At 60.7% G+C, this 57,671-nt stretch carries 37 protein-coding genes and 7 pseudogenes (1 of these 44 running past the window's edge); 20 read left to right on the forward strand and 24 right to left on the reverse strand.

All coding sequences use genetic code 11. The annotated features are described in order from the left end of the window. Positions 1-239 precede the first annotated feature (239 nt). The 7 genes from AC3FNH_RS27205 to AC3FNH_RS27235 form a co-directional block, all read right to left on the reverse strand. Positions 240-422, reverse strand: coding sequence for a hypothetical protein (locus tag AC3FNH_RS27205; RefSeq protein ID WP_488722275.1), 183 nt, complete (start codon positions 420-422; stop codon positions 240-242). Between the two features lie 76 nt (positions 423-498). Further along, positions 499-1,155 (reverse strand): DUF4145 domain-containing protein, encoded by a 657-nt coding sequence (locus tag AC3FNH_RS27210; protein WP_488722276.1) that lies wholly within the window; start codon positions 1,153-1,155, stop codon positions 499-501. 38 nt (positions 1,156-1,193) lie between these two features. Beyond that, positions 1,194-1,478, reverse strand: coding sequence for a hypothetical protein (locus tag AC3FNH_RS27215; RefSeq protein WP_488722277.1), 285 nt, complete (start codon positions 1,476-1,478; stop codon positions 1,194-1,196). 36 nt (positions 1,479-1,514) lie between these two features. After that, positions 1,515-1,865 carry a type II toxin-antitoxin system ChpB family toxin gene (locus AC3FNH_RS27220; protein ID WP_488722278.1) on the reverse strand — a complete coding sequence of 117 codons (351 nt, stop codon included), beginning with the start codon at positions 1,863-1,865 and terminating at the stop codon, positions 1,515-1,517. After that, the gene (locus tag AC3FNH_RS27225; protein WP_488722279.1) at positions 1,859-2,110 is read right to left on the reverse strand and encodes an AbrB/MazE/SpoVT family DNA-binding domain-containing protein; all 252 of its coding nucleotides are present in this window, start codon (positions 2,108-2,110) and stop codon (positions 1,859-1,861) included. The genes AC3FNH_RS27220 and AC3FNH_RS27225 overlap by 7 nt, the downstream gene beginning before the upstream one ends. Before the next feature lie 78 nt (positions 2,111-2,188). Beyond that, entirely contained in the window at positions 2,189-2,878 is a 690-nt protein-coding gene (locus AC3FNH_RS27230) for a tyrosine-type recombinase/integrase (protein WP_488722280.1), read from the reverse strand. A 597-nt stretch (positions 2,879-3,475) separates the two neighbouring features. Further along, positions 3,476-3,643: a hypothetical protein gene (locus AC3FNH_RS27235; protein WP_488722281.1), complete on the reverse strand. Its 168-nt coding sequence runs from the start codon at positions 3,641-3,643 to the stop codon at positions 3,476-3,478. An 854-nt stretch (positions 3,644-4,497) separates the two neighbouring features. On the opposite strand from AC3FNH_RS27235, the gene AC3FNH_RS27240 reads away from it, so the two are divergent. Together AC3FNH_RS27240 and AC3FNH_RS27245 are read left to right on the forward strand one after the other, a co-directional pair. Next, the gene (locus tag AC3FNH_RS27240; RefSeq protein ID WP_488722282.1) at positions 4,498-4,746 is read left to right on the forward strand and encodes a hypothetical protein; all 249 of its coding nucleotides are present in this window, start codon (positions 4,498-4,500) and stop codon (positions 4,744-4,746) included. Between the two features lie 534 nt (positions 4,747-5,280). Next, complete coding sequence (locus tag AC3FNH_RS27245) at positions 5,281-5,880, forward strand: hypothetical protein (RefSeq protein ID WP_488722283.1); 600 nt, start codon at positions 5,281-5,283, stop codon at positions 5,878-5,880. Here the strand turns inward: AC3FNH_RS27245 and AC3FNH_RS27250 are convergent. After that, positions 5,861-6,466 (reverse strand): hypothetical protein, encoded by a 606-nt coding sequence (locus tag AC3FNH_RS27250; protein WP_488722284.1) that lies wholly within the window; start codon positions 6,464-6,466, stop codon positions 5,861-5,863. The two genes, AC3FNH_RS27245 and AC3FNH_RS27250, sit on opposite strands and share 20 nt — an antisense overlap. Positions 6,467-6,595: 129 nt before the next feature. On the opposite strand from AC3FNH_RS27250, the gene AC3FNH_RS27255 reads away from it, so the two are divergent. Continuing rightward, on the forward strand, positions 6,596-8,623 hold the full coding sequence (locus AC3FNH_RS27255) for a hypothetical protein (RefSeq protein ID WP_488722285.1): 2,028 nt from the start codon (positions 6,596-6,598) through the stop codon (positions 8,621-8,623). Positions 8,624-8,983: 360 nt separating this feature from the next. Here the strand turns inward: AC3FNH_RS27255 and AC3FNH_RS27260 are convergent. The 4 genes and pseudogenes from AC3FNH_RS27260 to AC3FNH_RS27275 all read right to left on the reverse strand — a co-directional run. Further along, positions 8,984-9,171, reverse strand: a pseudogene (locus AC3FNH_RS27260) (IS110 family transposase); the annotation flags it as partial. A gap of 315 nt (positions 9,172-9,486) precedes the next feature. Next, positions 9,487-10,548 carry a ComEC/Rec2 family competence protein gene (locus tag AC3FNH_RS27265; protein ID WP_488722286.1) on the reverse strand — a complete coding sequence of 354 codons (1,062 nt, stop codon included), beginning with the start codon at positions 10,546-10,548 and terminating at the stop codon, positions 9,487-9,489. 8 nt (positions 10,549-10,556) lie between these two features. Continuing rightward, complete coding sequence (locus AC3FNH_RS27270; RefSeq protein WP_488722287.1) at positions 10,557-12,359, reverse strand: S8 family serine peptidase; 1,803 nt, start codon at positions 12,357-12,359, stop codon at positions 10,557-10,559. A 227-nt stretch (positions 12,360-12,586) separates the two neighbouring features. Beyond that, positions 12,587-13,720 (reverse strand): patatin-like phospholipase family protein, encoded by a 1,134-nt coding sequence (locus AC3FNH_RS27275; protein WP_488722288.1) that lies wholly within the window; start codon positions 13,718-13,720, stop codon positions 12,587-12,589. A gap of 381 nt (positions 13,721-14,101) precedes the next feature. On the opposite strand from AC3FNH_RS27275, the pseudogene AC3FNH_RS27280 reads away from it, so the two are divergent. Further along, positions 14,102-14,224, forward strand: a pseudogene (locus AC3FNH_RS27280) (DNA-binding protein); the annotation flags it as partial. On the opposite strand, the pseudogene AC3FNH_RS27285 reads toward AC3FNH_RS27280, so the two are convergent. Continuing rightward, positions 14,221-14,403: pseudogene (locus tag AC3FNH_RS27285) on the reverse strand (H-NS family nucleoid-associated regulatory protein); the annotation flags it as partial. The pseudogenes AC3FNH_RS27280 and AC3FNH_RS27285 sit on opposite strands and share 4 nt — an antisense overlap. A 293-nt stretch (positions 14,404-14,696) precedes the next feature. On the opposite strand from AC3FNH_RS27285, the pseudogene AC3FNH_RS27290 reads away from it, so the two are divergent. Further along, a pseudogene (locus AC3FNH_RS27290) lies at positions 14,697-14,798 on the forward strand (IS110 family transposase); the annotation flags it as partial. 192 nt (positions 14,799-14,990) lie between these two features. Here the strand turns inward: AC3FNH_RS27290 and AC3FNH_RS27295 are convergent. The 4 genes and pseudogenes from AC3FNH_RS27295 to AC3FNH_RS27310 all read right to left on the reverse strand — a co-directional run bounded on the left by AC3FNH_RS27295 (position 14,991) and on the right by AC3FNH_RS27310 (position 17,177). Beyond that, positions 14,991-15,224 carry a DUF6429 family protein gene (locus AC3FNH_RS27295; RefSeq protein ID WP_488722289.1) on the reverse strand — a complete coding sequence of 78 codons (234 nt, stop codon included), beginning with the start codon at positions 15,222-15,224 and terminating at the stop codon, positions 14,991-14,993. Between the two features lie 25 nt (positions 15,225-15,249). Next, positions 15,250-15,705 (reverse strand): annotated as a pseudogene (locus tag AC3FNH_RS27300) (Tn3 family transposase); the annotation flags it as partial. A gap of 47 nt (positions 15,706-15,752) precedes the next feature. Further along, positions 15,753-16,199 (reverse strand): hypothetical protein, encoded by a 447-nt coding sequence (locus AC3FNH_RS27305; protein WP_488722290.1) that lies wholly within the window; start codon positions 16,197-16,199, stop codon positions 15,753-15,755. A 429-nt stretch (positions 16,200-16,628) separates the two neighbouring features. After that, positions 16,629-17,177: a hypothetical protein gene (locus tag AC3FNH_RS27310; protein ID WP_488722291.1), complete on the reverse strand. Its 549-nt coding sequence runs from the start codon at positions 17,175-17,177 to the stop codon at positions 16,629-16,631. A 1,134-nt stretch (positions 17,178-18,311) separates the two neighbouring features. On the opposite strand from AC3FNH_RS27310, the gene AC3FNH_RS27315 reads away from it, so the two are divergent. Both AC3FNH_RS27315 and AC3FNH_RS27320 read left to right on the forward strand, forming a co-directional pair. Further along, on the forward strand, positions 18,312-26,126 hold the full coding sequence (locus tag AC3FNH_RS27315; RefSeq protein WP_488722292.1) for a SpvB/TcaC N-terminal domain-containing protein: 7,815 nt from the start codon (positions 18,312-18,314) through the stop codon (positions 26,124-26,126). Between the two features lie 74 nt (positions 26,127-26,200). After that, positions 26,201-35,410: a Tc toxin subunit A-related protein gene (locus AC3FNH_RS27320; protein WP_488722293.1), complete on the forward strand. Its 9,210-nt coding sequence runs from the start codon at positions 26,201-26,203 to the stop codon at positions 35,408-35,410. A 597-nt stretch (positions 35,411-36,007) separates the two neighbouring features. Here the strand turns inward: AC3FNH_RS27320 and AC3FNH_RS27325 are convergent. Both AC3FNH_RS27325 and AC3FNH_RS27330 read right to left on the reverse strand, forming a co-directional pair. Further along, complete coding sequence (locus AC3FNH_RS27325) at positions 36,008-37,258, reverse strand: neprosin family prolyl endopeptidase (RefSeq protein WP_488722294.1); 1,251 nt, start codon at positions 37,256-37,258, stop codon at positions 36,008-36,010. A gap of 237 nt (positions 37,259-37,495) precedes the next feature. Next, a complete protein-coding gene (locus tag AC3FNH_RS27330) occupies positions 37,496-38,236 on the reverse strand; it encodes a hypothetical protein (protein ID WP_488722295.1) in 741 nt (246 codons plus the stop codon). On the opposite strand from AC3FNH_RS27330, the gene AC3FNH_RS27335 reads away from it, so the two are divergent. Next, on the forward strand, positions 38,235-38,489 hold the full coding sequence (locus tag AC3FNH_RS27335; protein ID WP_488722296.1) for a hypothetical protein: 255 nt from the start codon (positions 38,235-38,237) through the stop codon (positions 38,487-38,489). The two genes, AC3FNH_RS27330 and AC3FNH_RS27335, sit on opposite strands and share 2 nt — an antisense overlap. Before the next feature lie 868 nt (positions 38,490-39,357). Here the strand turns inward: AC3FNH_RS27335 and AC3FNH_RS27340 are convergent. Continuing rightward, positions 39,358-39,654, reverse strand: a pseudogene (locus AC3FNH_RS27340) (IS5/IS1182 family transposase); the annotation flags it as partial. A gap of 213 nt (positions 39,655-39,867) precedes the next feature. Here AC3FNH_RS27340 and AC3FNH_RS27345 point away from each other — a divergent pair. From AC3FNH_RS27345 to AC3FNH_RS27355, 3 genes are all read left to right on the forward strand, one after another. Next, on the forward strand, positions 39,868-41,514 hold the full coding sequence (locus AC3FNH_RS27345; RefSeq protein ID WP_488722297.1) for a hypothetical protein: 1,647 nt from the start codon (positions 39,868-39,870) through the stop codon (positions 41,512-41,514). Between the two features lie 146 nt (positions 41,515-41,660). After that, on the forward strand, positions 41,661-41,858 hold the full coding sequence (locus tag AC3FNH_RS27350) for a hypothetical protein (protein ID WP_488722298.1): 198 nt from the start codon (positions 41,661-41,663) through the stop codon (positions 41,856-41,858). Between the two features lie 1,056 nt (positions 41,859-42,914). Then, positions 42,915-45,848 carry a Tn3 family transposase gene (locus AC3FNH_RS27355; RefSeq protein WP_488722299.1) on the forward strand — a complete coding sequence of 978 codons (2,934 nt, stop codon included), beginning with the start codon at positions 42,915-42,917 and terminating at the stop codon, positions 45,846-45,848. Positions 45,849-45,955: 107 nt separating this feature from the next. Here the strand turns inward: AC3FNH_RS27355 and AC3FNH_RS27360 are convergent, their stop codons facing one another. After that, positions 45,956-47,044, reverse strand: coding sequence for a DNA-binding protein (locus AC3FNH_RS27360; protein WP_488722300.1), 1,089 nt, complete (start codon positions 47,042-47,044; stop codon positions 45,956-45,958). Positions 47,045-47,301: 257 nt separating this feature from the next. Between AC3FNH_RS27360 and AC3FNH_RS27365 the strand changes: the two genes are divergently transcribed. From AC3FNH_RS27365 to AC3FNH_RS27405, 9 genes and pseudogenes are all read left to right on the forward strand, one after another. Continuing rightward, the gene (locus AC3FNH_RS27365; protein WP_488722301.1) at positions 47,302-47,547 is read left to right on the forward strand and encodes a type II toxin-antitoxin system Phd/YefM family antitoxin; all 246 of its coding nucleotides are present in this window, start codon (positions 47,302-47,304) and stop codon (positions 47,545-47,547) included. Then, positions 47,537-47,821, forward strand: coding sequence for a type II toxin-antitoxin system RelE family toxin (locus AC3FNH_RS27370; RefSeq protein WP_435386589.1), 285 nt, complete (start codon positions 47,537-47,539; stop codon positions 47,819-47,821). The genes AC3FNH_RS27365 and AC3FNH_RS27370 overlap by 11 nt, the downstream gene beginning before the upstream one ends. A gap of 666 nt (positions 47,822-48,487) precedes the next feature. Then, on the forward strand, positions 48,488-48,598 hold the full coding sequence (locus AC3FNH_RS27375) for an SEC-C metal-binding domain-containing protein (protein ID WP_488722317.1): 111 nt from the start codon (positions 48,488-48,490) through the stop codon (positions 48,596-48,598). A gap of 169 nt (positions 48,599-48,767) precedes the next feature. Next, complete coding sequence (locus tag AC3FNH_RS27380; RefSeq protein ID WP_488722318.1) at positions 48,768-49,145, forward strand: type II toxin-antitoxin system VapC family toxin; 378 nt, start codon at positions 48,768-48,770, stop codon at positions 49,143-49,145. A 666-nt stretch (positions 49,146-49,811) separates the two neighbouring features. Further along, entirely contained in the window at positions 49,812-50,033 is a 222-nt protein-coding gene (locus AC3FNH_RS27385) for a DUF3330 domain-containing protein (RefSeq protein WP_084085821.1), read from the forward strand. A gap of 23 nt (positions 50,034-50,056) precedes the next feature. Beyond that, a pseudogene (locus AC3FNH_RS27390) lies at positions 50,057-50,285 on the forward strand (DNA-binding protein); the annotation flags it as partial. Between the two features lie 72 nt (positions 50,286-50,357). After that, entirely contained in the window at positions 50,358-50,594 is a 237-nt protein-coding gene (locus tag AC3FNH_RS27395) for a hypothetical protein (protein ID WP_488722321.1), read from the forward strand. A 345-nt stretch (positions 50,595-50,939) separates the two neighbouring features. After that, complete coding sequence (locus AC3FNH_RS27400) at positions 50,940-54,041, forward strand: transglycosylase domain-containing protein (RefSeq protein WP_488722302.1); 3,102 nt, start codon at positions 50,940-50,942, stop codon at positions 54,039-54,041. Between the two features lie 298 nt (positions 54,042-54,339). Continuing rightward, positions 54,340-54,747 carry an HIT family protein gene (locus AC3FNH_RS27405; RefSeq protein ID WP_488722303.1) on the forward strand — a complete coding sequence of 136 codons (408 nt, stop codon included), beginning with the start codon at positions 54,340-54,342 and terminating at the stop codon, positions 54,745-54,747. Positions 54,748-55,344: 597 nt separating this feature from the next. On the opposite strand, the gene AC3FNH_RS27410 is transcribed toward AC3FNH_RS27405, so the two are convergent. The 3 genes from AC3FNH_RS27410 to AC3FNH_RS27420 form a co-directional block, all read right to left on the reverse strand. Further along, on the reverse strand, positions 55,345-56,196 hold the full coding sequence (locus tag AC3FNH_RS27410; RefSeq protein ID WP_488722304.1) for a purine-nucleoside phosphorylase: 852 nt from the start codon (positions 56,194-56,196) through the stop codon (positions 55,345-55,347). A 348-nt stretch (positions 56,197-56,544) separates the two neighbouring features. Next, positions 56,545-57,030 carry a carboxypeptidase-like regulatory domain-containing protein gene (locus tag AC3FNH_RS27415; RefSeq protein WP_488722305.1) on the reverse strand — a complete coding sequence of 162 codons (486 nt, stop codon included), beginning with the start codon at positions 57,028-57,030 and terminating at the stop codon, positions 56,545-56,547. Between the two features lie 552 nt (positions 57,031-57,582). Then, positions 57,583-57,671, reverse strand: partial view of a hypothetical protein gene (locus AC3FNH_RS27420; RefSeq protein ID WP_488722306.1) — the final stretch only. 124 nt of this gene lie beyond the right edge of the window; the window shows 89 of its 213 coding nt (coding positions 125-213); its start codon lies beyond the right edge, outside the window — the gene reads right to left on this strand; its stop codon occupies positions 57,583-57,585.

A 57,671-nucleotide genomic window follows, 5' to 3' on the forward strand; every position in this document is an offset into this window, starting at 1 on the left:
AAAACCGAAATCATTGGCTTGTGCAACATCAAGCGCAAACCTCATTGATCAGCAGTTCCCTAGATATGCCTCGTAATCGCCCTTCACGATGACCAAGCGCATCCCAGCATTGCTATATCCCGCCAGCGGGCGGCCACCGCGAACATGAATCTTTGACACCTTGGTCCCCCAATGAAAGCTGTTTCTGATCCAGGCTGCCGACCTGCGCTGGGCGCATTTCGTGCCGGGTTCCTTTCCGATTAGCTGCCTGAAAGATTGTCTTCGGTCAGGGTGCGCTTACAGTGCGGGCATACAGGCCGAAGATGGGTGAAGACCTCGGGCCAGCCGGCCGCCGCCCCTTCGTTCCGGAACGTGCCCCCGTCGAAGCCTTCCAGGGAATAGCTTTCCCAGGACGCCGAATATGGCGAGTCGTTCTCGCTCATGTGCACAGCGCCTCGGTGCCCGCATGTACAAAACAGGCTGTATCTAGTTCGCATCGTCATGGCTTTTCCGATCTAGTTACTTGTCGCGTTGCGCTATCGCGTCCAGCTTCTTCTGAGGCAGTGAGCGATACAGATCCTCCTCCTCCCTTGGCTCAGTGATCATCTTCTCAACGATGAGGTTGACGAGTTTGAACAGCGAGCCGACGATGGCAGGATTATCGTGAACATTCATTTCGCCGGGATGCACCGATTCATTGCCTACAACCCGCACCGTGTCTAGGGCTTCCTGCAGACGCTTAGACAGACCCCTCCGAACCAATGACGCAATGTCCTTATTGATGTCCTTGCCGGGCTCGCCGAGATGCTCACATAGCTTCTGAATCACGAGGCGAAGCAAGGCTGCCGCGCCACGCGGGGAGCGCAGCATGATCTCGCGAGCCTCGAAGTAGTCAGCGCGGCAACAATCCGGAAGGTCTGGACTAGGCATTGGGGCCGTCGATTCTGCAGGGTATATCTGTTGCACTAGACCAGGGCCTTGGTAGGCTAGCCTTCGCTCAATCGTATCCTCGTTGATCCAGATGGAATCCGTCTTGCATCTGGCGCAGCGTGCTGTCCAGACAGTACTGTATTCATTACTGTTCACCAAGAGATTCCGCCAAAGCATATGAGCGAAAGCCCCACACTGCGGGCAGTTGAATGCTTCCTTCTGAAACTCCGGTGCGACATTCTCCATGCGCCCATCCCCTATCGACAGTTAGCTTTTCCTCGCCGTTACGAGAAGGACACGAACTCGCCAATGCAGCCCGAGCGTTCACGCGTCAAATAGACAAATCCAAATGCAATGGAATCCTTGACTTCGATGCAGTCGAAGGAAATGAACTTCTTGCTCTTCCCTTCTGTAAGCCCAATGGTCACAGGATGCGACTTCCCGGTGTCCGTTCCATCGTCGGGGAGAAGCACGTACAGAGCGCCCATCTCGGGAGGGGTTCCATGCATAAGCCTCGCCTTGTAGGAAACTGTCTGGCCAACACCATCTTTAATCGTCAAGGTTTTCATCTTCTATGTCTTTCCTTTGTTGACGTCTACTAACGGCTATTCGAGGATGGTTTGAAGACGGGCGAGCGCATCTTCCACAACCTCGGCGGGTGCCCGTTCGATCTTCCTCGCGCCGCGAGCCTCAAGATCCAGCGTGCGCACCATGTTCACCAGCGCGACACCTTGGGTCTCCGTGCCAGAACCAGACAGCGGAACTGCAAAACCAGCGAAGCGCGCAAAATCGCCTCCCTGCGTAATCGGTGCAACCAGGGCAACACCTAGAGCGTTGAATGCTGCCAGTGAAAGCACGAGCGCAGGACGGAAATCCCCCTGTTGCTCACGCCCCTCCGTTGGGTTCAAGCTCACTCGCACAATGTCGCCCCGATCAAACTTGGCGCGCCTCACCATACTTCGCGCCCCACCGGTTTGACCCCGTTCCAATCACCCAGCCCCTCAGGGGTCGGCGCCTTGGGGTCACACTGAGCAACCAATTCATCGAGTGAATACTTGTGCCGAGCGGGCTTAAGCATGACGCCGTCCGGACGCACATCGACAGACAGCTTGTCTCCCAATGCCACCTTGAGTTGTTCAAGCAAGGTTGTGGGCAAGCGCACGGCCGCGCTGTTGCCCCATTTCTGAATTGACAGTTCCATCTCAGTACTCCCATTGCGTAGATTCATTGTAGATACACAGGCGCAGCACGTCAAGATACTGTTTCTACATTGTAGCTACTAAAGGGCGTCACCAAGTGCTGCCACCGCCTCTCGAAGCTCCTTGGTTGAGACTTCCAGATACGGCGCAATGTGGTCCAGCTCGGCATGCCCCAACAACGTTTGGACGGTTTCGAGTGAGTGCCCCTGTGCGAGGAGTCGGCTGGCAAATGTTCGGCGGCCAGAGTGGCTGCTGTAGCCGGAGCCAAAGCCCGCCGCGCGGTACAGGCCTGTAACGTAGCTCTGCAGACTGTCGGCCGCCAAGTACTCGACCAGGTCGCCGGCGTCGTTGATGCGACGCTTGACACTCAGCTCGTACCGACCGCCCTTGTGCGTCAGGATCAGACACGTCTCTGGCATCAGGCCGCGCCACGTGCGGCGATCCATTGCCGTGCCCTTGTTTTTCAGCCATCGCCATTCGATGTAGCGCTCCAGGGCCGCCACTGTCTTCTGATGGCTGAGATAGACACAACGCTGCCGGCAACCTTTCGTGATTGCCGCTCGCAGGCTCACCTCTTCGCGAAGTCGACCACTGGGCAGCAATACGTCGGCGACTTCGATTCTGGCAACCTCCGACACCCGCATGCCGCAGGTGAATGCCAGTAACAGGATGAGCGTGTCGCGCTCCGGGTGCCGGCTGGTGGCCTCGGTCACGCGGAGCAAATGGCGGAATTGGGACGGCTTGAGGGTCTTGGCGCGCTTGATGTGCATGGTTTCTCCGATCTCGGAATACGCTCGATTTCGAGCTGCGTTACGAGAGAGAAACGGCAAGCGCTCCTTTCCATCATAAACCGGCTAGTTTCCTCGCGTCCTCGGAAAAATCCAAAGGCGGTCCGTAGAAATTCCGGCTGATGGTCTCAAGCTTGCCGAGCACTCGATCGCGCCTAGATGCCGACCGGCCAAGCGGAGGATCTCCTTGTGGAAATGCTCAAATTACTTTCGACCTGACGATCACGTTGACGACGCCGCTCTCGTCGCCGAACTGCGCCAACTCTGCACGGATCTCAGGACGCGTCAGACACGGCGGCGAACCTACCAGGCTCACTTCGCCGCGGCGCTGGCCGAAGAGACGGCGGCGGCCGGCCTGGTGCGTGCGGCCTGTGCGTCTGCGGGTGCCCTGCAATTGCCCCGTTGGGATCCGGAAATGATCTTTCGTTGGCCAGGCGAACCGGCGCCGGGCCGGTCGGAGAAACTCGCGATAAAAGCGGTTATCGCGAATTTCAACGTGCCCACTCACGCGGGCTGACTTCGCATCGTTTCGCAAAGCCAGCCCGCGACGAATTCAGTCAGCGGGACCGGGTGCGCGTGTCAGAGAAACGTGGCGAGCAGCTCGCCCAGCAGGAGGACCTTGGGAATCAGCCCGTTGATGGCGTCGATCAGCAGCGTGATCTTCGCAACCAAGCCGGTGACCGCCGCGATCAGCCCGCTGAGGGTACCAATGAAAACCATGGCGCCCCCGAGGAGGTTCTTTCGCATGGACTCGGAAGGAAAAATGCCCGCCAGGCGGCGGGCAACAAAAAACCCGCCGACGCGAACGCGCGGGCGGGTGCGGAAACAACCAAGGCCGCCCGAGGGCGGCCTGTGGCAGGGGGCGGGGCCGGTAGCGTCCTGGGTCGACGCAGTGAGCTCAGCCTGGTAGGAATGCTACGAAATTTCGCGCATCGGTGCGGGACAAAATCGTGCGGAGTTTTCCGCACGACCCGTGCCGCACCAGAAACGACAAAAGCCGCGTGAAAGCGGCCTTTTCTCTGGGCGTGCGACGCCCCTCTGGGAAGAATTCTACATGGCTGGCGATCCCCGTGCACGGCCTGCGTCTGTCCCGCACGCGCCAAGCCTCCAGCGTAGCGGAAATCTACCGAAACCCGGACAGGATTTCAACGGCTGGGCCCAGGGTGGTGGTCTAACGCGTTGATGGGTTGGGAAAAATCGCTGCCTGCGGGCGGGCCAACCCAACGCCGGCCGTCGCGACGGGAGCGCGTGTTGGAAACGACAAAGGCCGCCCGAAGGCAGCCTTTGTCGCGGGCGCACGAAGCCTCCAACGCCCGTGATTCTCGTTTCTGGGCGCAGCCCGTCCGCTAGCGCCACGCACCGATCCTCAGCGTAGCGAAAACGTAGCGTATCCGGCGCGCCCTGGCAATCACCGGCCCAGGACGGGCTCCGTGCGGTACCGCACGGAGCTCGGGAACGCCGGGGCGTCCCGCAACGCGCGACTGCCTACCATGGTGGACGCTGGCCAGAAACCTGGCTGCAGGGCGCGCGAGCGCCGACTGCCGTTCGCCAAGCGCCGAGGTCTTCCGTTGCGCTGCACCGAACAACAACAAGGGGCTGCCATGCACCATGCATTTGCGAACACCTGTGCCCGGACCCGTTGGGTGGCGCAACTGGCCGCCCTCCTCCTCGGCGCCCTGCTTGGCCTCGGGATCGTGCCGGCGAGCCGGGCGGCGACCACGACGCTGATCTTCGACGAGTTCGCCAACGGGACCGTCTTGACGACGCAGTACGAGCCTCTTGGGGTGACTATTTCCGGGGCGAACGTACTAGATACGCGTTTGAGTGGCATTTCTGCCCATTCGCCGTAGCAAGCCACCCCAAGGCGGCTTCGGCTTCCCCGAGTCAACGTCAGCGTTCGCGCGCACCTGCCGTGCAACGGCAGCGGTCGTCCGGTTCGTCTCGGCGCGCACTTTGGAGCACGAGTCCTCGACGGTGATTTTGATCCAGCGTGGGGCCCGGCTCGCGTGATATAGAAGTGCGCGCCAGGAAATGCGCGAAATGCGAGAAATACCAACTTAAATCGACCATTTTTCTCGCTTTGCGACAACTCCATTCAATGGCCTTCTCGCCATCAAGCGAAAACCTCATTGATCACTTCCCTAGTCCAGAAGAGTGTTTTCAGGTCACTAGCGCGACTATGTTCGAAGTCCAAAGGTATCGTTCTGTTTCCAAACTGTTTCATCATTGTGACGAAGTGAATTCCAGGCAGATCTGAGCTAAATCCAATCAAGTTGACATTAACACTTGGCCACATAGAGTAATTCCGTTTCGCGCCTCACACTCGTTTCTTCCCGCGCGCGATTTGTCTGTAGGCTTCCTAACCATCGGAAGGAGATGAGTCAATGAAAGACGTCCAATCCTTGACCCTCGATCCCGGCGAATGCTTGACGCTCACGCCGGATTCAGCGCGCTTCGGGAAAATCTATCAGCAGGTTCGCCCGCGCAGTGCCCAAGAAGTGCGTGATCTGCTTGGCCTCTCGACCGATGCTCTGGAAGCCATACGCAAGGCCGGTATGAGCACGTGTTGCGCCCCGTTGCCTGTCGCGACAGCGACCCCTGAGCAACTAGATTCGAGCGATCCGGCGACCCGTGCCGAAGCCCTGCGTCTTACCTATCAAGCCTTCGGCACCTATGTTCACGGCACGAACCCCGCAGCGTCGGCGTATCTCGAGCCGACATTCAACCGCTTCCTTGAGCTTACTAAAGCCGTAGTCAACATCGCCTTGCTGCTCGATATCGAAGTCGCGGACGGGGCCACCTTGACGATTTCAGCCTCCACACACCTTGTCCAAGCGAGAAAGATCATCATTCATGGCCACGGTCGTATCGTTGTACTCGGCTCGACCACATTTAAGGTTGTTTCGGTTGAAGGAGTTAGGCCGCGCATTTTGGGAGGCGTGGTGGCCACCGCCGCGGAAAACCTTAAGAACATAGGGCAATAGGAAGGAGATAGCCATGCCAGACATCATCGGCAAGGGCGCGGACGGCGCCAACGGAAATCCGGGATCGGCCGGTCAAGACGGCCAACCCGGACAGCGGGGAGTGGATGGCGTCGACCATTGGGACGGCGACGATCCACCAAAGCCCGGCATGCGCGGGGGTGACGGCCTGTCGGGATCGCGCGGGACCGACGGCGCGCAGGGCGAGTTCGGTGCGAACATAACGATTCAGGTCGACGATTTCGTCGTGGGCGTCAACGTCGACACGCGAGGTGGAAAAGGGGGTGACGGTGGCGCCGGTGGCGCCGGCGGCGCTGGCGGCATCGGCGGCCGCGGTGGCAAGAACGCGGATGACGATAGCCGGGCCCCCGGAGGCCAAGGCGGCAACGGCGTGCGTGGCGGGGATGGTGGCGGCGGTGGTCAGGGCGGCAATGGTGGCAATATCACCATCGTAGCCAAGAATATTGCGACAGGGACAGTTCACGGCACCGCCCAAGGAGGACGGGGCGGCCTCGGCGGCGCCGCGGGCATAGGTGGTAACTTCGGTCCTGGGGGTGATGGCGGCACCAACGGCGATCAGACGGGTCAAAATGGCGTCCCGGGTCCGAATGGCAACACCGGAGCGAACGGTACGAATGGACTTGACGGCTCCATCGCGATCATCCAGCAGCCGTAGAACTGCGTGAGGAACCGGCTGCTAACAAGCCATCATACTGCCATGCGAGACGACATCGATCAGGTCGAATCGTCCAGTGCGACCCGCTCGCTGCAGGCGGTCATTGGCGCACAGCTTACGTCTGTGATGCGTCTCCGCGGGATTTCCGAAGAACCTCGCGGACGCATCGAGCGCATCTTTGACCTCTTCACCGAGGAATCGCTAAACCGTCCTGCCGTACCGCCGTTCGACGGACTATCGTTTATCAATGCGAACGGGCTACCCTTTCAGTGGGTGTTGAACGTCGGCCCACGCGCAACCGCTTGGGGCTTTTTGTGCGAGGCCGGTCGACCAGGCTCTCCTGCGCCGGCGCGACTCGCGCTTACGCTGCGGCTTATCGACGAGGCGTGCGCGGTACTAGCTATTGGACGGCCACAGTTTCTCTGTGACAGCGTTAGACGACTTACACCCCAGGGGCACGAGCCGTGGCCGCTGCATTGGCGCAGCGCGGTGTGGGTGGGCGTGACGGTCAAGGACGATGTACTGTCGATCAAACCATACTTCAACCTGACCGCGGGATCGCTTAGAGAACGCTGGCTAAAGGCTGGGTGGGTCTTGCACGACCTGGGGCGCGGTGAGGCTCTTGCGCGCTTTTGCGCGCTTTCATCGCGTTGCCCGGCGAACGCTTGGCCGGCCGGGCTTGCTCTCGATATACGACCCGATGGCGGAGCCGGCCGGGTCAAAATCTATTTCCGCTCAGATGAAGCGACGCCTGCCTGGCTTGCACGTTGGTACGAAACCCTTGGCCTCGATGCCCATGCGCGGAGCGTGCGACGCTTTCTTGATTTGCTAGGGCTGACAGGCAATCGTCCCTACCCTAAGTCAGCGTTCGTCACCAGCGTGGAGATTCAGCCGGACCAGTCCTTCTCGCTAAAGACCGATTTGGCAGTCACCAAATGGATGGCTTCTGACGCGGCCATTGTCGAGGGTACACGGGCCCTGCTAGCATCGGAGGGGGGCGAGCCCGAAGAATTGACGGCGATGCTTGATGCGATCCGCGCGACGCCAACCGATCGCACGCGTTGCGCGGCGCTTCGCTTTGTCGGCCTCGGTTGCGAACCGGACGGATCACGCCATCTAAACATATATATTGAGCCGCCGCTAGACGCGACTGCCTCCCGTCCGCCCCGTCCCGCAACCAGCGACCATTCGGTCATCCGGCAATGCGTCGAGCGTAGTCTGGATGCGCTGCTCGCCGGTCGACACGAAAAGCATTGGCGGGACTTTTCTCTACCGGTCGGCGCTTCCGACGCCTGGGTGACCGCTTATGTGCTGGCGAGGCTCGCAATAATTCCGCGCCCGTGGTTCGGCGCGCGAGTGCAGCCAATCAATGATGCGATCGACTGGTTGCTCGCTTCGCGGCGCTGGGAGGGCGGGGGATGGGGTTACAATGGCAGCGTGCCGGATGACGCGGATTCCACCGCCTGGGCCATCATTGCGCTGCGTGCCTGGCGTCGTCCTATTCCCGCAGGCGCGCTCGATTTTCTACGATCCTGCATCAATCCGTCCGGGGCGACGACCTATCCAGTCGGCACGAGTCCCGCGCCCGGATGGGCGCAACCGGTGCCATGCGTGAGCGCCGTCGCGCTTCGCGCAATCTCACGTTGGCCCGGCACGTCAAGTGCGCCGTCTACACTAGCTGACGGGAAACTGTCCCCGGCCTATTGGTGGGCCTCGCCGATTTATACGACCAACATGCTGCTTGAAGGTTTTGATCTGACGCCGCGCACCAGATTGGCGTGGAGTGACGAGATCGCAAAGTTTCAACCCGCGGGCAGTTTTGAGCGAGCAATGCTTCTTGCATGCCGGCTGCGACTCGGCATGCCGGTCTTCGGCGTGGCGCTAGAGCTTATGGCAGAGCAAAATCCCGATGGAGGCTTTGCGCCGTCCGCGTTGTTGCGCTTATGCCGACCGGAAATCGCCGAGCCGTGGGCCACTATCGATGCCGGGCCGCTTTATATCGACAATAACGGTGTCTTCACTACTGCGACGGCTCTCGCTGCACTGGCGGATCTTGCAAAAAGGGGCTGACTGCTTTGGCGACTATCGCGCTACCTGGACCGCTAACGCTCCAGCTTGCACGTGCGGCGTTCCCTATTCCTCATGCGCCATGGTCTCGCCTGCATGCAGCCGCTACGGTAGGGGTATATGTTCGCCAACTGAGTTCACGTCTACTACGTGATCATCGTACTTTTTGTGCATGGATCCGACGCCTTTTGCAAGCTTCTTGTTCATGTCGAAACGGTCTGCATGCATGTATCCGGCTTGCCTGGTGGGCCCTTGCCGAAGCATGCCCGCAGCCCCGATGAGATCCGCACATCCTGTCCTTAGCAAAATCGCGGCGGGCCTGACAAGGGCCGACGGCACGAAAATCAGGTCTTCAGGATGGAAGCGCCGTGCCCAGTGATGGGCGGTGCCGCAGGCTTCCATGCGACCATCCCCGGCTTCAGTGTGCGCACGGCCTCTAGGAGCGAGCCACGCGAGACCTTTGCTCGATGCACAGGCCGTCCGCGGCGGTCGGAGCCATGGAGCTGGAACACATGTTTGGCGAGATCGATGCTGAGCATGTCGATTTCCATGATGAACCTCCACGTCTCAGGTTAGGCCGACAGTGTCCCCCCGAGGGAGGCGCCGGTTCCATCTCAGCAAAATCTGACGCTAGCAAGCCTGAATGCAGCTTGCGGCAAGACGCTTCAGGTTACTTGGCGCCGCGTACCCACCGATCTTACAAGTTAACTAATTCTAAATGGCTTTCAGGACCAATCTGCCAGATTTTGCATCAAAAGTACGATGACCCCATGACGCGCGTTCTTGTTGCATGGAACGTTCGGGACTTGGGCTGCGATTTGAAGTTCGTGTTTATGAGCGCTCCGAAAAGCGTGGCGGGGCTCTTATCAACAGCCTTCTAACGAAACCGCCGCGAGGGGCAACGCGGGGGCCACGCGGAACGCGCGGCCAATGCGGAGGGTTTCTAGCGTCTGCCGAGCAGGAGTATTTTCGTGCGTGAGGTAGACGGTATATCGATCCTCCGCAGGTCGCGAGGAAACCAACCACTGAAGCGTTGCAGTGCTCGGATGGGCGTGCTTGATGCCGTCGGAGCAGATGACGTAGTGGTCCGCCCGGACGCGTTCAAAAAGCGATGCGTCGGCGTTGTTCTCGCTTCCGTGATGTGGAAGCTTGAACACGTCAACATGTAAGACGCCACCGGGGGCAAGCAGTCCGGTGGACTCAAGTCCTGCAAGTAAATGGTCGCCGCGTGCGTCACCGGTCAGCAGCGCACTTCTGCCGTGGTGCCGAACATACATGGCTATGCTCGACAAATTGGGGACCGAGCGATCCGTAAATGCTGCTCCGATCGCGTCTGGCTTCTTCGTCTTCACGGAAGCGCGCCACTTTTTGACAAGTATGTTGAATGCCGCGGCACTTGGTCCAACAAACGTTATCTCCAACCCATGCAGTTCGCACCGCATACCGGCAGTGATGACGGTGCCGAGCGGGCTGTTTTCGCCTAAGTTGAGGATGGCGATACTGTCGCGCACATCGCGGCCCTGTGCATAGCTTGCCGCCACGACACCTCCAGCGCCGGCCGTGGTCATAACTTCCTGCCCAGCAGCTGCGAGACCGGGTTGAACGGAATCGATTAGTTCATCAACGCTGTTAAACCAGACACGACGGATGTCGAATGGGAGCGGCAGCTGGTCTGTCTTAGCACGCGCCATCTCCTTGAGCAGTTGCTGGATGCCCACGATGTGATCGTCATCGACATGGGTCACACAGACAATGTCGATCGTCGGCGCCCGGCCGGTCACATGCGGTAGAGCAAGGAGGTGGGGCTTAAGCACTTCCTCGTAGACTCCATCAGGTCCACCGTCGACGACCATAACACGCTCCGGCGTTCCCCAGCGTACCAAAAAACTGTCACCGTGCCGCGCGGGCAGGAACTCGAAATGGAGCATCGCGTATATTAGACAGACTGCATTGCGCGCAAGACGTCGATCAGGCCGTGGCCCTGGAAGGCCTTCTCGCGTCCGAGATCGGTAGCCGTTGCACACAGGATCTGCTTTACCCTTTCCGGCCTACCGAGAAGTTCGCGGTGCCGGGCGATAAGCATCGCCGCGGCGCCGCTCACGTGAGCCGCAGCTTGGCTTGTCCCGTGCATGGCGGAGATTCCCTCTCCCGGAATTGGACCGTCGATATCTTCGCCAGGAGCAAGCACGTCCGGCTTGAGTCGCCCGTCGGCGGTGGGGCCGCGGCTGGAGAAGTAGCTAACTCCGTGCCGGTGCGGGTTACTCCGATGAGTCGATCCAACAGTGATCACGCTATCAGTGTTTCCCGGGTCGGAAATGCTCACAGTCCGGTAGTCGGTTCCGGTCGTGCTGACACTTCCGACGAAGCCCGAATTGCCCGCCGCGGTAACGACAACGACACCCGACTTCACTAGACGATCGCACTCAACGCATACGGGAGTCCAACCGCATGAATGGGTCGACACGTCGTGGGGGACAGACAGGCTTAGGTTCACCCCGGCGATTGCTAGCCGGCCAGCCTGTTCGTTAATGTGCCGGATAGCCTGGAGAGCCATGACAATTGCAAATTCGTCCCCGTGGCCATCAGGCCCCAGAACTCGAAAATCGTACAAGCGAATTGTGGGACACATGCCCCGCAGGCCTCGTTCCGGCCAACAGCCACCGAGCACCCCTGCCACATGGGTGCCATGGGGGGTTCCGGGGACTTGATAAATTTGCTGGGGTGGTAGGCTACTGCCAGCGACCACCGGGTGTCCCGGAACGAGCATCTCCAGATACGGCAAGGCACGTGTCCAGTCGATAAGCCCATTGTCGGTACGGTCCTGGAATAGGGTTGTCCTTGCGTCGACAAAATTGAAAGCGCGGACAACTCGGCAAGGACCGACCCATTGCAGGGGCGGCGTCGCGGACATGTCCCATTCGGCGAACGCGAGATGACTGGCATCAATACCGCTGTCAACCACCGCCCATCCGATGGTGCGGCAATCAACTGAAAATACCGTTTCCGCTGCATCGGCCTTCACGGTCAAGCGCGAACGAGTGATTGCGGGAGCGGCTTCCCGATTCGTCGTCACGCTCTCCACCGGGTAGCGGCGGCGCCGATCGATTACCTGGTTGCCCGGCATGGGCGGCAATTGCGTTATCGGGCGCTCGGCATCTGCAGATTGGATCATATCGAGAACCCGTTCAATTGCTATGTCCTCGACCTCCGCGCGCGCTGGCGCCGTTGTACGCTTCGTGGCACGTGCGTGCGCTCCCGTCTCGACGGCCACGAGAAGCCTCACTAGCCAAAAGAGGTGTCGCTTGCGCTCGTCGATACGCTCCACACCATCCTCGGCAACAATGGGTGCAGGGGAAACGACATCGAATTTGGCGCTCTTTGCAAGCGCCTTCAGTTCGTTGCGGGGAAGCTGTTTGGCATAGCGCACGACACCGAAGAGGTTCGTTAACGGCAGCACCGCCTGCACTAATTCCGCAAGAGTTAGGGAGGCGACAACAAAGCTGCCTGCCGCGATTGGCTTGCCAACGCTGGCTATCTGGAGTTTTGTAAAGTGATCGAGAACGCGACGCACGCCATGCTCCTCGTTTACTGCAAGGATGATATCGGTGCGCGCTTCGCGCTTGCGGCTCCGCTGCGCGAAACTTAGCCATACATCAAAGCGTATTGGGCAGTCGGTTGCCCACGGCGGCGGGACGCGGTCTTGACCGTAGAAGACGGCGGCAAGCTCTTCGCGCTTCATGAGGGCCTCCGAGAAAGTCGCTTGATGCCGGGATCCCTGAGATGGTATGTCAGGGACTGCGTAAGTAGCGCTGCATCAGGTGCGCTACTTACGCACCTCTGACCCAAGGGCATCCGGCATCGGTTCCATACCGTAGATCGCCAATTCGATCGTCAATAACGGACGTTCCAAGTGCGCGAGGCTGTTGGATCAACTATGTCATGTTCGTTGTTATCGTGGGGAGCCGGTCATAGCGAAAACTCAGGATCGGGCTGTGCGGCGACCACGGACGGAGGTCCCGGTAAGACCCATCGGCGCATGGCCGCGTCGGCGAGCGCATAACCCCAGTTAATCAAATGCCCCTGTTCCTCGGCCGAAAACTGATTCAGCCGCGTGCGGATCAGTTCAAGCGAAGCGGTGAGCGAACTGTCGTTCGCCACAGTTTCAGGGAAGCCGTAGTCAGCGATACGGGTACCGATTCCCCAGAACGTCCCCCGACGGCGGCCGCTTGCGAATTCATTGACTACCGCATGCCGGCGCAGCGCACGCGCTTGCTCCATCATTACTGCATTAACGCGCGTCATTTGGCCTAATGGATCACTGATCACTTCGTGCACGATATCGAAGGGGGCACTCGCATCGCTGACCAGTACCGTTTCGCACCGGTCGTAGATGGCCTCGAGGCCAAGGTTGTCATAGACGCCACCATCAGTCAGTACCACGTGCTTGCGCAGTTCGACGTTGGGAAAGAGGTAGCTGCCGGGGAATGGCTGCCACTGGGCCGGATCGAAATCAAAGCAGACCGGCGACAGGATGGGCGGAAACGCGCTAGACGCGCCGACAACGCGGGCAATCGACAGATTTGGGGACGGGATCTCGCCGATCTTGTAGTCGGCGAACCGGCGACGTTCCATGCGCACGCTCGAACCTGTCTGCAAACTGGACGCGTAGAAAAGAAAGCGAGGTACCTGTCCGGGGGCTGGCGTCGCCAAAGATTGCAGCGTTGCGCCGTCGTAGAGATACTTGTCGTACGCCTGAGCGACTTTTTCCGTCATGCTGGAGAACGGTGACAGCCCTCCGATAATTACCGACGAGACGTCGATCGACTTCGCGCAGAACTCGCGAATCGGCTTGGCGATCTCGTCCGTGAAGTTCGAGGCGGTTTCACCTCCGCCTGTCAAGGGGCTCCAATCAAGACTTGGCCAGCGAGTGGCGAGAACCCCGTTGATGATCGAACCACCGGAGACGCTAGTGATGATGTCTAGCTGACGAAGCCAACCCAGTTCATTCAGCCGCCAGAGAGCGCCCAGGTGAAACAGGGTTGCGCGAAAGCCGCCTCCGGACAGGGCCAAGCCATTTGGAAGTGCAGCTGCGGACGGCATCCCTCGTCTCCGACAATCGCATGAATGAACCACGCTGCAAGAACGGCGCCACGGATAGATTCCCAGCGGTGCCGTTTGGGCGCTCCTTTGCTTAGGCACGACAGAATATGTCCCGCCTTGACAGGGCCTCAGTCGAACTGGCTCAAGTATCTGCCCGCTAGAGAGCCATAAGTGGAAGGCTAGGAGGTGCCGTAATCAGATTCAAGCGAGGATGTCGAGGATATTTTTCGGATCTGATATCAAGAAATTTTAATAACATATTTGAAACAGAATTCGCCGATGCCGAGTGCTCTTGGAAGAGAGAGCGGGTCGCCAAGAATTCGCGAATATCTGAAGCTTCAAACGTTTGCGAATCCCCGCCGGTACACTTATGCCCGCTGCCGACCTGGGCATACGCCGACCGCCAACAAGCTCTACAGCCGGTCCGCAAGGGCAGCATGGGGCACGCCCGGCGAGGTGCTGCAGGCGTTCTGGCAGGAGCTGTATGGGTGCACGCGCGTGACCGACTGACCCGCATTGACCGCCCGCTTGAGCCACGCCGGTAGCTCGCCCTGCCCGTCCCAGGTCAGCCCTTCCGCGTTGCGATGGCAGAGCATCGGCGCAGACGGTGGGGTGAAGGCGGCGGCGGATCGAAGCACCCCGCCGCGTCCAGGTCTTCCAAGGGTCAAGCTATAGTCTGCCAACCGTTCTGCTTTGAAAGGAGCATAGAGGGCTGTACAAAAGACCAGATACCTCTGGGTCCGCGATAGCCGCACCGGCGGCAAACGTCCCCCGACCGGCCAGCGCTTGGCGTCATCCGTTCGTCAGCCCCGACTCGGCTTTTCGGAGGCAAATTGCCCTTCCCTATCGCCACGCCCATGCCGCGATCAGCATCTGTGGATGCGGTGAACAGACCAGTCAGCAAGTGATTGATTTTGTGGGGATTTCTCGCGGACGTCGGCCGGAAACCCGCATGAATGCTTGGGGCAGTTACCCCGATGCGGAAGCCATTGTGGAAGCCGCGAGCAGGCCCACCATGCATTTCGTCAAGCTCAAGTCAGTCGAACAACAGGACATCCAAGCTACCCACCGAGTGCGATCCGGGGTAATCGTACTTTCCGTGCAAAATCTGGCGGTGAGCTAAGAATTACCCTTACAAATCAAAGTGTTAAGAGACGGCGAGTTCACTGCCTAGCCTCCTTTCGATGCAAAATCTGGCGCCAGCCTTGCCCACAAGCGCAGCCTTGTGCGGCCTGTGGGCAAGAGATCACATGTGCCCGGTATCCAATTGCTAGACGCCAGGGCGGACGAAGTATTTCGTGAACAACCGCTCGGTCTCGCATAAGCCCTCCTCCGTAAGCCAAACCGATTTCGAGCGATTCACCGGATCCCCGATGAGCCCTCTCTCGTGCAGACGGTTCAATGCGTCCCAGTCAAAGCTCCGCCAGGCCCGATTCTCCCCGCATAAATTCAGGTAGAGCAGCGCGAGGACAACCTCGTCGATCGCGCCGGTATTGATGTCCATCTTGCCTCCTCCTTGAAGGTGGCGCTCACGATTCTGCCGCACGCTGCCAGGGCGCCGCTTCGAGCAGCATGTCCTGGTACTGCTCGAGGGGAAATCGCAACGTGCCCCGAAAGTTCACATGCGCCGAATGCGCAGGTCCCATTCGGCGCAGCCAATCGTCGTCGACTCGCTGCCCCTTACCGCGCCACGCGTCGACTGTCGCCTGCATGCGCTGCGTGTTCCAGGCAATCACCAGATTCGTCAGCAGGGTCAACGAGCCAGAAATCGCGATGATTTCGTCACGACGACGGCCGCGCTCCGGCGCGACCTTACCCGTGTAAATCGTACGCTGGAGTTCGTGTACCGACTCACCGCGATTGAGCAGCGCGTGCAGTTCCCGGCGAAACTCGACGTTGCTGAAATAGTCGCACAGGAACAGGGTCCGCAGCAGTTTGCCAAGTTGTTCCGCCGCCCGATAAATCGGATCCCCTTGCGCTGCGCTGCTTCATCTACTCTTCCCGCTCGACGCAGATGGCCGGCTGACCCGGTTTACTCGCTGTCGACAGGAAGAGTATCAGGTCGTGCTGGAGCCAACACCACATGCCAAAAATAGCTGCACACAAGCACGCAGAACAACACACGTTCCTGCCAGGAAGGCGCTGCAAAGTGCTCCACAAGCTCAACAAAGGTGCCGTAGAGGGGGTAAATCCCGAGTGTCGCCAATATCAAAAGAAGGATAGGGCGAGCTGGCTCTATCCGCTCGATCCATTTGCGTTTGCCTAAATGTACGTTGCGCGACGGGCGCTTGACCGGACCGAGAAACCAAGCCGACATGTAATGCGCAATGACCCAGCTTGCAAGACGTGCAGCTTCGCGTAGGTGCCCATCCAGTTGTTCTCGAGGCACCGCTGCCAGAGTAATAAGAACCAACATGCCGGTCGCGGCTGTGCCGAGACAAAGACGCCAAATGGTGTCGACGGTCGAATCATTCACCATGTCAGTCTCCACGGCTCGGCTTCGCCGAATTATCGGTTACCGGCATCTTGCGGTCGGTCAGCGGCCTGTTAAGCCGCCTTCGAGCGCAGCCTTCGCAACGAGATTTCCCGCCTCACGTGTCGCTGCCGCTCATCGGAAACTGAAGGTCGGAAGGGTTTTTAACCGCCCTCACCACCACATTGGCCAACTCGTGCGCAATGGCAGCTATCGAACCGGCTCACGGTTTGAGAAATCTGTTTTGCCGCGGGAAAATGCAGCAGCGCCATTGCGACGTCGACGCGTATTCACCAGGGGTTGTCTGGCTCAACATGAGAAGGCGGGGCCGGATGTGGTTCGATAGAGTCGGGATCTCCTCCCGGCGGATCCCACGGCTCGCCAGGCTCTGGCATGGGCTCTTGCACTGGCTTCTTGTTCGGCGTCGGGACTGGATCATTTCGTTTGGGTTGATGCGACATTTGAATCCTCCGGTACGAAAAAATAAGAATCAGGCAGTTCGCGCCTTACCTCTGCCTCGCAAATTGCTTTAGTCTTTTTCCTCTCGCGGGTTTCAACTTGCCGCACGACAAGCGCCTTTTCCTTAGCTATTGCCCGCTTCAAATCTGCTTGCTGTGCGGAGTCGTATTTTCGCTTCTGTTCAATAAGCGAAACGATTTCCATAAGATCATATTCGAGGGATCGATAACCGACAATTACACTCTCTAGGTTCTTTATCTTTTTTGTCAGAGATAGCAAAGGTTTAAGAATCGCGGCAATCGCCGCTAGAACTCCGAAATATTTCCACGCCATTTGGCCGTATGGCTCTTTCCAAAACCAAAGGCCAGCGATTGCCGAAGTCGGGGCTGACGCAAGCAATATTAGCTCTAGTACAAAGTTTTGTCGTTCGACAGCCTCGAGCCGGCAGCAATAGTATTTGACATTGAGTCGCGCAGTTCTTAGCTTGTTATATACAGTCCAAACCGGCGAATTTTTACTCGGCATGGGGCTTCTCCCTTACGTCCCTTTATCCACCCAAAAGGTAAGGATAAATCAAGCAACAGAAAGATTGCTACGGCTTTGTGCGTTGGCGAACATACCTAGCTTGGCGGTTCAACGTAGTAATCTCGGTCTCCGTCGCATGAATAAATTACCCTTCTGAGTCAACGTCGAACATCTACTAGGGTCAAAATAGCCTCGTCCGATAGCTGATGCTCATCACTCCAGAGGTACGGGAGTTTCCAAGCAAGTCTGGTTCGGCGCCGGCGGCACAAAGCTAGCGGGTCTGGCGCAGTCGGCAACCTGTGCCCTTTCCTTAGTGAGAGTGCTCGCGAAAGCAAAGATACGACGAGAGCCCTATTTCCATAGGCTGATTTCGAAGCGCAACTGAGCGTCCAGATTGACTGGGTGGCCGCTCGATACCTGGATGGTTGCGTGGAACTGGGTGGCGTTTGCCGACGTGAGTATATCTTCCGGGCATCAGCCGGAAACCCGCATGAATGCTTGGGGTATGCATTTGATTTTCTGCGAATGGCATAGCAACGCAAGATGCAAAGCAGACAAGAAATAGCTTCATTTCTGAAACTGAAGGAGCGGGCGTTACGGTAATTATTCTCCAGTCTTGGCGCATAGCGTTTAAGGTGAGCCAGCACGACACGCGGCACTTTGGGGGCGCACAAACGTCATAGTGGCTTCCGAGACTTGTCCCCTTTCAAATGGATTCAATTCTGAAACACATCTCAAGCAATTGACCTATGCAATCATCACGTGGGCGCTTGACCTGCCGCGTGTCACGAAAAGCGTGTGGCTCTCCCGCCCCTTGCACGCAAGCATGCGATATCAGTCCATTTTTTTCATGAATGAAACACATTAAATACCGTTTAAATCTGATGAAAATGAAAATAACTTGAATATCGACAACCTAAATGTGCAAACTGATTTGGAGTACAAGTTGCCTTACGTGCCCACGGCAACGAGGGGCCGATGAAAGAAGGACCGAAATCCAAAAGCTGGTGTCCTTTCTGGTGTTTCTCCTGGCTCGGAATCGAAAAGTATCGGGAACGGCAGAGGTGTGAGCACGCAGTTTCAGCGAGCGCCGGCCAGTGATTCAGCGATCCTCCCGCGTTGAGGGGAATTTAAATGACCACTGGGGAGGAACCTCGACAAGAGGGGCAGCGCGACAGTGATGCGCCGAAAGGGCTCGCTGCCCTGATGCCCGAGCGCGCGACGCAAATCGACAAGGTCGAGATCCCTAAGGTTGAACTGCCGAAAGGCGGCGGCGCTCTGCGCGGCATCGATGAAAAGTTCACGGTCAACGCTTCGAATGGCACCGCCTCGCTGTCGATCGCCCTGCCACTGACGCCGAACCGCGACGATTTCACGCCGAAACTCAATCTCAGCTACTCCTCGGGCGCAGGCAACAGTTCATTCGGCCTCGGCTGGAGCCTCGGGCTCCCCTCAATCCAGCGGAGGACCGACAAGCGACTGCCGCGATACCTGGCAAAGCCCGACGAAGATATCTTCATGATTGCCGGCTTCGAGGATCTGGTGCCGGTGCTGATCGAGCCCAGTCCCGGCGACTGGCAAATCAGCGAGGTCGCCTCCAACGGCTACCGCATTCGTGCCTATCGTCCGCGCACCGGGGGCGATTTTTCCAGGATCGAGCGAATCGCACACCCCACGCACGGCGAATACTGGAAGGTCACCGACCGAGGCAACAGGGTCACCATCTTCGGGCGCAGTCCGACCGCCCGCATTGCCGATCCAACCAACGCATTGCGCATTTACAGCTGGTTGCCCGAGTTCAGCTTCGACGACCGGGGTAACTGGATCGAATACGAGTACAAGCCGGAAGATACCGCGAACATGCCTGCCACAGCGGCCGAGGCAAACCGCCTGGCCGGCATCGCGCCGTTTGCCAACACCTACTTGAAGCGCGTCCGCTACGGCAATCACGCCCCGTATCAGCGCGATCCAGCGCTGCCTTACGATCCGCCGGTGGCCGCCGACGCGACCTACCATTTTGAGCTGGTCCTCGACTATGGTGAGCACGATGCTCTACGGCCCGCACCGCAGGAGGAGCCGGGCCAGTCGTGGTCTTATCGCGCGGATGCGTTCTCCAACTATCGGCCCGGCTTCGAGGTCCGCACTGCCCGGCTTTGCCGCCGCATCCTGATGTTCCACAACTTTCCGCAGGAGGCATCGGGTCCTGACTTGTTGGTCGCCTCGCTCGATTTGATCTATGCGCCAGCAACGATAAACGGCATTGGCCAGGCCGACGTGGTCCACTTGGTGCAGGTTCAACGCGCCGGGTATGTCCGCCGGGAGGATGGGAGCTATTCGCGCCGGGCGATCCCGCCTCTCGAGTTTGAATATCAGCCGGTAGCGTGGGACGAGACGGTGCACGACGCGGCTCGGGAACCGCGCGTAGATGCGCCGATCGGAATCGCCCCGCCCTACCGCCTGGTCGACCTATACGGTGAAGGGATCGCCGGTATCCTGTGCGAAGTGGGCGGCGACTGGATCTACAAGCACAACCGCGGTGCCGACGCCTCTGGCCAGATCGCCTTTGAGCGCGGGCGTGTCGTTGCGCCGCGGCCGCGCGTCTCCGGCTTTGATAACGGCAGCATAACGCTGGAGGACCTCGCGGCGAGCGGAGAGAAACAGATCGTCGTCAACGGGATTCAACTCGGGGGATACTACGCGCTGCGCGGCGATGGCGTCTGGGACAGCTTCACGCCGTTCCGCACTGCGACCAATGTGGACCTGCGTGACCCCTCGGTCCGGCGCATCGATCTAACCGGCGACGGCGCGCTTGAGATCGTGGTGGCCGAGCACCAGGCATTCGTCTGGTTCGTCTCGACCGGTAAAGACGGTTTTGGGCCGGCGGAGCGCACGCTGCAAGCGCTCGATGAGGAACGAGGACCGTCGGTCGTCTTCGCCGAAGCCGAGCAGACAGTCTTCCTCGCCGACATGAACGGCGACGGACTCACCGACATCGTACGCATCCGCAACGGTGAAGTCGCGTACTGGCCCAACCTTGGGTATGGCCGCTTCGGCCCCAAGGTGGCAATGTCGGCGGCACCGCGGTTCGACGATCCCACCCGGTTCGATCCAACCCGGCTAAGGCTCGCCGACATTTCCGGCTCCGGGACATCCGATCTCATCTATCTGGGAAGCGACGGCGCGCGCGCCTGGCTCAATCAGTCCGGAAACGGCTGGAGTGCGGCGTTCGCCCTCGGCTCCGTGCCGACGCTAGCGCCAGGCACAAGCTTCGATGTCGCCGATCTGCTGGGACAGGGTACCCCCTGCCTCGTGTGGTCCTCGACCAACAGGGACACGACCCGGGCGCCGTTCCGCTACATCGACCTGATGGGCGGGCGGAAGCCGCACCTAATGACGCGCATCGTCAACAACATGGGCAAGGAGACGCGGCTCGAATACCGCAGTTCGACCCGATTCTACCTGGACGACCTGGCGGCGGGGACGCCGTGGGTTACGCGCCTGCCGTTTCCGGTTCAGGTCGTCAGCCGCCAGATCCTTGAAGAACAGGTCACCGGTGCACGGCTAACCTCTGACTACACCTTTCACCACGGGTTCTGGGACCCGGAAGAGCGCGAGTTCCGCGGCTTCGGACGCGTCGACCGCATCGACAGCGAGGACTACGATTCCTGGCAGCTCTCCGCCGATGGGCTGACGGCGACCGAGGCGCGACAGGTGTTCCAGGCGCCGATGCTCACCCGCACTTGGTATCATCTCGGCGCGTGGTTCAGCGATACGCGCGTCCTCAGCCAATTCGCATCGGAATACTGGCAGGCCGCCTATGAGCGCGCCTTCCCGGCTGCGCCTGCGCCAGCCACGGAGCCGCCGCTGCCGGATGCGCGACTGGTCGCCGCGCCGACCGTGCTCGATCCTTCGATAATGTCGCGGCTGCCCGCCGAGGAGCGGCGGGAGGCGTTACGGGCCTGCAAGGGACTCGTACTGCGCCAGGAAATCTTCGCGCTCGACGCGCCTGCGGCCGGCGCCGGACAGCCGGATGTGCAGCGGCAAATGACGCCCTACTCGGTGGACACGCATAGCTGCCAGATCCAGCTTTGTCAGCCACGCGGACCGAACCCATACGGCGTCTATCTCGTCGCCGAGGACGAGGCGCTACATATCGACTATGAGCGGCGCTCCGACGACCGCCGTGTGCGGCACGGCATCAACTTGGAAGTCGACGCGCTCGGCAACGTCCTGCAGAAGGCGAACATCAACTACGGGCGCGACCCGATGCTCGCCGCAGCGGCGGCCGACGCAATCGCGCGCAATGCAAGCGATTTCACGAGCCTGGACGACACGACTCAGGTGCGCGGGGCGCTCAGCGACGCGCTGACCCGAGCCGAGGCGACGCAGAGCCATACGCGCCTGACCGTAACACGCACCACGTTTACCAACGACATTGACACGCCGATCGCCTGGCGCACGCGCCAGCCAGCCGAGGTTGAGACGTTTGAGATCAATGGGCTGGTTCCGACCGGTCGCCTGTTCACTCGGGCTGCGCTGACGGGAATCCTCGACAATGCCAAGAGCACCGCCATCGCATTCGAGGCGGCGCCGGGCGCCGGCGTGACGCGGCGGCCGATCGAACGTCAGCGGACGCTGTATTACGACGAGGCAGCCGCTGCACCGCTGGCGCTGGGCACCATGGCGTCGCACGGACTGGTATGCCAGGGCCAAGTCTGCGCCTTCACCGACGCTTTGCTGACCGCGGTTTATGGCGGGCGCATCGCCGCGCCGGCCGGCGTTATGCCGAAGGGTGGCTATGTGCATAGCCTCGGCGATGCCGACTGGTGGATACCCACCGGTGGCACCCGTTACAGTAGCCCGGGAGAAACAATCGCCGACGTCCGCGCCCGGTTCTTCAAACCAGTGGCCTACACGGATCCATTCGGCGCGGAAACGCTGGTGCAATACCACAAGGACTACTTCCTTGTCTTGGAGTCGGCAACCGACGCGGTTGGCAACCGGACGAAAGTGGAACGATTCGACTTTCGTCTGCTGGGGCCAGTGCTTTTGCGCGACCCGAACGATGCGTTGACCGCCATCGTGTCCGACGAACTTGCGCTGGTGAAGGCGCAGGCCTATCTCGGCAAGGATCTCAACGGGGACGGCGCGCCGGAGGTTGAGCCGTCTGACAATCTATCGGGCCTGGTGTCCGACAGCACTGGCGATGCCGCTACCATGGCAGCCCTGTTCGCGACCATGGACTCGACGGTCGTGGAAACGCTTGGGCGGCAACTTCTGCAACATGCGACCGTGCGTTTCGCTTACGACTTATATGCGTGGATGAACCGTGGGGAACCGGCGGTATCAGTTTCCATCGCCCGCGAGCGCCACCAGAGTGTGGACGTCACATCGCCGCTGCATGTGATGTTCGAATACACGGATGGGTCGGGCGCGCTGGCGATGATGAAGGCACAGGCAGAACCCGGCGTTGCACGGTCTGCGACGGTGCACGCGGATGGCAGTGTCACGATAGCTGACATCGACACATCCATGCAGGTGCCGCCGCGGCTACGTTGGGTTGGCACGGGACGGCTGGTGCTTAACAACAAAGGCAAGCCCGTTCGCCGCTATGAGCCATATTTTTCCGTCTCGCCGCGCTACGAGGCGATTCCGGAACTTGTTGCCAATGGGGTCAGCGCGACTCTCACCTATGACCCAGCCGGGCGGTTGGTGCGCACAGATCTGCCCGACGGCACGATCCAGCGTACGGTCTTTGATGTTTGGCAGACAGTGACTTGGGATCCGGGCGACACCGTGCTGGAGTCGCGCTGGCATGACGAACGCAAGAACCGCCTGATCGACGCGGAACTCATCGCCCGCGGCTGCGATCCGGTGCGGGAGGCAGAGGCGGCAGTGCAGGCGGAGGTCTTTGCGAACACGCCGATAACGGCGCTGATAGACCCGCTGGGTAGGCCCGTCGTGGGACTGGAACACGCCGGCCTCGACGGCGGCGGAAAGGCGCTGCTGTTCGCGACGACACTCGTGCTGGATGTCGCTGGCAACGTCCTGCACGTTGGTGACGCTCGCGGCAACACACCCATCGCGTTCGGCTATGACATGGTCGGACGCCGGGTTACGCAGCGCAGCATGGATGCGGGCGGACGGTGGACGCTGCCGACGGTATCGGGCAACCCGCTTATGCGCTGGGACGAGCGCAGCCACGCGCTGACGTACCAATATGACGTCATGCAACGACCGATCGGCCTGCATGTGAGCGGCGGCGATAGTGCTATCCCGCTCAACAACCAGGTGATGCATGCGTTGTATGGCGAAGACCAGGTCGATGACCGAAGGCATGGCCTGCGCGGCCGACTTTACCGTCGCTGGGATACCGGTGGGATGCAGCAATGGTCGGACTACGACGGCAAGGGCAACCTGCTGAGCACGCTCCGCCGCTTCGCCGCCGACTATCGCGCGCTGGTCGACTGGTCGGGAGACCTGGAATCGCCGCTTGAAGCCGAAGCCCACGCCACGAACTATAGCTACGATGCGATCAACCGCTTAATTGCTGCGCAGTATCCGGATGGTAGCCGTATTACCCAGCGCTATACGCCGGCGAACCTGCTCGGCGGCGTGGACGCGCAGTCACCCTTCGGGCCATCGGAAACGATCCTCTCCAGCATCACCTACGATGCGCGAGGCCGTCGGAGCAGCGTCGATCATGGCAACGGCGCGCGAACGACCTATCGCTACGACCCTGACTCGCTCCGGCTGATAGGGCTGACGACGCGCAAAGGCGACAGTTCACTGGCGCAGGATCTCGCTTACACGCATGACTGCGGCGGTAACCTGACACATCTGCAAGACCGCGCCTTGCCTACCGTATTCTTCAACAACGCCAAGATCCAGGCATTGAGTTATTTTGAATACGATCCGCTCTACCGCCTGATATCCAGTAAGGGGCGGGAACATGCGGGCCAGCAGGGCGGTGTATTCGGTGCAGAGGATAACTGGTCGGACGCCGACTACATCGTCCGCCACCAGCCAGGCGATGTAATGGCTTGGCGGAACTATACGCAAACGTATCGTTATGACGCGGTCGGCAACATCCGTCGGCTTGGGCACTCCGCCGCCGGCGCGGGCTACGCACGCGAGTATCTCTACGACAGCGTGAGCAACCGGCTAGCATCAACGACCGTAGGCGCAAGTGTCTATGCCTACGACTACCATCCGGCACACGGCTTCATCCGCAGCATGCCGCATTTGTCGCTGATGCAGTTCGATTTTCTGGATCGGATGATCGCCACCTCCCGCCAGTCGGTGACAGCGGGGACGTCGGAAACGACGTGGTATATCTACGACCATGACGGCCGGCGCATCCGCAAGGTGACGGATCGCGCCGCCTCCGCCGGTGCGGCGCCGACGCGCAAGGAGGAACGGCGCTACCTCGGCGCATTGGAGATCTTCCGCAGTAAGGCGGGGCCTTCTGCCGGGCTGGAGCGCACAACGCTCAACATAATGGACGGCCGGCGTCGCTTCGCCATGATCGATCGGCGCAACGGTATCGACGACGGCACGCCACCGCGGGTCGTCCGTTACCAGTTCTCCAATCATATCGGCTCATCCGTGCTGGAACTGGATGCGACCGGGCGCGCGCTGGCGTATGAGGAATACCATCCCTTTGGCACCACCGCGTATCAGGCAACGGATTCGACGCTCCAGGTCGCGACCCGTCGCTACCGCTATTGCGGTATGGAACGCGACGAGGAAAGCGGCCTCGCTTTGCATGGGGCACGCCATTACTGCCCTTGGCTGGCACGCTGGACGCAGCCCGATCCGACCGGCCTTGCCGATGGCATCGACGATTACGCGTACTGCTCTGCCAATCCGGTCCGGCTAACCGATCCGGGCGGCTGCGATGGCTGGGACCGCTTCATGGGGGGCGTGAAGATGGTCGGCGGCGCGCTCGAGACGGTGTCGGGCGGGTCGATGTTCCTCGGTGGATTGGCGGCGTCCGAAATCGGCGTGGGCGTGCCGGTCGCGATCGGCGGCGCCGCCGTCACAGTGCATGGCGTCGACGTCACGGTCTCCGGCTTCCGCACCATGTGGAACGGCACACAGGTCGACACCGTGACTTCTCAACAGTTGCAGAAAAGCGCTGGGCTGTCCCGGTCCAAGGCCAACCTCATCGATGGCGGCATCAGCATTGTCGGCTCCTTTGGCGCGAGCGCGGTTACCCGCGCGCCGGCTGTTGCCTCCGGGCTGCGCGGCGCAGCTGCAGCCGATGACGCCGCAGCAAACTCGGTCTCGCTCGCCTTCAAGCCGGGCTTGCCGGGGCATAACATGGTCGGCGTCACTACCGAAGGGATAACGCGGTGGACAGATCTACGCGTGGATACTGTCGCGGTAGTCGGGGAGGAAGTCACCGGGGGCTTGCAATATGTTCCGGCGGGCACGGGGGCCACCGTGGCTGAACAGGCTGCCCCGTCAGCCAATTACCTCATTGTCACGGTGCCTCGGACGGCTGCCCAGGCGCAAGCGGCCCAAGAAGCCATCACACTTGGGGAAGCGGGAACCTACAGCTACTTGACCAACAATTGCACGACCTATGCGACCGGTGTCCTGCGCGCCGGCGGAGTCGTCGCGCCGCCGACGACTCCGCTTGTGTCCTTGGCGACCACCGCCCTGCAATCGCCGGCGGTGGTTCAGCCAGTCGTGACGGCGAGCGTGGTGACCAGCGCGGCGGTCGGAACCTACTCGGTCGCGCGATCCTACGCGCCCGCCAGTGCTGCGACTGATCCACAGGTGGGCCCTAGCCCAGTTATCGGGCCGCCTGCACCGGCCGCTGTCAATGCAGCACCCGTGGTCAGCGCGCCAGCCGATCCCGATCCCGCAGCGCCCGACCCACAGGTTTGCGCGGCCTCCGGCTATTACAACAATGAGGAGCAGGTTTGCTACTCACATTGATCCTTTAACACAACAGAGCGGTGGCCCGTCGCAGATTGCCCGCGATCGCACCGCCAATCTCCGAGGTGGATACCATGGACGTCGTACTTACGGGCACGGTCACGGCGCCGGGAGCGCCGCTGGGGCTGGTCAATGCACGGGTGGAGGCGTGGGACAGCGCGCCGGGCGCGCAGCGGCCGATTTCTACCGGACATGTGAAGCCCGGCGGTACGTTCTCGGTTGTCCTTCCCGAACGTGCCGTCTCTCCACTAGCCGACCGGAGCATCGATCTCCGCGTGGTCTACCAAGGCGCTATGGTGCGCCTGGCCCGAGCAGTGACGTGGCGCCCCGGCCAGAAAGCCGACGGCCTGCGCCTTGAAGCAGCGCTCGATAAGCTCGGGCGGGATATCTCCGGCGCACGATCCATCCACGGTCGCGTGACGCAAGGCGTGATGGGACGCCCTGCCTCCGGCGTCCTCGTGCGGGCCTTCGATCGTGACCTGCGGGCCGAACGGTTGCTCGGCGAAGCGCGTACCGGCACTGATGGGCAATACAGTATCGTGTACTCCAGCACCGCCCTGTTACGCCCCGACAGCACGGGGGCGACCATCGTCGTGCGGGTGTTCGACGGCAGCGGGGAGACGCTGCTCTACGAGCCGCCCGTCGAGCAGATCCTGGTCGCGGCGCCGGCGGCCGCGATCGTCAATGTGACCCTTACCGCCATCGCGCCACTCTCGGAGACCGAATTCACCACCCTGCGGCGCAAACTCGAGCCCCTGCTCGGCAATATAAAGCTTGCCGACATCACTGAGGACCCACAGCACCGCGATGTGACCTTTCTGTCGCGGGAGGCGGCGGTCGCGCCCGACCTCGTTGAGCACGCGGTCGTGGCGCAGCGGCTTGGCGCCGCCACAAATGCCGATCCGGCAGTCTTCTATGCGTTGCTCCGCATGAATACATTGCTCGGCCAGACAGCGACGCCACAACAGCCAAACCGCATCAGGATTGGCCTCAACGACGGCACTAACGACGTGCTGCTGTTGGCCGCGCGGGTACCCGCCGAAAAAATTCGCGCAGATGTTAAGGCGGCGGTCAAGCACCGCCTGATCGACGAGGCGGTCATCGACCACGTCCCTGCGATCTTGACTGCCTTGGCGCGGCTACTGCCCGAGGCCCAAGCGGCACAGAAGGCATCGTCATCGAAGACTCTGCTTGACCACATTGCGCCGCTGCTGTCGCAGCCGGAGCGTCTACGCGCGACGCTGGACCTCGCAAGTACCAAGGACAGCGCATTCATGGATCGCCTGAAGGCGCTAGTGACCAGTTGGCCAGTCGATGCCCAGCCGGCGCCCGCCGCAACTCCGACTGGCGGACCGACGGCAGCACCTCTTGGCGGGGCAGCCCTCGGGGGCTCCGCGACCAGCCTTGCGGCGCCCGCGCTGGTTGTACACATTGAGAGTGGGACGGTCCCGGTCCGTGATCGTGCTGCGGCGCTTAAGGTGCTGACCGATCATTCCGATATCGATCTCGCCACGGCCAATCTCGACACACTGTTCGCCCAGAAAGGCCTGACCGGCGACGGGCACAAGGTCGCCTTGTCGGATCTCAAGCGCGTCCAGCGCCTGGCCAAAGTGATGCCCGGCTTGAACAGCGCCGGCAAGCTGATCGCCCAGAAGATCCACAGCGCGGCAGACATCGTTGCAATCGGCCGGTCACGCTTTGTCTCGGATATTGCGCCAAAGATCGGTCTTTCCCCCGCGCAGGCCAACACAGCCTTCAGCAAGGCGCAAACGAAGCACGCTGCCGCGCTGGTTGTGGCCGGCGAGTTGCAGAGCCTGACGAGCGCCGCGGCTGCGGCGGCCGGTCCGGTGGCGATGCCAAACCTAGTCACGGCCAGCGACAAATTCCCAAATCTTGTCACGCTATTCGGCTCCCCCAGCATTTGCGCGTGCGCCCAGTGCCGTTCGATCTACTCGCCTGCCGCCTATCTGGTCGAACTACTGCAATTCCTTGACCGCAGATCGATGATCGACCTCACGCAGGTGCCGCCGGCGCACGTGAACCTGGCCAAGACAATCCTGTTGTCGCGCCGCAGCGAAATTGTCGATCTCGACCTCAACTGCGACAACGCGCTGACGCCGATGCCCTACATCGACTTGGTTTGCGAGCTGCTGGAAGAGCAGGTCGCGCCTGATCCCGGCATCGTGCACCACGGCGCCGTGGCGCCTGGTGTCGCTCCGGCGGCGTTGCTCGCGACGCTTCGGGGCGCAGGCTGGTCGCTGACCGCATCCACGATCGTCCAGGCGCCCGACCTTAACGGCGACCTCACCCTGCGCGACACCGGGGTCACGGCCAAGCTGCACAGTGAAGGCGTCGATACCTGGCGTATCCGGCGGCTCCGCCAAACGCACGGTACCGCCGCGGAACTCAGAGCGGCTCCGGAATATGTCAACGCCGCCGCATACAACATTCTCGCCGGCGCCAACTTTGCCTTCACTCTGCCTTTCGACCTCGCGCACGAGGAAGCCAGCGCCTTTTTCAACCGTTTCGGTGTCAGGCGCGCGAATCTGATGCGAGATTTTGCGTCCGCCGGCGTGCCGGCTGCTGCGACCATTGCGGCCGAGGGGCTGGGGCTGACTGACGCAGAGCGTACGCTAATCGTGACCCAGGCGCCGACGGCGGCGGCGCAAGGATCGATCTGGTCGTTGCCCGAGGCCAGCGTTGTCGCCACCATGGCCTCCGTCGAAACAATGCTCGACAAGACCGGACTCACCTACGACGGACTCAACCGGCTGCTGCAGCTTGGCTTCATCGATCCGGCAAAGGCGCTATTCATCCGCCACCTCAATATGTCCTGCGACCTGACCAAGAAGCAGGTCGCAGGACTAGATGCGCCGGCTCTCGACAGGATCCACCGCTTCCTGCGCGTGCAACGTGCGACGGGATGGGCCGCCACCGTATTGGACGCACTTATCCAGGATCCGGCCATCGGTGCCGGCAATCTGAACGATGCATCGCTGATTGCACTCGAGCAGATTGCGCGACTCGCGGATCGCACAGGGTTGCAACCGTGGGAGCTGACCGCCTGCTTCAGTTCGATCCCACATGTGGCAATGACCGGCACGACAGATCGTCCGGTCTACGAACATATCTTCCTGAACAAGGCAGTCCTTGGCACCGTCGATGACGGGCTTCGGCAGGAGGCGATAGGCGCTGGCAGTAAGATTAGCCCGGAAGCCGCACCGCTTTCCACGCTGCTCAAACTCTCGGCTGCCGATTTCGAGTTGTTACGTGCTGCACTGACCGACGATCAGCTAACTTACGCAAATCTGAGCCGGCTTTTTTGCGCCGCACGGCTGTGCGCGCTGCTGGGGTTGCGGGCGTGGGACTTCCTGATCGTGCGCGACCGCAGCGGGCTCGATCCCTCTGCTGGTCCCGCGCAGATGCTTGGCATGCTCGATCATCTCGATCGCATGCGCGCTGGACCGGTCAAGATCGCCGACCTGCCCTTTACGCTGGCGCATGCCGGCACCGATCTCGCGCAGCGGGAAGTTTCAGACAATCGGATCGTGGCGCTGCTGGCAGGCCTCCAGAACACCTACCAGGCAGCGTTCGCCCAGACCCGCTCGGCTTTTTCTGCCGAGATGACCGCCGACGAACTGCGTGGACCAATCCACGAAGCACTTTTACGCCTTCCCGGTATCACCGAGGACAACACTAAGACCATCCTGCGGATGTATGACGGAACGTGGACGTCCCCGCCTGATCCGGCGGCCGCGCCAACCTTGGGTGCGCTGCTGCGAACCGCTTTCACCGCACCGCTGGCGGCGGCGCAGGCCGCTGTGGCTGCGGCGCCGCCGGCTGGGCTCGAGGCGGCGAGGAAGGCCATGGCGAAGGTACTGCTGGACGCAATTTCCGCCTCGCTGTTCGCTGCGGCCAAGCGCTCTGCGTTGTCGGATGCTCTTGCCGCCTTCGCGCGCCAGACGCCCGACGTGGTACAGGCGGTGCTAAGCAATGCCGTGCTGGCACAACCGGGACCGGCCAAGCCGCTGCTGACCGACCTCCTGACGACAGATGCACTGATCGACACAGCCGGCATTCCGCCAGCCCCACCGACGATAAGTGAGGCCGCGTTTGGCGACCAGTTCAAAGCCGTTCGCCTACTCTTCAAGCTGCTGCCCTTGGCGGCCGCGATAGGACTCTCCCAAAACGACCTGGCATGGGTGCTTGGGAACGCTGGTGCGATGGACTGGGTCACGCTCGACGCGATCCCCTACCAGGCCGGCCAGGCCGTTATAACCCAGGAGGACTGGGAGCGGCTGACCGGCATGCTCGCGCTATTCACAACGTTCCCGCCAACCCCAAACCTGGCCGACGCGACGACGCCCATCACCCTGGCAGGAACCTTGACGCTGCTGTTGCCGGGCGCGGCGACTACGCGCGCTCAATGGCTCGACGCCTTGACTCCTCTAACTGGCTACGATCGGCAGATGCTGGACGACGTAGACGCCCATTTCGGTTGGTCTGCAGCCAACCTCAATGCGTGGCGCCTGCCCGAAACATGGCAGGCAATGACCACCTCCATCACCGATCTGAGAGCGATTGGGGCGACAGTCGCCATGGCGAACGGGTACATCAAGCCTGTCCTAAGCGCGGCCGACTCCGGAGCTCTGCGAACTGCGCTGAAGGCGCGCTATACGGACGACCTATGGATGACGACGCTGGCTGAGATTACCAATGCAATCCGGCCGAGAAAGCGCGATGCACTGGTGGCCTATCTCCTGGCGACTCATGCCGACTGGACAACACCGACCGACCTTTACGACTACTTCCTCATCGATGTTCAGATGGAGCCGGAGGTCGAATCCTCGCGCATCGTTCAGGCGCACGGCGCGATCCAACTATTCGTCGAGCGCAGCCGCATGGGGCTAGAGCCAAAGGCGGCGGCGGATACCAGCGATGTGGGGTGGCAGCAATGGACGTGGATGGCGAACTTCCAGGTCTGGGTGGCCAACCGGAAGATCTTCACAACGCCCGAGCACTGGATCAGGCCCGAGTTGCTGGACACCAAGTCGGCACTATTCAAGCAGCTCGAAAGCGATCTCTTGCAGAACGATGTCACCGACCAGACGACCGAGGACGCCTTCACTCGTTATCTGGAAGGTCTGGACGAGATCAGTTTCCTGGAGGTAATCACCGCCTGTTACCAAGACGATATCCGCACGATGCACATCTTTGCGCGGACGAAGGGCGGCGACCCGGCACAGTACTACCATCGGACGCTTGAAAAGGAACGCACCTGGTCGCCGTGGGAGCTGGTGCAGGCCGATATCACCAGCGACACACTGCTTGCCTTTATCCGAAACAACAGGCTGCATCTTGCATGGCCGGTCGTCAGCCAGGAAACCAACCCCGATCAGCAGGTCACCACGCCAGGCGTTTCGGAAACGCCCAGCACGGGGCCCGCGCAGCATCCCGAGGCAAGGCTCAAGGTACAACTGGCCGTCGCTGAGTACAGCAACGGTGCCTGGAAGCCCAAGAAAATCTCGCAGGACGCAATCATCAGCCCGCCCGGCTACTCGACCAACCCTAACGCGCTGGACAGTAGCCGGTTCAACCTGATCTACCATCCCTTCGCCGACCAGATCTGGCTATTCCGAACGAAACTGTCCGACGAGTATGAGAGCCAGTATCTCAGCGGCATTTTCGCAGTGACCGGCTGCAAGGGCTACCCCGAGGTGGTTTTCTCCGGCAGTAGCTATTTCCCGGATTTCTTCCCGGACTTCCGCGATGCCCTGCTGGAGCGCCAGCGTTACTTCGAACTCGGAGAAGATCCGCCCGACACGCTGGCGATCCGCAACATGATTACCTTTTGGAATTTCGTCGTGCGGTTGAATGTCACGCCGGCGCTGTTCCGCGCGACCTGTGCGCTGCAGTTCACGCTGATAGACCTGCTCTATGTACTGTTGCAACTCTGGGCCATCCAGGCCGGCGGCGGACGGGCGAGGAGCTTCGAGCGGGGATTCAAGTTGCCGTTTGGCACCTGGCTGCCCTACTTCTTCGAAGACAGCAAGCACGCCTACATCGTGGTTCCGGGGCTCTATCCGGCGGAACAGGCAAGTTCCGACCAAAGCCGGACGTTCTCGGATTTCCTCCAATTGATTGAGGATATCATCGCGCTTGCGGCGAAGTACTTGGCCAAACTGACCGCCACGCCGCCAACCCCGCCGACGGAGGTTAAAAAGGAACTTGCTGCGGATCCCGATTACCTACGCATCCGGGACGAGTTGCTGTTGTATGCCAAGCTGCGGTTCGGTGAGCAGTTCCGCAATCTGTATCACCCTCTTGTATGCCCGTTGCGGGCAACACTCTATAAGGACGGGGTTGGCACCATGATGGCGCGCGGCCAGCAGATGCAGACGACGGCGTTCGACTTCGCAGCTACCTACCAGCCGACCGCGATCGTTGCTCGTCCCTATCCAATCGAGGATGTCGATTTCACTGCAAATGGCGCCTATAGCCTCTACAACTGGGAACTGTTCTTCCATGCACCACTAATGATCGCCAACCGACTGGCGTCGGAGCAGCAGTTCGACCAGGCGATGGTGTGGTACCACCGCATCTTTGACCCGACCGGCACGCTGCCGGGAACGACGCCACAGAAGTACTGGGTCACAAAACCCTTCTTTTTGACGACTGATGCCGACTACGTCGCGCAGCGTATCGATACGCTGATGACAAACATTGCCGATCCGACCAGCCCAGACCGGCACGCCCTGGAGCAGGCGGTCGATGCCTGGCGAAACAAGCCATTCGACCCGCATGTCGTGGCCGCCTATCGCACCACTGCGTACCAGCGGACGGTGGTGATGAACTATGTCGGCACTTTGGTCGCCTGGGGCGACTATCTGTTCCGCCAGGATACGATGGAGGCTATCACCCGCGCGACACAAATCTACATCCTTGCGGACAGGTTGCTCGGCCCCAAGCCTCGCGTCGTTCCGCCAACGGTCGAAGTCTCCGCGCAGACCTATCTGCAGCTTGCCGGACAGCTTGACGCATTCGGCAACTCGCTAGTGGAACTCGAGAACTATTTGCCCGACCTCAGTGTGCTCCCTGAACATGGGGCCGAGTTGCCACCTCCGCCGGTCACGCTGGCGAGCCTGTATTTCTGCATTCCCCCAGACGATGCGATGCTGGCTGTATGGGATACGGTCTCCGACCGTCTGTTCAAGATACGTAACAGTCAGAACATTGACGGGGTCGAGCGCGTCCTGGCGCTGTTCGCTCCACCGATCGATCCGGACATGCTGGTACGCGCGGTCGCCGCGGGGCTGGATCTGTCCGCCGTCCTGGCGGGGCTCAACGCACCGCTTCCGGCCTATCGGTTCCAACCGGTGGTCCGCAAGGCGGCGGAAATCGCGCAGGAAGTGCGCACTCTCGGTTCGGCTCTGCTGGCCGCGCTGGAAAAGAAGGATGCCGAGGTCCTCACACTGTTGCGCAACGATCTGGAGGTTAAGCTATTGAAGGCGCAGCGTGACCTGAAGTCGATGGCGATCGATTCGGCCAACGCAGAGATCGACGTGCTCAAGCGGGCGCGCGAAATCAGCGACGAGCGACGCTCTTATTATGCAGCCTGGCAGAAGATCAATGCCAACGAGCAGCTCAACCTCGACAAGATGGGTGATGCGAACGACCAACAGCACGATGCGAGCATCGTGCGCGCAACAGGCGCCGTGCTCGGCATCATTCCCGATATCGCGGTGGGTGGTCACGGCGCGGGCGGGTCGCCGGCTGTACATGCAAGCTTCGGCGGGTCGACCCTAGCGCACGTGTCGGACGCCGCCGCCGCCGTGCTGACCATGTTAAGCGGAGTCGCGTCATATGAGGCGTCGCGGGCAGGTGCGTTGGGCGGGCTCGATAGGCGCGCCGACGACGCCGCCATGCAGGCCCGCGTCGGCCAGCGGGAACTGGCGCATTTCGATCAGCAGATCACGGCTGCCGAATTGCGGCGCGACATTGCGACGAAGGACCTTTCGGTGCATGACGTCCAGATCGACAACGCCGCCCAGGTCGGCAAGGCGCTCAGCAGCAAATATACCAACGCCGACCTGTATCAGTGGATGGTCGACGGGATTACCGCCGTCTACTACCAGGCGTATCAACTCGCTTACGGAATGGCAAAGAAGGCGGAACGCTGCTACCAGCACGAACTTGGTTCGACCGACACTTTCCTGTCCTTTGGCTATTGGGACAGCCGCAAGAAGGGACTACAGGCGGCGGACAAGCTGCTCTATGATATCCAGCGCATGGAAGCCCAGTACATGGAGGCCGACAAGCGCGAGTATGAGCTGACCAAGCATGTCTCGCTGCAGGAACTTGATTCTCTTGCGTTGCTGCGCCTGCGCGCCACCGGTGTGTGCGATTTCGAAATCCCCGAAGCGCTGTATGACCTTGACCATCCTGGCCATTACTTCCGCCGCATCCAGTCGATCGCGGTGACGATGCCCAGTGTCGCCGGGCCGTACTCGTCGGTTAGCGCGCGGCTGACCCAGATCAGTAACCGCTACCGCGCGAGCACGGCGCATGCCGCCGGCGCCGGCACACCCCAAGCAGCGTATGAGGAGGCGGCCGAAAACGATTCCCGCTTCGTGTATAACGTCGGGACGAGCCAATCGATCGCCACGTCCTCCGCCCAGAACGATACCGGTCTATTCCAACTGGAGTTCAAAGACGACCGCTACCTGCCGTTCGAGGGAACCGGCGCTGTGAGCGTGTGGCGTCTGGAACTACCAACGCCGGTGCGGCAGTTCGACTATGCCACCATCTCCAACGTCATCGTCCACGTCCGCTACAAGGCACGTGAGGGCGGAAGCAGCCTGAAGAGCCTCGCCACCGCGTCGCTAATGGCCAAGCTGCAGCAGATCAAGCAGGGCTTGGCGAAAACCGGTCTGCATACGCTGCTGGATCTGAAACGCGAAGCGTATGACGCCTGGCATGAACTCAAGAGCACGGGCTCAACGACCATCACCATCGGTAAGGACCGGCTGCCGTATTTTGTGCAGCCGCTCTCGCCAACGCTGGGAAAGGCAACCCTACTGGCGAAGGCGACGGCCGACCCGGCCAACTACTCGGTGAGCGTCCAAGGCGTCGACGTAGTGCTCGGCTTCCAGGCAAGCTGGGGCTTCAACCTCAACGACGTTGCGGGACTCGCCCTGGATACGCCAATTACGCTCAGCATCGCGGCGGGCCAGCTTGCCGCACTGCAGGAATTGAGCCTCGTGCTGAAAATTGATACCCTATGAATGCACCATGGCGCCGACCGGGCCCCGTTTGCCCCAACTGCGGAGTGGCGATCCGCGGGACGCTAAGTTGGTGGGGTCTCGTGCGGCGCCTACCCGGCCGGTGCCAGGCGTGCGGCGTGCGCCTCGGCTACGACTTGGCTGGAGGGATCTGCATGATCCCCGAGGATGAACGGAATCCGTCAAGAAGCGGCGAGGATTCGTAGGCCGCGGCCTTTCCGCGGACGATGGCAACGCACGGTCGGTTCTTCGTGATTCGGGTGCCGGAGCGCTGGCGTATGGCGCATCGTGCAATGCCCGGATTAGCGATGGCCTGCCAGACGGCACAGCGGTTTGCAAGGGGCCGCAATCCGACACCGTTCGAATCGAAATGTCGTTCAACCAGAACGCACTGGACAATTCATTGCGGCTCTACGGGGGCAACGCGACAGCTGGTTTCTGCTCATGGAGGTGACCTTTCTAAATGCGCGGCCTTGCTCTCTTCCGCTTACTTAGGCGCAGGGCAGCGCCTGTACGACTGGGTCCAATGCGGCGACATCCGCTTCGCAGCGATTCAGTCCTGTCAGGCGCGTACATGGAAGAAAATCCCCGGGCAGCGCGCTAGCCAGCGCCCGGGCCACCGAGATAGATGTAACTTCCCCAGTTACTCTCGCTCTTGAAGTGCGCGTCGATGTCGTACATGCTGGGATCGCTTCGGTAAATTTCCGCGGAGCCATCGTAATCGTCCATGGTGCCAGAACGATTCGTCTGCACTTTTAGGTTGTGCATGTACGCACTCCACGTCCAGCCAGAACTTGGCCAGTACCCGCTCCCCATGTCAGTCTTTGTAAGGCCATCCACATCATCCGAATCGAAAACCTCTCCCCAAAAGCCAATGTGGTCGGCGTGATCGCCCAACGTTGAAAAGACGCTCTGGTTACCCATGAAGAGTCCGGCTGGATAGTAGCCAATCCATCGACCCTGGCAAGCAAGCCACCAATTGTTTTCAAACAGTTGATATTTGATGGTTAATTTGTATTGATTACCACCTCGATCGCTGTAGGGAGTGAAAGTCGTTCCGGGGAATATGTTCTGGTCATATTGCACCCAGCCGTCCACATCTGTGTTGTATCCGCCCTTGTTGTCGCTATCGTCAGTGTAGCCGTTTGTCGTGTAATAGGTAAATAGATGTGGCACCCAGTCTCCAGAGATGTCCTGACATTCTTGCCATCCCGCCTCGACAGTCTGGTGGAATCCAAGATCACTATTTGAGAGTCCAATCTGAATCAGCGAAAAGTCATCCGAAGTCTCGGTGTACGGATCAAAGCAGCTCAAATTCCCTTCGCCACCAAAACAGATTATCCTTTGGCCAGACGATGCGTAGCGATGGTTTCCGCCTTCCTCGGGAGCGGGCCAGGTATGACCATTGCGCATCATGCGCTGACCATTTCTCCCCTTCGACAAGTAGCTTCGTAATGCTCTCGTGTACCCCAGGGCACCAAGCTTCTTCCGCAGAATGGGAACGGTTCCATCGGGGCCACGCTCAGCCTTTTCGTTCATCAGTTCCGGCAAAGGGAGCGTTTCTGATCGGGCATGGTTGCTCGAATTCTTCCGTTCGGTCTCGGGAGGCGGCATGGCAATCTCGCCGGATGGATGTTGGGATTCAATGGGAATCCAGTCGATGATCTGCCCGCGTGGCGTTGATGTCGTGTGGACCACCTTCAGTCGACTAAGGCGTCGCTCAAAGTATTCGCGAATTTCGCGCTGGTTTCGTTCGTAGTCAATTGGCCTTCGCTCTTTCGCATTTGCACGACCCGCAATATTTTCCTTGACTTCGTCATTTATGAAGGGGCCTTTCATGGTATTTTGCATGACGTCTCCTTTACTCCGCTACTTAGCTTTGCCATCATCGCAGCGACCAAGACAGGGCATCTGGACGCGGCGCTATGTTGCTCTGGGCATTTGGTATGTGTAGCCGCATTCGTTGTGGTGAAAAGTTGGTGGAGCCGGGTAGAGACATCGGAACCCCATATTTTGGCGACCATCCTTCTAGCTTCGAAATTGTTCCGCTTCTCACTTGGCTGCCCTGCCCCACCTGACAAAGCCGTATTAGCTAGCTACCGCCGCAAGATCTTCTTGCAACTGACTGAAATTAAAGCCGGGTGCAAAGTCGGCCTCATTCGCCTGAGGCGGAAGAATGGCATAGGCTTCATCGACGCATTCATCCCACCACGCCCAGGTCCCCTTTTGCGTGTTGCCCCAAGTCAGGACTGTTACACCATCGGCGTCATAACCAACGGCGTAGACAGCATGGCCATCCATGGTTAGCGGACCCGGTGTCCAGGGCTGCTTCTTGTCGAACTCTTGCAGACAATTCTGTTGGACCTGGAACCCCAGGTAGACTCCGCCAAAGAGCTGGATCGCCTGTTGTACATGAATATGGTTCTTCGGATCGATGGCGACATAAGCAAGAATCTTCTCTTGGGAAACCGCTGTCTGGCGCCAGTAGTTCAGGACATCAAGCTCGTTGAGCCCCGAGTCGACGCCGCCAGTCAGATGCATATACAGCTTCACCGCCGACTGCCTGGTCATGATATGACTCTTGCCGACAAGCGCGCAGTACACAGTGATTGCGTGCGCGACGGCCGCAATCGTGCAGTCCCCAAGTGCATCATTCCCGTCCATCGGAAACAAGGCGGCCGGGTTACTGTTGCGAAGGCTTTCGTAGACCCGAGGTAGGACGTCACAAGACGCCGGTGGCGCTGGCAGTTGGTCCGTCACATAGCTGCGTAGGCGCAGCGTGCGATAGTCGTGCTTTGGCGGATGCTTGCCGAATCGATAGGTTGCCATGGAACGTACTCCGATCCCAAAGGTAGCCCCGGTCATTGCGAAGGCAAACGCCAGCATCAAAGTACGCGCTCTCAAGGGAGAGTCCGCCGCTTACAAGATCCGCCAAGTTGGGAGCCCTGTGGCAGGAAGCGACTTGTTTTTTGGTAAAGGTATGTACTGCGGCACAGAAGTCAATTCAATAGTTATTCAAGCTGAGTTGCACAAGATTAAGAACGTCGCAGGCGCCACCGCCGTCGCGCCTGACATGCACTGAGGTGCTTTGCGTCGGATAGCCAAGGCCGGCGGGATCTTATTTACAGAATTTCAAGAAGCACTCAAAGCAATCCACGCGAGGGATGGCTCGGCGTTGAGATAGGACGGTAGATAAGAGTTGGAGAGTCGACCTGTGACCGGCGGGCGAATGCAGGCACGTCATGGCGTGTTGCCGTCAAGTGGCACCGTTCCAGCCGTGAAACAGTTTTGGCTCGAGATCACCTCCCCGCGACGAACGCGAATCCGGGAACGCTTGTCCGTTGGGCATCGGCGCGAATTTTGCATAGAGGCGTGGCACGGCCATCGTCAGTTCGTGGTGACGAGGCATAGAGAAGCGCCCCAGAGATGATCCTGAAGAGTGAGCTATGCCAATCGAGATACAATCACTTGATGCTAACAACCCTAACCACGTTGCGCACGGGAAGCACATTGAGGTCATCGTCAAAGGCCAAAATGATGTAAATCGGCTCCTCATTTTTACAGGGACGGCGATCGTCAGGTTCAAGGGACCTGAGGAGGATGACAAAGAGCAAGTCAGAAATCGGAGCCTGCCAATCACACTGCTCGACAGCCCTAACAATCCAAAGCAGTTCATTAGATCAGCAACCTTCGCTTCCTTGGCTGCGGAGAGCAGCGGCACCGATGAGACCCTTCAGCTAACGATGAATGGTCCTTCGAATTATCCAACGCTTCAACTGCAATGTCCCAGGACGGCTCGCTGGTCTTGACCGCCATGTTGGCAGTCGGGCTTGACTCTGTGCTTCTCAGAATCGCCTATCAGGCCAGTATTCTTGCGCGCAGACAGTTGCATTTCACGGTGTTGTTGCATAAATCAGATCTGAAAACAAAGGTTTCCCGTGCTGATGAATTCAGGCGATGCGGACGGACTGCGGGCGTGCGAGGGCCGCCATGCGGTTGAGCACGCCCACGCGGATCGCCACCTCGGCTGCCTGGGCGCGGACATCACGCGCCCACAAGCGATTACCCGTGAGTGTCTTGAGTCGGTACATCAAGTTCTCGGCCAGCGACCGCCGGTGATAGCCGCTGGACGTCTTCCATTCGCGCCTGCCATTTCGGGCAATGGCGTCAATGGCCGCGTTGCGCCAGATCGAACCGAGCGTGGTCTGCGGCCATGGCATCGCTCCCTCACGCGGCCTGAAGGGCGGATCTGGCAACGATTCAGAAAACGGTGGCAGTGCGCGTCCCCGCATCGTGGCTATTCCACAGAACGATGCTCTGTTTCGGATGTGATACGGTTTTGTCGCCGACTTGACCATGCCCGGCGCATATTTTGACGACCGTCAAGTGAATCCAATGGTTGTGCGCTATGGCATGGTATGTGCAACGCAAAAAAATCCGTTCTAGATTGGAGTACTCAAATGACTGCACGAGAGGCGTTACCTTATGGACTACTCTCAGCGCCCGCCGACAAATGGCTCGACTACGCACTGACCGCTATCCATCCACTTCCAATTGTTAGCGCGTCGCTTTCATTCGATAGAGCAGTAGTACCGGGAGAACCGATCCCTGCAACGATCGAACTTTGGACATTCAATAGGGGTGAGGTGGGAGATAGTTGCCACATCGACATTTACTTGGAAGACCAGGTTATCGGCGATCAGAAGATATTTCAAATGCCCGATGACGGGACATTACTCCCGTATGGCAGTAGTTCGCTTGACATCTTTTCACCCTTCACCGTCAATGTGCTGATTCAGCCGCCCGCTCCTGAGTCGCTGGTTGGGGAGCGGTTGTATAAATTCGGTCAGCACAGTTTGCGGCTGGAGCTTACTACCGACGGCGTGAATCGAGGCCCCTTCAAGAGCACCGATTTTCTGGACGTGGTTCCAGAGCGAGTGTCCTCGGACTGGTGGAAATGGCAGAGCGCTGAGTTGGAGGGAGCCAACTGGAAGGATGCGTACACACTAGCGGGTTGGTGCGAAAACTATACCCAATATAGTGAAATGGACTACGACGTTCGCCTTGAAGAGACCGACGAAAACAATGCGAATCGAGAATATGATCCTTTGTCTGTCCTGGTACAGCGAGAGGACCAGCCGGGGACTCCTCGCGAGTCTGAGCTTCAATCATTTCGAATCGTCCAAGACTGGCCATGGCTTATTGGAGGCGTGTGGGTTCCAAAGGGCCCGCTGGGCAAACAGTTTTCCTACCAGGTGAAATTCACCCTCCAAGACCAATGGGGAAATGAGTACGAACCTGTGTTGTCGTCTTCCATTAGCGTGGTCGTTAACGTCTCCGACACAAAGTTAGGGTTGGCCCAACTCGCCTTTTCGAGTAATGCGTCCGCAATTGCGCTCGGTGCCGCCGCGGGTGCATTAGGGTGGATACCTCCACTCGCCGCTGCCCTCGGCGCAGCGGCAGCGGTTGCTGCCATCATAGCGGCGGTTTCCGGCGACAAGGCTCTTGATCCGCCCGTGCCCTGCCCCCGATTTCTAGAGGAAGTTGAGCCTGCGAAGTTCGCTTTGGCTTCCGAAGAGTGGCGGGAGGCATCGAGTCTGGGGCTCTACGGTCTTCGGATATTTCTGGAATCTGTCGGCCAACTTCTCAATGACATGACCGCCCTGGGAGAGGTCCATTCCCGGCTGCTTGGTGCTCGCGTCCACGGTAGCCGCGAAGGCATTTTTATGCAGACCGCGAATTATGAGCGCATTGTCACAGAAATGACAAAAAGGACTGCGAACTTACCTGAAGCATCTGAGGATGCCATCCGCTCAATCGAGCGGACGGGCGCATTCGACTCGGAACAGTTCAAGCAATTTCTGGCTGTCGGTGAAGGAAGGCCACAAGAGCCTCTCGTGTCGTGGCTAAAAGCGCACGGCTTTTCCAAAGCAATGGTCCAGGTTACGGGCGATATGGTCCAACACGCCCAGATGCGGAGCAAACTCTTCTCACTAGAGGCCTTGCAAAGATCGTTCTCCACAATGACCTCCTCGCTGGTCGGGGTCGTCTTGAGCATTCGGCGAAATGCTAACGCTGTGACTAACGGTGTGGAGAAGCCAGATTGAACACTTGTGTGTGCCGAAGCGAGCCGAACTCTTTTCTGAAACACTGGCGCAGCCATTGACCGCTGTGAGTAGTCCGGGCACTCCGCAGATCGGCTTGTACCAAAAGTAAAGTTAGACCCGGGGCGGGTGGACATTGTCACGATCAGATGAACGTCGCACATTCGTCCACCCCGCCGCTGCAACTAGACGACGCGATTGCCGGCTTGGCGGTGCCGTTGGCCGATCCAGCAATCGCGGGGAAAGAACGGGCCGTGTTGACGCAAGTGGGTGCAACACTCTACCGATTGGGCCTGAACGAACGGGTGGCGGCGCTGCTCAAGAAGCGGGGCGACACAGCTCAGTGACCATGTCCACCCCGCGGCCGCCGTGGTTTTCCCCGGCGTTCAAGGACAGTGGTGGAAGGCAAGAGTACCGGCTTCAAGACTCCCTGCAACGAGCCCGTGGCGGCTCGTCAGCATCCGCCGTGTCCGCGGAACTGTGCCGGTTGTGAAGGCGGTTGTGCACCGTCTCGCAGCGGATCAACATCTTGGCCGCAGCAGGCTCCTCATCCTCGCTGGCTGTGCCGGCTTCCGCGGCGCTCCGCAGATAGACTTGCCGGGAAACGATGGCGACGATCACAATGATGGCACCGACGCAGCAGGCTCGGGCCAAAAATTGAAGGTATCGTGCCATGGAAATCGCACCGGATTGCAGGAGGTGATGGGTGGCGAGACTACATGAACTTGTCACAAGACGGTCCTACGCCGTTGCGGGATTGACACCGCCTTCGTTTCGTCATAGCGGGGTCGGAACTGCGCGGGGTGTAACCCCACACCGGGCCTGGTGAGCATGCCAAGGACGATCGCGCCCCTACCGAGCGGCCACTACTGGCGTCCGTTTGCAGAATCTTGTTCCTGAATTTTGCAGAATTTTGTTCCTGGCCCTCTGGGCCAGACCGGAGCGCCCGCGGAAGGTGGCTTGGCGCGCGGCGGCCGTCCTCGGCTTCGCAAGCTGCAGCGGGCTGGGCAGCGACTGACCGATCTCCCGGGAAAGGAACAAAATTACGCAAAACGTCGGCCGGAGGAACAATGTTCCGCAAAATTTCTTTGCATAAAATTGTTCCCGGCACCTCGGAAACGGCGAGCTGGTGGGCGACGGGCGGGAACAAAATTATGCAAACCGACGGCTCCGGCTAGGTCTCACTTTGTTTTCGCTGCAGCTTACCGGGGTAGCCGCCCCTCCCAGCCATGCGGGTTTCCGGGCCGCTACCTAAGAAAAATGCCAATAAATCAATAAGTTGCTGTCTGCCCCATTCTGTTCTTTTGAAGGTGCCGTAAGCGGCATATTTTCGTACTAAATGTTGCGACCACCTCTCTTTGCCGCTACCCTCCGCAGTCCATCTCACGCGTGGGAGAAGCGCGATGGATCACTGGCGGTTGGCCTACCTCGGGATGCGGCAGATCCCACAGGAACTCAGCGAGTTCGAGCTTGCCACGTTCTTCACCTACTCCGCCAAGGAACGGGCACTGATTGATGCTCGGCGCAGCCCTTTGTATCGCTTGGCCGTCGCCGTGCACATCGGCTTTATCCGCATGACGGGACGCACGCTTGATGCGTGCAAGCAAGTGCCCAGATTTCTCTGGGCGCATGTGGGTGCCCAGGTTGGTGTGACGCCGCCGGACATGGGCACGCTCAACGCACTCTACGATGGGCGCACCGATACACTGTCAACACACCAGATGCTGGCCTACCAAGTCCTCGCCTTCAGTCCGATGGCTGAGCACCAGCGCCGCTATGTCACGCGCTGGCTCAAGGAACGTTTGACGGGACAGCCGAGCCGCACCGCGCTGTTTCATGAGTTGAAGCGCTGGCTGTATGAACATCGGATACTGATACCCCATGATCGCGCACTAAAAAGACTGATCAGCCAGGCCGTCGCCACGGCCGAGGCGGCGCTTGCCGTCGCTCTGGTGCGCGCCTACGGGGCCTCCTTGGACACGTGGGGCATATCACTTGCGCGCCCGCATGGCGACCGCACGAACCTGCAGCAATGGCTTTGGGCCGTCCCGTTGCGAACCTCGACCCACCAGATCGGGGAATTGTTCGACAAGATCGAACTCCTTTATAAGATGGGCATTCACCGAAACTGGCCAGCGGCGTGCAATGAAGCGCTGATACGCTACTATGCCCGGCGCTGCGCCAATCGTCCGCCTTCAGTGAGCAAACGAGTCGCGCAGCAACCCCGCCGATTGGAAGCGGCATGCTTTCTGCGTTACGCTCTATGCGCCGCCACGGATCATCTGGCGACCATGTTGCGACACTGGATTCAGAAGTCCGTGAATGACGTTCGGCGCCTGATTGAGGCTGGCCGACCGGACCCTGGCACCCAGATGCGAGAGTTCGCGACCGCGGTCAAAGCGCTGGCCGCGGATGAGATGCTAACCCGTGAAGCACTCTGCCAGCAGTTGTCGGCGCTGGCCGACGCTGCACTCAATCGGCGTGCGCCCAGCCGTGCCAGCCTGATCCGCGCGCAACTCCTGTCGCGACACCGCCAGGCTCGAGCGTTGCTTGGCAGGTTGGTTCTCCTGCCATTCTCCGCCCTGTCAGCACACCCGGTGATTGAAGCGTTGGCAGTACTCCAGGAACTCTACGCGCGGAGGTCCGATCATCTTCCCGACCCAATCACGATTCGACTTGGCCGCGCCTGGCAACCCGCCCTGGACGGAGAGGACCGACAACGGGCCCTGGCCGCATTCGAGTGGGGCACGCTTTTCGCCCTGCGGGTGGGATTGCGCAATGGCTCAGTCTTCCTTGAGCACAGCTTTGCCTTCCGAAGCCAAGCGACCCTCTTGATCAGCGCCAGCGATTGGAAGGCCAAACGCAACCACTTCTATGGCCATCTTAAGCTGCCCCAGGATGCTCAGGCATTTCTAAAGCCTGTGGTCACACATCTGGATGAAAGCCTCGCCAGGCTCCGGGATGCTGTCGTGTGTGGGAAGCTCAAAATTGACGATGCAATTCACGTCGACCCCTTGGTGGCAAGCGCTACGCCCGCGAATGTGGAGGCTTTGCGAGGCGCACTGTTCGAGCGGCACCCAGGCGGTCAGTTGCCTGAGATCCTGCTCGAGATCGACAGCGCCACGCACTTTAGTTGGCTCTTGCTGGGAAGAGAGCCGCATTCCCGCAGCGAATTGCTATTGGTCTACGCAGCGATACTCGCGCACGGCACATCGATGTCGGCTGCGGATCTCGCCCGAATGGTGCCAGAGTTGTCACCTCCCGCGATCCGGCAGATGATGCATCGGGTTGCGGATGAACGGAAGCTGCGCCACGCGGCTGAAGCCGTGCTGACCTTCATGCATCAGCACCCGATTGCCCAGTATTGGGGGCGTTCCGATTTAGCCTCGTCGGACATGATGTCGTTGGAAACGACACGCTCTGTTTGGAAAGCGCGGGCGGACCCACGCCGGCGGACTGCCTCAATCGGGATGTACACTCACGTTCGCGATCGGTGGGGCATCTTCTATGACCAGCCAATTTTGCTCAACGAGCGCCAGGCCGGCGCAGCGATCGAGGGCGTGATCCGACAAAGCGGTTCGGAAGACGTCGCGCAACTTGCAGTGGATACGCACGGCTTTACAGATTTCGCGATGAGTCTGTCACGGCTGTTGGGCTTCGATCTCTGTCCGCGACTGTCCCACCTGCGCGACAGACGTCTGCATGTTCCCAGGCATCATGATGTGCCTGGCGAACTGGCTGCCGTCACCGATGCAGATGTTCGACTGAGCCTCATTGAGTCCGCCTGGGACGAACTGGCGCGGATTGCGGCGTCCGTGCAAAGCGGGCAATGCACCGCAGTCCAGGCACTCTCGCGCTTTGGGGTGGCGGCACGCGGACAGCCCGTCTATGAGGCCGGCATGCATCTCGGACGGTTGTTTCGTACGATCTTCCTGATCGACTATTTCACGAATACCGCATTTCGCCATGAGATGCAGCACGTGTTGAACCGCGGTGAAGCGGTGCACATTCTCCAGCGGGCGATCCATTCTGGCAAGATACCGATCGAGCTGGCGCGCAATGACGCGTCGCTGGCGGCTGTGTCATCGTCCTTGACCTTGCTATCCAATTCAGTAATGGCTTGGAATACGATGCACATGCAACGCAGCTGGGACGTCCTCGAGAGGATCAGCAGCGAGGCGACTCGATCTGAGGACCTTCGGCATATCGGTCCGACCCATCTCGAGGGGATCAATCTACGGGGCACTTTTGAGTTTCCCATCGCGCGCTATGCGCATCGGCTCATGCCCACCTCGGCGTTCCAGCCCGACTCACCTTCGCAGTGGCGTACGGCATAACCGTTTTGCTTTGATAGCGGCTCAGAGGACGGTGCCAAAGACCTTCGAATCACGACCTACATACCCGACTGGCGAGAGCATGGCGTCGGTCCGTCCGTCGCCCGCGATTAGGCTTCTTGGAGGCTTACCATTCCTCCCCCGCGCCGGCATGCCCATGTCGCAATCGGTACATCAGCGGATGCAGGGAATGACCCAGTCAGCAAGCTGTTGATTTTACGGGAATTTCTTGTGAGCGCCGGCCGGAAACCCGCGTGAATACTGGGGGCTGCTCCCCCGGTAAATTGCAGCAAAAACAAAGGGATACCGAGTTCCGCCTGGACGGCCTCCAGGTCGCCCGCCGCCTGGCGCTGCGCCTGCTCGGCGGCCGCGAGCCGCTCGGTAAGCCGCTCAGCCAGCGCCGCGGCCTGCGCTTCGAGCTTGGCGCGGCCCTCCGCCTGCGCCACCGCGGCATCGCGCGCCTCGCTGCGTGCCGCCGCCAGTTCCGACCGCCGATCGTCGGCCGTGCGCTCGCTCTTCTGGCGCGCGGTGCGCTCCTGGTCCAGTTCGCGCAAGCTGCGCCGCTCGCTGGCTTCGGCGCGTTCCTGCGCGAGCGTCACGGCCTCGCGCGCCCGCTCCAGCTCCGTCGAGAATTGGGTCCGCAAGGCGTCCAGCTGGCGCCGGCCCGCCTCCAGTTCCGTCCGGCCTGCCTCGAGCCGGGCCTGCGTGGCGGCGTGGACCTGGCGCTCCGCGGCCAGGTCCGCCTGCACGGTCTCGTGCGCCTGCCGCGCTTCCGCCAGTTGGGCGGCGATCGCCGCGGCGTCCTCGCGCGCGGCGGCCGTCTCCACGCGCGCCGCATCGCGCTCGGCTTGCGCTTCGCTCACGGCGTGCCGGGCTTCCGCGCGCAGCGTCGCCAGTTCGGCGGTGGCCGCTTCGTTGGCCGACTGCCAGATGGTCTGGACCGCCTCGGCGGCGATCTGCTTCAGCGACTCCGGCAGATCCGGATGGTCGATGGTGACGCGCGTACGCTCGCGCAACTCCTGCCAGAACGCCTGCAGCACCTCGGCGGGCGTGCCCATGCTGCCCTTGCGCACCAGGCTGTAGAGCTTGTTGGCCGTCGGCGTGACGCCGTAACGGAAGAACAGCAGGCCGCAGACCTCGCGGTACAGCGCGCGGGTTTCGGGAAAGCGCCCGCGCAGCTCGGCAATGTCGTTGGCCATGGCGGCCTGCAGGGTGGCGTCGGTCAGGTCCAGGGTCGGCGGCCGGCATCGGGGAAAAGTGAGTGATGTGACCATCTATATTACTACGTAATACGTTTAATATCTAACGATTGTTGCATTAGTTTAGACATAACTGCGCTTATGTCTAGTAAATACCCCATGCGCGCCCTTCGTGAACGGTCGCCGGCCCAACTTTGACAAGACCTACTAATAGGGCTATTGTTAGGTCACGTAACAAGTCTGTTAAGGGTGGCGATATGGAAACGATCCTTGCGAATCAGTCGGTCGGGATCTCGGAACTCAAGACGAACCCGAACCTGGTCATTGCACACGCCGAGGAAGGCGTCGTGGCAGTGCTTAACCGCAACAAGCCGGTCGCGTACTTGCTGACGGCCAGGCAATATGAAGTGCTGATGGAGCGTCTGGAAGACTACGAGCTCGCCGACCTGGCGCGAGAGCGCATGAACGAGCCTAGTGTGGAGGTGGATCCGGATGCGCTATAGGCTTGAGTTCAAGCTGTCCGCGAAGAGGGAGTGGGACAAGCTGGATGGCGACACACGCACGCAACTCGGGAAAAAGCTGAAGGAGCGTTTGGAGCACCCGCGCGTACCAGCTGCAGCACTTCACGGTTTGCCCGACTGCTACAAAATCAAATTACGGGCGCGTGGTTATCGGCTGGTCTACCAAGTACGGGACGATGTCGTCGTGGTAATGGTGCTCGCGATAGGTAGGCGAGACGATATCTACGACGACATCCAGAGGCATCTTGCCCAATAGCAATCCGTCGGAGCGTTATCGCTAGGGGGTTGATGGGTCGCGCAGTGTCGGCATAAATGGCATAAATGCGGGCCGGCAGACCGGTCCGCATTTATGCCCCGGCTCTATGCAGTTATCCGACGCCAGCGCACCACTCTTGGCAGCCAAGGGCAGCGCGATTCGAGCGCTCGCCCCTCTCCGCCGACTCTTGGAAGAACGGCGCGTACTTCGTGTGCCGCACGGCAAATTCGACACGTTTGTCGATGGCGCCAAGGCCGGCAAGTTCGACACCTATACGGACGGCGCCCGGTACCACATCGTGTCGGACCGCTCGGCCCTCTAAGCGCTGCGAGCCGTGGGCGGAGATCAAAGCCCGATCTGCCTCCGCAGTAGTCGTTTTCGAGGACACCTGAAAGAAGTCCGCTCCGTATTGCTCAGAAGTGACCCGCACCGGATGTGGGATGTGGTGCTTCTGACGGAGACCAACCCTACCCTTTTCGAAGCGTAGGGTTTTTTGCTTTTGGCGTCCGGCAGCCTGGTCGCTCGCGCGCAGCCATCCCGATACCGCCCCCCATTTGCCGCGACGCTGCCGCTTGGCAACGTGCGCCCACTGGGCACTTGAGCCGGAGGTTTAAGGTAATTTCATGAAAATGAAATTATCAGGCCGAGCAGCTCAATCTCCTCCACCTGCGCGCTTTTTCGCGAAGGCAATGGCCCGCCCTACGCGCCGAATCCGGCCCGTGCGGGAGCGCCAAGAAGTTCAAGAAGTGCTGCGGGGCAGCGGCGACGCTAAATTGAACGCTGCGCGCCAATCGCTCGCGGGCGCGCGCCCATACAGCGGGGTACCAGTCAATTGGCCGCTGAAAGCCGAGCTCGTTGCCCTGGCTGGCCAGGTGCGTGGGGTCCTAGTCCAGCCATTCGATGCCCCGCTCCCTGGCGACTTGCTCGCCGCATTCGAAGGACGGTAATACGCATCCTGCTCGATACCCCTGTTTTCCTCTGGGCGGTCACGCATGACCCGAAGTTGAGCCAGACCGCGGAGCAACTCATCCTGGAGGCCGAGGAGGTCTTCATCAGTGCGGCCAGCCTCTGGGAGATCGCCATCAAGGCGGGCCTCGACCAGATCGAAGTCGATGTCGACGAACTCATCGCCGAAATCACCGCCGCAGGCTTTCGCGAGCTTTCTGTGACGAACACGCATGCCGCCGCAGTGCGTCATCTGCCCAACTACCATCGCGATCCGTTTGATCGGCTGCTGATCGCCCAGGCGATCACCGAACCCTTGCGACTGCCCCCGGCCGACGAACACGTCTGGAAGTATTCCGACCTCGTCATTCGGGTTTAGGGTCCACAGAAGCTTGGCTCGAGCATCGGACGTTCCGAGGGCACGAACCTCAACAGAGCTCGGGCCCGGCTTGAAGCCCAGGCCGCGGCGCTCGCCGATCGGCTTACCACTGCCGAGCCGGCGCAGCGCAAAGCGGCGGGCGACCTGGACACCGTGCAGGGGGGCAGCGCAAAGGAGCAGCCGTGATTCCGGCCGGCCAGGGCCCCGGCGCCTCGACAGCCCTGGTCCGCGTCAATCGGACGCAATGGGCACCGTGGGGTGCCCTCGCCACCACTGGCCGCGGCTAGACGGCCATATACCGCAACCTAGTCGGTGCCCCAAGTGCTCACTCACGAAGCAAAAGCGGCGCCGATTTGTCGCTCCCGGGGCTTGCCAGCCCGCGGGGTTTGAAGCGACCAGGGCATGGGGGGCGGAACCTTGGCGGGCGTCCTCTAGGATCGGCCCCCCACTCCAGCACGACGCCCCGATTGCTCGCACAGGTCTCGCTTTGACGCAGATCAACCACGGCGCTCCGCAAAAGCGGATGCTTGATACTGAATGGAGTTCACTGATCGATAGCGACTCCATCTTCTCGCCCAACCTGGATCCGTTGGCTGGCCATCTGGCCGTCGACGTCAATGCGCCGTTGCCGTGAAGTCTCTCCGCCGCGGTGCCGGGAGTAGCGCCATGAGCAAGCCTGACCCACCGATAGAGCTCGTCCCCTGCGAGATCTGCATGAAGGAGGTACCGAAGTCCGAGGCGATCGTCCCTGAGGCATGCGACTACGTCGCCTACTTCTGCGGGCTGGAATGCTATGCGCAGTGGCGCCATCAGCTCCCAGAGAAAGTCGCGCAGCCTGAGAGTGCGTCATCGCCCGTTGAGCCGGCAGCGTCAAAAACGCCAGGGTGACTTCTGGACACGCCGCATGATCGATGCCGGCTGCCGACCTGGGATCTGACCGACGCCGCGCTGCAGGCCGATCTGGCCGAGTTGCGCGGGCGTTTCCCCGACACCCGCGCGCTGCACCGCGAGGTCTGCGGCCTCCTGTCCTGCCGTGACGGCGTCACGCCTACCGCCAACAAGCGCTACAGCCTGGTGCGCAAAGGCAGCATGGGCACGCCCGCGGAGGTGTTGCAGCCCTTCTGGCAGCGGCGGCGCGGTCATGCGTGCGAAATCTGCCGGTACGGTTGTGAAATATTTTCTGGATCATCGGTTGGACCAGCAAGACCTAGAATGAGCCAACATCGCCAAACCGCACAGGGCAAAGCCATCTATGATCACGGCACCATCGTGGCAAGCTACCTGCATTGCTACCTTCCCTCCAGCCACCACCACGCTATTCAAGCCATGAACCCATATCGCTACAGCGACAGTGAAATTGCCGCGAGGTTTGCTGCGATCGGGTCGGACACGACGGGTGCGTGTTGCAATCAACCCCAATGGGTAGCGCTGGCGCGCCATGCGGCTTGAGCCGAAAGCGCGGCGGCAGTACTGCCGTGGCTGTGGCGTCAGCGCCGTGCGTAACTGGGGCGAGCGGTGTGGGCGTGATCAGCCGATGTTCAAGGTGCCGATCGTGCTGATCATTCCGAGACTGCGCCTGACTTGCCGCTGATGCGGGCCGAAGCGTGAACGCCAGCCGGCCTTGAGTGCGCTAGCAACAGTGCTTGCACTTGCATGCTTAGCTTATAAGAGCGACCCCGTCCTGCTAATATATAAACAGAGCGGTGCGTGCCGGCCCTGGCCCGCCTCGCTTGCGCTTGGAGCCGGCGGCACGACCACCCCGGCGGCGGGGCTCGGCATGATGGGGTTGCCGACGTGTCACGACGTGGCTGGATTTTGGCTGGCTTGGCGGCCGCCCTCTGTGGGGGCGGGTATGTCGTTTACAGCCTCGCCATCAGTGAGGTGCGCAATTCGCAATGGCAGGCGTACTACTTCGGCCGCTTCACCAGGCAGCTGACGTTCGAGGTCCAGCCAGGCGCCAGCGACAGCATTCGCTTCCCGCATTCCGGCCCTTACGACGCACGCCTCGGCTACGGGCGCCTGCCCGCCTTCGCGCAACGGCTCGAGCGGCACGGCTACGTGCCGGCCGAACAAGCGCGCATGTCGCCCGAGTTGGTCCAGCTGATGGACCATGGCATTTTTCCCCCGTACCGCGAGAAGAACCAGGCCGGCCTCGCCCTGCGCGACTGCAATGGCCTGACACTGGTGCTGGAGCGCTACCCGCAGCGGCAATACGAGGACTTTGCCGCAGTGCCGCCGTTGCTGGTCAGCTCGCTGCTGTTCGTGGAGAACCAGGGGCTGCTCAACCCCGAGTACCCGAACCTGAACCCGGCGCTCGATTGGAAGCGCTTGTCGCGCGCGGTGATGGACCAGGCCGTCCGGCTGGTCGACAAGGGTTATGAATCCCCGGGCGGCAGCACGCTGGCTACCCAGATCGAAAAATACCGGCATTCGCCAGAGGGCCGAACGCAATCCATCTCCGAGAAATTCCGACAGATGGCGTCGGCCTCGCTTCGCGCCTATCTGGACGGGCCGGATACGCGGCGTGCGCGCGAACGCATCGTGGTCGACTACCTCAACACGGTGCCGCTGTCCGCGCGCGTGGGTTTCGGCGAGGTCAACGGCATCGGCGATGCACTGTGGGTATGGTACGGCGAAGACTTCGGCGAGGCCAACCGGCTGATGAAGGAGATGGACCTGCGCGCGCCTACCGGCCGCGAGGCCCAGGCCTTCAAGCGCGCGCTGTCGCTGATCATCTCGCAGCGCCGCCCCTCGTACCACCTGCGCCGCGACGACACCAACCTGGAGACGCTGACCGGCAGTTACCTGCGCCTGCTGGCAGCCAACGGCGTCATCACGCCCGAGCTGCGCGACGCCGCGCTGACGCAGTCGCTGGACAAGGCTGCGCCACCAGAGACGCCCGCGCAGGAGCCCTTCGTCACCCGCAAGGCGGTCAACCGCGTGCGCACCGACATTGGCGGGCTCACCGGGGTCGACAGCCGCTACGACATGGACCGCCTGGATCTGACCGTGGACAGCACCATCAACCGCGAAGCCCAGCGCCTTGCCACCGACGTGCTGATGCGCATCCACGACAAGACCGACGCGCACACCATGGAGCTGTATGGCCACAACCTGCTGCGCGAGCAGGACGACCCTTCGCACCTGATCGCCAGCTTCACGCTGTACGAGCGCGTGGGCAATGCAAGTGTCGTGCGGGTGCAGGCGGACAACATCGAACAGCCTTTCGACATCAACAGCGGTGGCCGGCTCAACCTGGGGTCCACCGCCAAGCTGCGCACGCTGGTGACCTACCTGGAGATCATCACCGAACTGCACGCGCGCTATGCCGGCATGAGCCGCGCCGAACTGGCCGGTGTGCAGCTGGCGAAGCAGGATGTGCTCAGCCATTGGGCCGTCGACTACCTTGTCAAGACCGGCACGCCGGCCGAGCGCGAGCTGACGCCCATGCTGGAGGCGGCGATGGAGCGCAAGTATTCCGGCAGCACCGGTGAAGGCTTCTTCACCGGGGGCGGGATGCAGAGCTTCTCCAATTTCGAGCGTTGGGAGGGCGAGCGCAACATGACCGTGCGCGAGGGCTTCCAGCACTCGGTCAACCTGGTCTTCATCCGGATCATGCGCGACATCGTGCGCTACGAGATCTTCCATGCCCGGCCGGACGTCAGAAACATCTTCGAGGACCGCGGCTCGCCCGAGCGCCGCGCCTACCTGGAGCGCTTTGCGGACCAGGAAGGCAGCGCCTACATGTTAGGCTTCTACCAGCGCTACCGCGGAAGGGATTCGGAACAGAGGCTGGCCACCCTGCTGGGCCGCGTGAAAATGAGCTCGCCTCACCTGAGCGCGGTGCGCATGTCGGTGACGCTGCTCAGCGCCCGCCCGGAGCTGGACGAGGAAAGCTTTATCCGGATCATGCGCTCGCGCCTGTCGGACAAGCAGCTCGCGGGAGAAGACCTGCCAGCGCTCTATCGCAAGTACGGCCACGACAAGTTCAACCTCAACGACCGCGGCTACCTTTCGCGCATCCACCCGTTGGAACTGTGGATGGTGGAATACCTGGGCAAGCACCCGGATGCCACCTTGTCGCAGATCCTGCACGACAGCACCGCCGAGCGGCAGTACGTATACCGCTGGCTGTTCCGCTCGCACAGCAAGTTCGGGCAGGACAACCGCATCCGCACGCTGCTCGAGCAGGACGCATTCCAGCACATCGCCAAGCGCTGGCAGCGGCTGGGCCATCCGTTCGATTCGTTGACGCCGTCTTACGCGACCGCCATCGGTGCCTCTGGCGACCGGCCTGCGGCGCTGGCGGAGCTGGCCGGCATCATCCTGAATGGCGGCGTCACCTCGCAATCGGCCAGCGTGCGCAGCCTCGATTTTGCCGCCAACACGCCGTATTCGACGCGGTACGTGCTGCAGCCTGGCCCGGGCAAGCGCCTCCTGCCGCCGGAGCTGACCACGGTGGTGCGGCGCTCGATGCTTGATGTGGTAGAGCGCGGCACCGCCAGGTCCATCCTGGGTGCCTTCGTGGTGCGGGGCAAGGGCGCGGCGCCGCTGCCGGTGGCCGGCAAGACCGGCACGGGTGACCAGCGCTTGCAGGTGTACGGGCCGGGCGGACGGTTGATCGCCTCGCGCTCGGTCACACGTTCAGCCACCTTCGTGTTCACGCTGGGCGAGCGTTACTTCGGCACCGTGACGGTTCATGCGCGCGAGCCTTATGCGGCGCGCTACAGTTTTACCAGCGCGCTGGCGGTCAGGGTGTTGCGCTACCTTGCGCCGCAGGTGGCGGCCATGGCCACGCCCGGCAGCGACCAGGCGCTGCTAAGCTGCCGCGACAGCCAGCCCGAGGCCAGCCTTCCGCGTGCAACCAGGGGGGATCGTCCCTTTGCCGTAGATTGACACGGTGACCGTCCGGAAAGCCGCTTGCTAGCTCCACAAGGGTGTTGGCTGGCAGTGCTGGCGATTAATTGCATTTAAACATTTGAGCCCATATGGCGCGATCGGGCTCAACCGGTTGACTCCGGATTATGAACGCAGGCCCTTCGGGTGCATTTCGATGCGACTGCTGTGCAGGCTGAGTGGGAGCCCTCTGGCGCTGTCGGCTGCCTGGCCTACCATGGGATCGATAGGGTTGCCGCCGCGAACTCCCGAGCCGCGTTGGCAACGAGTTCTCAACAGATGACAGGGAGACTTGCTCATGCCAAATGATCTCTCACAGGCCGACCTGCACATAGACCCCTGTCCGTTCTGCACGTCAGATGGGATCATAGCGAGCAACGCGTTGGCCCACGTCCGGTATGACCGGTACCCGGTCGCGCCTGGCCATGCGCTGATCATCCCGAACCGTCATTTCGCTGACTATTTCGATGCGACGGAAGCGGAGTTTGCCGCCTTGCATGCGCTGGTGCGGGAAATGAAGACACGCCTTGAGGCCGAATTCCATCCCGACGGATTCAATGTCGGGGTCAACATAGGCGTGCACGCCGGACAAACCGTCATGCACGTTCATATCCACCTGATTCCTCGCTATGCGGGCGATGTGGGCAACCCGCGCGGCGGCGTGCGAGGGGTGATCCCAGCTAGGCAAGACTACGGCGGAGATTGAGCGCTTGCGCGATTGCCTCGCTCGCCCCCATCAAGTGACTGCGGCACGCGGACGGGGGCCGATTGGCACCATCCCTGGTGGAAAAAGTCACGCCTGTACGCAGAGTCAAGACGAAAAGTACCCGGTAATACCCTCGGTGAGGCCCAGAAAGGCGGCTAACTGTCGGTCATTGCTGCATCGATAGATGCACCGCCCTTCAAGCCGACCGTCCAAGAAAAGCTTCGGTACGGATCGAGTGTCCCTTATATCAAAGAGATGCAGGTGTGCGGACTCATCATAACCGGAATGCTTTTGATAGCGGATTGGGTATCCTTGGCCGCTGGCCAGGTACGGTGTCACGACAGCGCCTCACTACCGGCGGAGTTCCAACAAGGGTTGCTACGCGTGTGCGAGCCGCTGGCATTGGCTGAACAGCGACTGCACCAGAGAAGGCGCGCCCGACGGGTCTGCCCGAGCCCGCGCGCGCGAAGATCGGTCACCTCAATCGCCTGAATGGCATCGGAGCCGTTGGCGGAGCCCGACTGGTATTGGAGTTGTTCTGGCGCGAGTTTGCCAACCGCCTGACAGGTTGAGTGAGTTGGCCTCGTGCCCCCAGCCCTACGACGCCTGTTGTTCGAGCCAGCCGAGTACCAGTCGCTGCAGGTCGGCCAAGGCCATCGACGCATACTGCAACGTCAGCTCGTGAGACAGAACTTCATTCCCAATTCCCTCGGCGAGGTTGGTAATGGAAGCAATGGCAAGCACCCGCAGGCCGCAATGCCTTGCGCTGATTACCTCCGGAACTGTCGACATACCCACGACGTCGCCACCAATGGCTTGCATCATTCGGATCTCTGCAGCGGTCTCGAATGTCGGGCCGCTGAACGCCACGTAGACGCCTTCGGCCCAGGGCAGTCCCAGCGCCTGGGCGACGGCCTGCAACTCTTGACGCAAGTCCGCATCGTACGCGTTCGCCATAGGGCAAAAACGGGGCCCGATCCTGTCATCGTTGGGGCCGATCAATGGATTGCCGGGTAGCAGATTGATGTGATCCGTGATCGCTACCAGACGGCCAGGTCCCACTTCGGGGCGCAGCGAGCCTGCTGCACATGTCACGATTAGCCGGTCGCATCCGATCCGTTTCATTGTTCGGACCGCCTGCGTCATACCCGTCGTGCCATGCCCTTCATAGAAATGCTGCCGGCCTCGCATGCACATCACATCCACTCCGCTCAACCGGCCGAGGATAAGTTCACCGGCGTGGCCTTCAACCAGCGATTGCGGGAATCCCGGCAGATCCGCATAGGGAATCACGATGGCATTTTCGATTGCTCGCGCCAAACCACCGAGCCCGGAACCAAGAATCATGCCAATCTGGGGAAGGAATTCACCGGCGCGCTGGCGAATTCGTTGAGCTGCCTGTTCGGTTTGATCAGGCGCACCCGCCGACGATGGCAACGTGTGAGTCATGGCGCCAGCTCCTGTATGGCGAGGCTTGTGTCGCCAGATGGCATCGCTCGCTTACCGAGAGAAGCCAGAGCGGCCGAGGCAGCAATGCCCCGGTATAGGTGATCGACAAGGCAAACCCTACCGGCGGACTGCTTGCGCAGGTACTGGTGGCCTAGTCCAACGATCACTTGCCCTACCCGCCTTTCGCCGCACGCGTGTTGGCAATCTGCGTCATGGCCGCTCGGGTGGGCTTTCAGGCTGGCTGAGGCGAAGACCGCCCTACTGCCGGGCAACACGCCCACGCCGACGCTGCTGCTGCTCGAACGCGACTTGCCGAGCGGCGCATGCGCGGCCGAGTGTCGGCTCAGTTCAGCGGCAAGGGCAGCTCGCACTTGTGCAAAGTAGCCAGCCGTCTTCCAGCTTATTCACCTGGAATCGGAACGTCATATCCAAGGCCTGGTTCGCAACAACGATGTCTCGCATCTGGTCGCGACCTTGGTACCCCACCGTGAGCCGGTACGCGCCTGGCTTAAGTCGCATGTATAACAGTGGACCACCGGCGACAATGCGCAGCACCGGTTTGCCATCGGCGCTGGCCACGACCACGGTGACCCCGCTCAGCGGCCTGGCGCCGCTCGCATCAACCATGCTGAGTCGGACATTAAAGCGCTCGGCGACGTCCTGCATGGCCCGCTTACTGGCTTCGTCGTCTCTGGCACAAGCGTAGGGAATGCCCCGCTGCTCCATGATTTGTACGCGGTCTTGCACCGATTCCGTCTGCGTTGCGCAACCCGCGGCCAACAGAGCAGCCAACAGCGACGGTATCCCGATGCTAAGGCCTCTTGAAATCGGCATTTGCCTGTCCCCCATTTGATTTCGATAGCGGCCCCGATTGCCGGTCGCAATAGGAGTCGACTCTTAGAGTGCGTCACCATCGGACGGATCGCGCACCAGCAGCGTGGACACCCCTTGGCAACGACCTGCTCTGAGATGAAACCCGGCATGGTGCCTCGAACGCCGTGGTGCCCGTACGCTTCCATCACAATGAGATCCAGGCTCGACTGATTGGCATCTGCAAGGCTCGCCTCGGCCATCAATGCCGGGCGGTGGACGCGCCCAGTTTCAAAGATGAATTCGCGGTCGTCGGCGGCAAGCACAGCGCACACCTCCGCGTGCGTGACCAGTGCCAGCGACACGGCTTCCTTCAGCGCGAGCCGGGACGAGCAGCTGCCACCAATGGCTAGAGGAACGGGGCGGTACATGGGCGACCTCGGTTCGATGACGGCTTGTTTTAAGGTAGCGAGCGCCGAGTGATCTGGGTTGATGCCTGTCAATAAAGCCACGTGTCTGCGTCGGATGCTCGAATTTGGCGCGGACGCCCGCCTTGATTCCAGAACACTGCGCAACTTATGACCTTGTTCGCGCTGTCCAACTTGTGGCCTGATCGAGGATTGCGCCAAGCGGTTTGCTTTGCTCAACTGGCTTCATCACCACGT

The organism is Cupriavidus sp. 22TCCZM01-5 (assembly GCF_057798915.1).

Bases quoted from the DNA above. Each gene is read 5' to 3' on its own strand.
- AC3FNH_RS27370 (WP_435386589.1), top strand. From the start codon at position 47,537: ATGCGCTATAGGCTTGAGTTCAAGCTGTCCGCGAAGAGGGAGTGGGAC.
- AC3FNH_RS27220 (WP_488722278.1), bottom strand. From the start codon at position 1,865: ATGGTGAGGCGCGCCAAGTTTGATCGGGGCGACATTGTGCGAGTGAGC.
- AC3FNH_RS27405 (WP_488722303.1), top strand. From the start codon at position 54,340: ATGCCAAATGATCTCTCACAGGCCGACCTGCACATAGACCCCTGTCCG.
- AC3FNH_RS27410 (WP_488722304.1), bottom strand. From the start codon at position 56,196: ATGACTCACACGTTGCCATCGTCGGCGGGTGCGCCTGATCAAACCGAA.
- AC3FNH_RS27415 (WP_488722305.1), bottom strand. From the start codon at position 57,030: ATGCCGATTTCAAGAGGCCTTAGCATCGGGATACCGTCGCTGTTGGCT.
- AC3FNH_RS27225 (WP_488722279.1), bottom strand. From the start codon at position 2,110: ATGGAACTGTCAATTCAGAAATGGGGCAACAGCGCGGCCGTGCGCTTG.
- AC3FNH_RS27365 (WP_488722301.1), top strand. From the start codon at position 47,302: ATGGAAACGATCCTTGCGAATCAGTCGGTCGGGATCTCGGAACTCAAG.
- AC3FNH_RS27335 (WP_488722296.1), top strand. From the start codon at position 38,235: ATGGAACGTACTCCGATCCCAAAGGTAGCCCCGGTCATTGCGAAGGCA.
- AC3FNH_RS27240 (WP_488722282.1), top strand. From the start codon at position 4,498: ATGCACCATGCATTTGCGAACACCTGTGCCCGGACCCGTTGGGTGGCG.
- AC3FNH_RS27210 (WP_488722276.1), bottom strand. From the start codon at position 1,155: ATGGAGAATGTCGCACCGGAGTTTCAGAAGGAAGCATTCAACTGCCCG.
- AC3FNH_RS27245 (WP_488722283.1), top strand. From the start codon at position 5,281: ATGAAAGACGTCCAATCCTTGACCCTCGATCCCGGCGAATGCTTGACG.
- AC3FNH_RS27345 (WP_488722297.1), top strand. From the start codon at position 39,868: ATGACTGCACGAGAGGCGTTACCTTATGGACTACTCTCAGCGCCCGCC.
- AC3FNH_RS27315 (WP_488722292.1), top strand. From the start codon at position 18,312: ATGACCACTGGGGAGGAACCTCGACAAGAGGGGCAGCGCGACAGTGAT.
- AC3FNH_RS27350 (WP_488722298.1), top strand. From the start codon at position 41,661: ATGAACGTCGCACATTCGTCCACCCCGCCGCTGCAACTAGACGACGCG.
- AC3FNH_RS27265 (WP_488722286.1), bottom strand. From the start codon at position 10,548: ATGCTCCATTTCGAGTTCCTGCCCGCGCGGCACGGTGACAGTTTTTTG.
- AC3FNH_RS27295 (WP_488722289.1), bottom strand. From the start codon at position 15,224: ATGGACATCAATACCGGCGCGATCGACGAGGTTGTCCTCGCGCTGCTC.
- AC3FNH_RS27310 (WP_488722291.1), bottom strand. From the start codon at position 17,177: ATGCCGAGTAAAAATTCGCCGGTTTGGACTGTATATAACAAGCTAAGA.
- AC3FNH_RS27330 (WP_488722295.1), bottom strand. From the start codon at position 38,236: ATGGCAACCTATCGATTCGGCAAGCATCCGCCAAAGCACGACTATCGC.
- AC3FNH_RS27215 (WP_488722277.1), bottom strand. From the start codon at position 1,478: ATGAAAACCTTGACGATTAAAGATGGTGTTGGCCAGACAGTTTCCTAC.
- AC3FNH_RS27230 (WP_488722280.1), bottom strand. From the start codon at position 2,878: ATGCACATCAAGCGCGCCAAGACCCTCAAGCCGTCCCAATTCCGCCAT.
- AC3FNH_RS27320 (WP_488722293.1), top strand. From the start codon at position 26,201: ATGGACGTCGTACTTACGGGCACGGTCACGGCGCCGGGAGCGCCGCTG.
- AC3FNH_RS27235 (WP_488722281.1), bottom strand. From the start codon at position 3,643: ATGCGAAAGAACCTCCTCGGGGGCGCCATGGTTTTCATTGGTACCCTC.
- AC3FNH_RS27255 (WP_488722285.1), top strand. From the start codon at position 6,596: ATGCGAGACGACATCGATCAGGTCGAATCGTCCAGTGCGACCCGCTCG.
- AC3FNH_RS27270 (WP_488722287.1), bottom strand. From the start codon at position 12,359: ATGAAGCGCGAAGAGCTTGCCGCCGTCTTCTACGGTCAAGACCGCGTC.
- AC3FNH_RS27395 (WP_488722321.1), top strand. From the start codon at position 50,358: ATGAGCCAACATCGCCAAACCGCACAGGGCAAAGCCATCTATGATCAC.
- AC3FNH_RS27355 (WP_488722299.1), top strand. From the start codon at position 42,915: ATGGATCACTGGCGGTTGGCCTACCTCGGGATGCGGCAGATCCCACAG.
- AC3FNH_RS27205 (WP_488722275.1), bottom strand. From the start codon at position 422: ATGAGCGAGAACGACTCGCCATATTCGGCGTCCTGGGAAAGCTATTCC.
- AC3FNH_RS27305 (WP_488722290.1), bottom strand. From the start codon at position 16,199: ATGGTGAATGATTCGACCGTCGACACCATTTGGCGTCTTTGTCTCGGC.
- AC3FNH_RS27325 (WP_488722294.1), bottom strand. From the start codon at position 37,258: ATGCAAAATACCATGAAAGGCCCCTTCATAAATGACGAAGTCAAGGAA.
- AC3FNH_RS27275 (WP_488722288.1), bottom strand. From the start codon at position 13,720: ATGCCGTCCGCAGCTGCACTTCCAAATGGCTTGGCCCTGTCCGGAGGC.
- AC3FNH_RS27360 (WP_488722300.1), bottom strand. From the start codon at position 47,044: ATGGCCAACGACATTGCCGAGCTGCGCGGGCGCTTTCCCGAAACCCGC.
- AC3FNH_RS27385 (WP_084085821.1), top strand. From the start codon at position 49,812: ATGAGCAAGCCTGACCCACCGATAGAGCTCGTCCCCTGCGAGATCTGC.